Genomic DNA, 54,936 nt, shown 5'->3' on the forward strand with positions numbered 1-54,936 from the left:
GATTCCCGGATATAGCTTGAGCGTCTCAGACTCAAACTCGCGGTTGAGAAACTGAATCAGCTCGGTGGATTCCGCTGTCGAAATTTCGTCAGAGGAATAATCCAGCATAGTCGCGTCTTCAAAAGAATCTTCGTCCGACAGCGTGACAAGGTTGCAGCGGAAGGTGACATCATCCGCTTCCAGAGGAATGCCGATGCTGACAGCCTCAAGAGGGGAACGACCGCTGTAATAAATCTTGGGGTCATACCCCATAACCGACAGGTTGGCGGTATCCGACCCCGGGGGCATACCTTCCGGTACAGTCTTTACCATGCCAACGATGCCATGTCGGGCAAGCTCATCCATATTGGGCTTCTCAGCGGCTTCTAGCGGGGTCCGGTTCCCAAGTTCAGGCACCGGATAGTCCGCCATGCCGTCGCCGAGCATGACTAGATACTTCAAGACGGTTCACCAATCCTTCCTTTTTATCTGCACGGCTATTTTGTCAGCCACTGCGCAACCGCATTTTTCATCTTTGCGGATTCCACAACGTCGGTAAACCGTTCTGTTTTTTCTTTTAACTCCGCGAGGGCTTTCGGTGCGGGCAGGCCCGACGCGGCGGACAATTCGTCCAGCAGGGCAAAATCGTCCCCCTGCGGCTGTACGCCGATTGCAGGCAGCACACTGCCCGCAAATTTAAACGGGCTGGCGGTAGAGGCAATGACGGTAGGAGTCTGATCGCCTGTCTTGTCTGCATAGTCCTGATAAACCTTGACGGCAACCGCGGTATGCGTATCGCACAGGTATCCTGTTTTACGGAACAGCCTGCCGATGGTTTGGCTGGTCTGTTCATCGTCGGCGAAGCCCGCCGCGAATTCCGACTGGAGGGAATCCAGCACCTCTTTTTCCACCGTGTAAGCGCCCTTTGTGGAAAGTTCCGCCATATAGGCGCGCAGCTTTTCCGCATTCCGTCCGCAGAGCAGATAGAGCAGGCGCTCCAGATTGGAGGAAATCAGGATGTCCATCGACGGGGAAGCGGTGAGGAAGAAATCACGGTTCCGGTCATAGGTCCCGGTGGTGATGAAATCGGTCAGGACATTGTTTTTGTTGGATGCACAGATCAACTTTTTGACCGGCAGGCCGCAGTGCTTAGCAAAATAGGCCGCTAATATATTACCGAAGTTGCCGGTGGGAACGACGATGTTAATGGGGTCGCCGAGGTTGATGTTTCCCTGGTTCAGCAGCTCGCAGTATGCGGAGAAATAATAGGCGATCTGCGGGGCGAGACGTCCCCAGTTGATCGAATTGGCGGAGGAAAGCAAAAAGCCCTTTTCCGCAAGTTCTTCGGCAAACTCTTTGTCGATGAAGATGCGTTTCACACCGTTTTGTGCGTCATCAAAATTGCCCTTTGCGGCGAACACCATGACGTTTTCGCCGCTTTGTGTCGTCATCTGACGGCGCTGGATGCTGCTGGTTCCGCCGTCCGGATAGAATACGCAGATTTTTGTACCCGGTACATCCGCGAAGCCTTCCAGTGCGGCCTTTCCCGTATCGCCCGAGGTAGCAACCAGAATGACGACAGTTTTCTGTTCACCGGTTTTTTTCAGGGAGGCCGTCAGCAGGTGTGGGAGCAGCTGGAGCGCAAAATCTTTAAACGCGCAGGTTGGGCCGTGGAACAGCTCCAGCACGCTGGCCTGCCCGTCGAGCGGACGCAGGGGAGCAACCGCCGTCGGCGGGAATTTCTCAGGCGCATAGGCGCGGGAAATGCTGTCGTGCAGTTCTTCCTTTGTAAAATCGCAGAGAAAACGCGACAGCACTTCGGTCGCGCGGCCGACATAATCGGCTTTGGAGAGCGCGCCGATCTCCTCCAGTGTAAAAGAGGGCAGCGACTCGGGGATAAAAAGGCCACCGTCGGGAGCAAGGCCGGCAACAATTGCCTGCGCTGCGCTGACAGAATAACTGCTGTCGCGGGTGCTGATATAATTCATGTGTAAAATTCTCCTTCAAATTGTGCGCAATAGACGTACATTTGTGTTTTATACTTAATCATATCATATTTGCCAGGTTTAAACAAGAGATCGGACCGATTTGCCAAAAGAAAACGGGGAAATTTGATAGATTGACTAAATTATCAATGAGGAACATTGGTAGTGCTAGCGAAACAGGAATTGCACCATCAGCATATAGGCGGCAGTTGCCACGCCGATGGAAAGCAGGTTATTGCGTTTCCACAGGTGGACAAGCACGGTGAGCACAGAGGCAATCAGTTCCGGAGCTCCGAACGGAGATGCCGACAGGTCAATCCCACGCAGGCAGTAGACGACGAGCAGCGAGATCACCGCGTAGGGAAGTGCCAGCCCCAGATAGGTGACCGCCGGGGGGATTGGGCGGCTGCCGTGGAAGAACAGAAACGGCAGCGCCCGGCAAAAAACAGTAACCGCGGCGACGGTGCAGACAATGGCCAATGCGGAATCGTTCATTTCGCCACCCCCGTTTCTTTGGGATTGATCAGCCGGTGTCCGATCTGATTCCTGCCCAGCAGCAGGGCCAATACAGTGAGCGCCAGGGCGGGAGGCAGGAAACTGTTTGCGCCGAACAGCAGCAAACATGCCAGCCCGGCCGCAATCCCGATCACAGCGGGTATCCGGCTTTTTGCGGTCAGCCACTGTTCTGTAAAAATGACCAGAAATAATGCGGTCAATGCAAAGTCAAGCCCTTTGGAGTCAAAACGCACCAGTTCCCCAAATGCCGCGCCCGCCACGCTGCCTGCCACCCAATAGCATTGGTTGAGCAGCGAGATCAGAAAAAGAAATTGATGCTTTTCGATTCCGTCAGGCGTTTTGACCGAACAGAGCAGGGAATAGGTTTCATCGGTCAGACTGAAAATCATATATGGTTTGCGAAACCGGAATTCCCGGAACAGTTCAATCATGGAAAGGCCGTAAAAAGCATGGCGGATATTGACAACCAGAGTGATAATTGCCGTCTGCAATAGTCCTGCCGGATTGGTAAGCAGCCCAACCAGCACGAACTGCATGGAACCGGCATAAACGATGAGGCTGGTGAGAAGCGCCCACCACCAGCCGTATCCCGCCTTTTGCAGTAAAAGCCCATATGCCATGCCTACAAACACGTAGCCGCAGAAAACGGGTGCGGTTGCGGTGAAAACTGCCTGAATCATTTTTGTTGACTTGTTCGACATCTTTGTCTCTCCATTAAGTTTTATAAAAGAATTGCCGCTTTTCAGCGGCATAAATCTGTCCTCAAACGGACAGGTAAAATTGTGTTTTTGATTCGATGATTGATGACGAGAAAGGGCTAAGACAGCATCATGCGGTCGTTGGCAAACTCTCCGCCGCTCGCGGTGCCGAATTTGGCCAGCAGATCGGCGGTCTTGAGGTTTTTCTTTTCCTCGCCTTCCACATCATAGATAATGCGGCCTTCATACATCATGATCAGACGGTTTCCGATGCGGATGGCGTCTTTCATATTGTGGGTGATCATCAGAGTGGTCAGGCTGTCACGCGTAACGATTTCCTGTGTGAGTTCCAGCACCTTGCGCGCTGTTTTGGGGTCGAGCGCGGCAGTATGTTCGTCGAGAAGCAGCACTTTGGGTTTCTGGAGGGTCGCCATCAACAGGGTGAGCGCCTGCCGCTGGCCGCCGGAAAGCAGGCCGACCTTGGATTTCAGACGGTTTTCCAGCCCGAGATCAAGGCTCTTCAACTTCTCTACATAGGATTCCCGCTCCTCTTTGGTAATGCCCCAGCTTAAGCCGCGTCTTTTGCCGCGGCGGAACGCCATAGCAAGATTTTCTTCAATGCCCATGTTTGCGGCGGTGCCCATCATCGGGTCCTGAAATACGCGCCCAAGCAGCCGCGCACGTTGGTGCTCCGGCTGGCGGGTGATGTCCTGCCCATCCAGAAAGATACTGCCGCTTTCCACAGAATAGACGCCGGCAACCGCGTTCAGCATGGTTGATTTCCCGGCTCCGTTGCCGCCGATGACAGTGATAAAATCGCCCGGCTTAATATGCAGGTTCAGGTCAATCAGCGCTTTTTTTTCGTTGACAGTTCCCTGATTAAAGGTCTTACAGACATTTTCAATTTTCAGCATGATGCTTCCCCCTTAACCCGCTTTGCCGACGGCAGAGCTTTTCATAGCGGCGAAAAACGGCCGCAGCGCCTGTTTAATCACCGGAATCGCCAGTGCAAACGCGACGATCACCGCTGTCAGCAGCTTGAGATCGGTGGATTTTAGCCCTAACTGGAGCACCACAGCGATAATGACGCGATAGACAATGGAGCCAAGCACGACGGTGAACAGCTTATAGGCGAAGGAATGCTCTCCCCAGCCGAAAACGACCTCGCCGATGATGACTGAGGCAAGACCGATGACGATTGTGCCGGTGCCCATGCCAACGTCCGCATAGCCCTGCTGCTGGGCAACCATGCCGCCGGAAAGGGCGACAAGACCATTGGAGAGAAACAATCCGGTGATTTTCATGTTATCGGTATTGCCACCCAGCGCGCGCACCATATATTCGTTGTTGCCGGTTGCCCGGATGCAGCAGCCAAGCTCTGTGCCGAAAAACCAGTAGAGCAGGGCGATGACGATTACGCTTACTGTGATGCCAAGCGCCAGCGCGACAACCGTTTTTGACGGGGAAAGAAAGGAAAGGCGGGTCACAATGGTGTCTTCACCAAGCAGAGGCATGTTGGCCTTTCCCATTACACGGATATTGATGGAATAGAGAGCGATCATCGAAAGAATACCGGCAAGGATGCCGGGAATTTTCAGTTTGGTATGGAGCAGCCCCGTAGCCACACCCGCAAGCATACCTGCCATCAATGCAAACAGCAGCGAAAGAAAGGGATCCATTCCCTTGACGATCAGAATGGCGCTGACCGCCCCACCCAAGGCAAAGCTTCCGTCAACCGTGAGGTCCGGATAATCCAGAATACGGAAAGTCAGGTATACGCCTATGGTCATGACACTCCACAGGATGCCCTGCGACGAAGCGCTTGGAATCGCCTGCAGAATGGTGAACAGGATGCCCATGATTAAAAACCCCTTTTACAATGACATAACAGGGCGGGCTGAAAAACCCGTCCTGTTGTGTAATATCTTTTATATGGATGGTCGGAAATTATGCCGCTTTCTCTGTCCTGACAATTTCTGCCTGATCAAGAAGTTCCTGAGGAACTGTGATGCCCAGCGCGTCAATCGTATCCTGGTTCAGCACGAGATCAGTCTGCTCGAGATATTCAATCGGCATATCCCCGGGGTTTGTTCCATCAACCATTACTTTAACCGCCATATTGGCAGTTTGTTTGCCAAGGTTATAGTAGTTCAGGCCATAGGTACCCAGACCGCCGTTCTTCACCATGCCCGGTTCCGCGACAATTACGGGGAGTTTGGCATTGCTGGCGATCATTGAAACGGTGGCCATGCCGGAAGCGATCATATTGTCCGTGGGGGTGTAAACCGCGTCGACTTTATCGACCATGGATTCGACCACCTGCTGGATTTCATTGGAGCTGGAAACCGTGAAATCAACCGATTCAATACCCATGGTTTTCAGCTGCTCTTTCGCGAGATTCACCTGGAACTCTGAATTCGCTTCGCTGGAGCAATAAAGCATACCGACTTTTTTCACATCGGGGACAAGCTGCTGGAGCAGCTCCATCTGTTCTTTAATCGGGTTCAGGTCAGAGGTTCCGGTCACATTTCCGCCGGGAGCGTCATTGGAAGCGACAAGCTTGGCATCGGCAGGGTCGGTAACAGCTGTGACCAGAATCGGGATCTCGGTGGTCGCATTGGCAACTGCCTGCGCCGCCGGAGTGGCGATGGCGAGAATCAGGTCGTCCTTGTCGTTCACCAGTTTGGAAGCGATGGTGTTGCAGTTGGCCTGCTCACCCTGCGCGTTCTGATAATCAATAGCGATATTTTTTCCATCCTCATAGCCAGCTTCTTTCAGTCCGTCCACAAAGCCCTGATAAGCGGCATCAAGCGCGTCGTGCTCAACAAGCTGCACCACGCCGATTTTATAAACTTTGTCAGCCGGCGCTTCAGACTGTGCCTGGGAGGCAGCGGGTGCCTCGGAAGAAACGGCAGCCTCCGAAGACGCGGGTGCGCCGGAAGAACCGCATCCTGCAAGAAACGCTGCCGTAAGGGAGAGCGTCAGGACTGCTGCAAGTAATTTTTTCATAAGATATCCATCCTTTCGGGTTGGCTCAGATATTCTGTTCATTTACTCTTTTAAAGCTTTTAGCTATTAAAGTATACTCCGTTTCACCAACACCGTCAACCCATGAGAAGCACAAAAACGTGAAAAAGCCTGCTGCAATTTTTATGTATTCTGTGTCCGGATTTTACATTTTCCGGTTGCACGGCAAAGCCCGCCGCGTGCTTGGCCACGCGGCGGGCTTCTTATAAAAAATCAAAGTGGGATTATAAAGAAAAGGTTATCTTTGCACGCGGCCGGAACCGTCGCCGCCTGCAAGCTTTTTGACTTCATCAACGGAAACCATGTTCAGGTCGCCTTCGATGGTGTGTTTGAGGCAGGAAGCCGCAACCGCAAATTCGATTGTTTCCTGCGGAGCGAAACCGCTGATGCAGGAATAGATCAGGCCGGCGCCGAAGCTGTCGCCGCCGCCTACGCGGTCCACAATGTGAATGAGATAATTTTTGGAGAAGTAATACTGGCCGTCAGTGTAGAGCATTGCCGCCCAGTTGTTGTCGTTAGCGGAAATGGAGCCGCGCAGGGTAATGGCAACCTTTTTGAAACCGAAACGGTCTGCAAGCTGCCTGGCAACATCTTTATAGCCCTCGTGGTTGACTTTACCGGTGGTGACATCGGTATCGGAAGCCTTGATGCCGAAAACGTCGGAAGCATCCTCTTCGTTCGCGATGCAGACATCGACGTATTTCATGAGGCCTTCCATGATCTGTCCGGCTTTTTCACGGGACCAGAGGTTTTTGCGGTAGTTCAGGTCGCAGGAAACGGTGATGCCCTTTGCTTTCGCGGCTTTGCAGGCCTCGAGGCAGATTTCGGCAACATTGTCGCCCAGAGCCGGTGTGATACCGGTGAAGTGGAACCACTCAACGCCTTCAAAGATCTTATTCCAGTCAAAGTCGGCAGCGGTGGCTTTCGCAATCGCGGAACCGGCGCGGTCGTAAATGACCTTGGACGGACGCTGGGAAGCGCCTTTTTCGAGGAAGTAGATGCCCACACGATCGCCGCCGCGGGTGATCAGAGAGGTATCAACGCCAAACTCGCGCAGCTTGTTGACAGCGGCCTGGCCGATGTCATGCTTCGGCAGCTTGGTTACAAACGCGGCGTCAATGCCGAAATTTGCGAGGGAAACAGCAACGTTCGCTTCGCCGCCGCCGTAGGTGGCGCCGAGGGACTGTGCCTGAACAAATCTATAATAGCCTTCCGGAGCCAGGCGGAGCATGATTTCGCCAAATGTAATTACTTTTGCCATGAAATGGTTCCTCCCGTATATTATAATGAATGGTTAAAACAGGGATTACTTCTTCTGGAGAAGGTGAACGGCGAAGCCGGCAATTTCATCCTTGAAATAGATTGCAGGATAGTTGCCTTTGGCGTCTTTCTTGGCGACTTCATAATTGAATGCAAAGCCGAGACGCTCAAAATGGGCGATTGCGCGCATCACATTGTTGGTGGCGATGGCAATATGGCCGTTTTTGCCGAGATACGGGGTCTTCATGACCTCCACGTATTTGCCGGCAAATATGGAACTGTTGCCAACCTTGGTTTCGAAACCAAACATCAACTCAAACAGTTTTGCAGCTTTAAGAGCTTCGTCTTCGTTTTCCGCGTTGATGCCGATGTGAGCAAGTTCGAAGCCCATCATGGTCTGGACGGCCTCTTTGCACAGGCGGGTGATCTCGTCGAACTTGCCGTCGTTGATCAGGTCGGCCTTGACCATCCAGGACCCGCCGCAGCAAAGAATTTTATCAAAGGAGAGGTAATCGTTGATGTTTTTGGCGCTGACACCGCCAGTGGGCATGAACTTCATGCCGGTGTAGGGGGCGGAAATCGCCTTGATGTAGTTAATGCCGCCCGCCTGCTCTGCCGGGAAGAACTTCACGACATCCAGACCAAGCTGAATTGCCTGCTCGACATCGGAAGGATTGGCGCAACCGGGGGTAACGGGATAGCCTTTTTCCACGCAGTAAGCGACAACCTTGGGGTTGAGGCCGGGGCTGACAATAAATTTAGCGCCCGCTTTGATTGCGCGGTCGACCTGCTCGGTGGTCAGAACCGTACCGGCGCCAACCAGAACCTCGGGGACTTCCTTGGCGATGCGGCGGATCGCTTCCTCGCCCTCGGCAGTGCGGAAAGTTACCTCGGCACAGGGCAGGCCGCCGGCAACAAGCGCTTTGGCAAGGGGAACCGCTTTCTCAACATCATCAATTTTGATGACAGGGACAATGCCGATTTGGGAAAGCTGTTTCAGGATTTCGTTCATATTATTCACCTCATATATTTTGTTACCGTTTTGGTTTCATAATGTGAAACCAAGTTCCGCAATGTGGTCACAGTTTTATTATACCGAATCCATGGATGTTTGCAACCCTTTTTTTAAAGTTTTCACAAAAATAATCCGCAAAATTTCACTTGCTTTTTTGGCAAAACCAGTTAAAATGGAACTTAGTTCCACATTATGAAACCGACGGCCGGCCTTTTTAAAGCGGTTCAGCCCGGGTGCCTGCGTCTGCCATAAAGCCGGAACAGACCCGAAAGGAGAAATGCCACAATGGAAAATCAGCCCTCCGTCCAGTCGCTGGAGCGCGCCTTTGATCTGATAGAACGCCTTTCCCGCAGCTCGGACGGGATGCTTCTCATGGAGCTTTCCGCCGCAAGCGGCCTGCATAAAAGCACCGTCCACCGCCTGCTGTCGTCTTTGGCAGCCATGGGGTATGTGAAAAAGGACGAGAGCTCCAACAAATACCGGCTGACACTCAAGCTGTTCGAGCTGTCGGGGCGTGTAGTGGACAACCTTGATGTTCTGGAAATCTCCAAGCCCTATCTGGAACATCTGCGCAACGCCACCCAGGAAGCGATTCATCTGGTGGTGCGGGAAGGAATCGACATTGTCTATGTCTATAAGCTGGACAGCAAAAACAGTTCCATCCGCATGTTTTCCCGCATCGGGATGCGGCGCCCCATGTACTGCACTGCCGTCGGCAAAAGCATCCTTGCTACCATGTCCGACGACGAGGTCATTAAAATCTGGGGCAAAAGCGATATTAAACGTTACACGGAACATACGGTGGTGGAACTTGGTCCGCTTTTCCGGGAACTGGAGGAAATTCGGCGGAAAGGCTATGCGCTGGACAACGAGGAGAACGAGCTAGGCGTGCGCTGCATCGGTGCGGTTGTGCGGGATTATACAGGACGCGGCAAGGCGGCGCTGTCTATTTCCGCCCCGATCGCGCGCATGACGGATGCCCGCATTGCCGAGCTGTCGGGCGAAATTCTGCAAACCAGCGCAGCTATTTCTGTGGAGCTGGGCTACCGGGCAAAGCCGGAAACGTAACGAAGACGGCATACTGCCAATTCCGTATTAGCTTTTCCCCGGAAGATGCAGGATATTCCTGAACCGGAATCGATCAAAAAACCGGCGCGTGGTAAATTCCACGCGCCGGTTTTTATACGTAACGGTCAATTTCCCGCAGCAGGGACTGCCTGATCTCGCCAGGGGCAAACGCCACGGCGGCCGCGTTGCGGCACACCTGCCGAAGCTCTTCATGGGACGCACCGCAGTGTTCCTGAAGCAGCGTCATTTCGCGGGTGATGGTGGTTTTGCTCACCGTCCGGTTGTCGGTGTTGACTGTCACCATCGCGCCCGCCTCCAGAAACTGGCGGAACGGATATTCCTGCCATCCTCCGACCGCTTTTGTCTGCAGGTTGCTGACGGGGCACAGTTCGATTCCGACCCGCTTTTCCACACAGCGGCGGAGCAGGGCGGGATTATGGCGCATCGCGATGCCGTGGCCGATGCGCTGAGCGCCGAGATCAAGAGCGGCGGAGATCTCCTGCGGATCGCCGCATTCTCCCGCGTGGATGGTATATGGTACGCCAAGTGCCCTTGCAAGGCGGAACATCTGTGTGTGATTCGTGAGCGGATATGCCTTTTCATCGCCTGCAATGTCGACGGCACAGACACCGGCGTTCAGATATTCTTTCGCAAGCCTCACGACCTCCAGATTCGGTTCAATGGGAAAATGGCGCATGCCGCAGAGGATTGCGGCCGCGGTGATGCCGGTTTCCTGCGCACCGAGGCGCAGACCTTCGAGGACGCCCTCTATCGTGTCCCTTGGAGTGAGCCCATCGCGGGAGGAAAGCATCGGGGCGAAGCGCACCTCCAGATAGCGCACATGCTCGGCGGCGGCATCCCGTACCAGCGCCCGCGCCGCCAGCGAAAACTGCTTTCTGCCGCGCAGGCAGGCAAGCGGCAGATCGAATTTTTCCAGATATTCCGCGAGGCTTGCGCAGTTGTCGTCCGCGCGCAGCAGCCTGTCGAGTTCGGCATCATCCTGCGGCAGATCAACTCCGCTTTCTTCGGCCAGAAGGCGGACTGTCTCCTTGGACAGGGACCCGTCCAGATGACAGTGCAGTTCGATTTTTGGCAGCCCTTCAATCCAACGATCCATAGCCCTTTCCTCCATTTCAGATATCCAGATGATTATCATTATCATACCACATCTTGAAAAAAATAAAAGAGAGTTTCGCGGTTCTACCGTCAGCGGAGAGAAATTGATGGCATGTATTTCCACATAAAATATAGTATAATAATATTGTCATGAGAATAATGCTTCAGGAGGTCATAAAAATGGAACTTTCGGCGTGTATTGAACAGGCGGCGGCATATATCCGCAGGGTGACGGATTTTCAGCCGGAGATCGGCATGATTCTTGGCAGCGGGCTTGGCGATTATGCCGGGCAAATCGAAACCCCCATCTGTATTCCCTATCATGAGATCCCCGAATTTCCGGTTTCCACAGTGGCGGGGCATGCAGGGCAGTTTGTTCTGGGAGAGCACTTAGGCAAAAAAGTGATCGTCATGCAGGGGCGGTTCCACTATTATGAGGGTTATTCCCAGCGCCAGCTGACAATGCCGGTACGGATTATGAAGCGCCTTGGGGTGGACAGGCTCGTTGTCACCAACGCTGCGGGCGGCGTCAACCTGTCGTTCCATGCGGGAACGCTGATGATGATTTCCGACCACATCAACTACTCCGGCAACAACCCGCTCATCGGTTCAAATTTGGACGAATTCGGTCCGCGCTTTCCGGATATGAGCAATGTGTACGATCAGCCGCTGCGCCAAAAACTGCGGGAAGAGGCAAAAAAGGCGGGGATCACGCTGGACGAGGGCGTTTACATGATGTTCAGCGGCCCCAATTATGAGACTCCTGCCGAAGTACGTATGGCCCGTGTGCTCGGGGCGGATGCCGTTGGAATGTCTACCGTTCCGGAAGCGATCACCGCCAGCCACTGCGGCATGAGGGTACTGGGTATTTCCTGCATTACCAATATGGCGGCAGGCGTATTGAATGCGCCGCTCTGCCATGATGAGGTGGTGGAGACCGCAAACCGCGTCCGGGCCGATTTCGTGCGGGTGCTTGATATCATTCTGCAAAAGGTGTTTTGATCTATATAGGTGCGAAAAAGGCAGGCCGGAGGATGACCGTCTCCGAGCCTGCCTTTATTGAGAAGTATGCATGTGAATTAAATGAACCGCTGCTCAGCCTGCACGGACTGAATTTTCCGTTCTATAATATCCGCCGCGCAGACAACCAGCTCAGCGCAGGGACGTTTCCGATAATAGGCGTCTGTCCGTTTTTCCGGAACGGGGCTGTCGGCGCCTTTGCCAAGCCCCAGCAGTTCCCGGCAGATGATCGAATGGTTTTCGGCCCGAAACTGCGCGGCAAGCTCCTGAATCAGCTGATAGTGCTTTGCCTTGGCTTCAATGTTCTTCGGGTCGGAATAGCCGAACTTCATTCCGGCGACCATAAACATGCCGCTGACCGCGCCGCAGACCTCGCGCAGCCGCCCCATGCCGCCGCCGAAGGAGGAGGACAGCCTGAGCGCCGTTTCAAAATCGACCCCTAAATCCTCGCTGAAAGCGGCAAGTACGGACTGCGCACAGTTATAACCCTGACAAAACAGCTCCTGCGCCCGTTGTGAATGACTGGCCAAACAATGACTCGCCTCCGTATAGATATCCTGCTTTTTATTCTGATATCCCTATATTAATACGATAAAGGGTATATGTCAATAAAAAATCAGCCCTTCTTCACAAAAAACAAGCCTGCGAACGGTTCCGCAGGCTTGTTTTCAATTAGAGGCCAAAATATTCTTTTGCGTTATAGTAGCAGATATTTTCCACAACGGTTTTCAGTTCTTTTTCGCCGGAAAAATATTCGCCGCGCTCCACCAGGGTTCCCAGATAGCTGCAAAGCATCCGGCGATACAGCTCATGACGCGGGTAGCTTAAAAAGCTGCGGCTGTCAGTGAGCATGCCGACCGAAAGGCCGATGGGGTACAGGTTTGCGACGGCTTCAAACTGCCGGAGGATGCCGTAAGGCTGGTCGTTGAACCACCACGGCGCGCCGAGCTGTACCTTTGCGCGGGTGCCGCCCTCGCAGAACCCCGCCGCCAGGATGGCAAAGGTTTCAATCTGTGTGGGGTTGAGGGGGTAGAGGATGGTTTTGGGCAGCGCCCCCTCGGCGGTCAGGTAGTTCAGCAGGCAACCGACGCTCTGTACCGAGGTGGTGTCGTCGGTGCAGTCGTATCCAGTAGCGGCGCCGATTTTGCGCTCCATAACGCGGTTGGCGCCCTGATAGGTGCCGATGTGCAGCTGCATGACGAACCCATGCTTCTGGTACATCCGCGCCATGCCGGCCAGGCAGGCGGATTTGTAAAGGTCGATCTCCTGCCTGCTCAAAGTCCCGCCTTTCGCAGCTTTGGCAAATACCGTTTCCGTCTGTTCGGGTGTAAAGTCTTCCCAGGTGAAGCTTTCAATACCGTTATCACTGATCATCGTGCCGATGCTCTTAAAAAATACCAGCCGCTTTTCCAGCGCGGCCATCAGATCGGCAAACGACTTGATTTCCATATCCGCCGCCTTGGCAAGCTGGGGCAGATAAGCCTGAAACGCGGGCTTTTCACAGTAAAATGCTTTGTCCGGACGGTAAGCGGAAAGGATGCGTACCTTGAGAGACAGATCGTCTTTCAGCTTCAGATGATAGTCCAGAGAATCGGTGGGGTCCTCGGTAGTGCTGGCAACCTCCACGTTGGAAACCTCCATACACCAGCGCGGCGTCATCTGTTTTTCGGCAATCATCGCCTTGGTTCTATGGTAGATTTCCTCCGCGTTTTCTGCGCAGAGCGGCTCGTCGATGCCAAAAAAGCGCTTCAGCTCCAGAGCGCACCAGATATAAAGGGGATTGCCGATGAGCTGCGGCAGAATTTTTGCAAAAGCCAGATATTTTTCGTAGTAGCTTGCTTCGCCGGTAATATACATTTCATCAATCCCGAAAGCGCGCATTGCCCGCCATTTGTAGTGGTCGTGCGCCAGCCACATTTCGCCCAGATCTTCAAACACCTTGTTTTCATAGATTTCCCGGGGCAGCAGGTGGCAGTGGTAATCGATGATAGGCATCTGTTTGGCATAGGCATGATAAAGATGCCTGCCGGTTTCATTGGTCAGGAACAGATTTTCGGAAAACATAGCTCCTCCTTTTGCGGCGATTTGGCTGATGCCGCAATTAAAATTTTCCGCTTAGAAGCCGATCAGAGCGCCGCCGTCCACCGGCAGGCAGGTCCCGGTGATATAGCGGGCGGCATCGCTGCAGAGGAATACCGCCGCCATACCGATGTCCATCGCGTCGCCGACTGTGTTCATGGGGATACGCCCCAGAATTTTGGCGAGGCGGGGAGGATCGTTGTCGGTTGCCTTATGGAACATCGGGGTGTCAATCCAGCCGGGGGCGATGGCGTTGACGCGGACGTTGTGCGCACCGCATTCGGTGGCCAGTGTATGCATGAGGCCGAGATAGCCTGCTTTCGCGGTGGAATAGCCCGCCACATTGGGCTGGCCGATATAGCTTGTCATGCTTGCCTGAAAGAGGATGCTTCCTTTTTTGTTGGCTTTCATATGGGGAACCAGCGATTTGGTCAGCGCGAACGCGCCTACCAGATGTACATTGAGAACGCTGCAGTAGTCCTCGACCGTCATTTCCTCAATGGGCTTTTTGCAGTGGTTGCCTGCGTTATTGACCAGAATGCTGATCGGGCCCTGTTCCGCGATGACCCGGTCGACCATGGCCTGTGTCTTTTCGGTCTTGGTGATATTGAACTGATAATATACCGCTTTCCCCTCAAATTCCGCAAGCGCCTGCACGCCCTGCTCCGGGCTCTCAATGCTGAGCACCACAACTTTTGCGCCCGCGCCCACCATGCAGCGGGTAATCGCAAGCCCCAAACCGGTGGACCCCCCTGTCACGACAGCGGTCTGACCCGCCAGTGAAAATAGTTTTTCCGTTGTAAACATGGCCACATCTCCAATTTCGGTTTATTGTTCACACCGTTTGATAACGGCTTTTTCCTGATATTTGTAGGGAATAAAATATTCTTTGTGACCAAGCGCTTCGCTTTTGGTCTGATTGCCGCTAGCGTTTTCCGCTACCATTTCGGCAAGCCGAAGGGCAATTTCCTCGCGGGTACACATGCCGCTGAGTACCGACCCGGCATCAAAATCCATGTCCTCCCGCATATGCGCAAAGGTTTTGCTGTTCCCGGTAATTTTAAGGACAGGGGCTACCGCCGAGCCGACAACATTGCCTCTTCCGGTGACAAGGAATACCAGCTGGCATCCGCAGGAAATCAGTGCCATGAGCCCTTCGTTATCATTTGGGTTGGTGATTCCGAATTCCATCCAGTGCGGGTCAGGGGTGGAATCCAGCAGCCATAGCCCCGGTTGCGGCGGGCGTCCGCCTACCTTCAGCACCCCTTGAATCGGGCGGGAACCGCTTTTAATCAGTGCGCCCATGCTTTTTTCCTCGATGGTGGAAAGCCCGCCCGCGAAGTTGCCGGGGCTGACCGAATACTGCCGCACCGATTGGCAGTAGTCCATTGCCTTTTGATAAGTGAAAGAAATTTCTTCCTTCGCACGATCGTCCACGCCGCGTGCAACCAGCTGCTTTTCCAGCCCGACCGCCTCGACGATTTCCTCGAAGATCGCGGTGCCGCCGCAATCAACCAGCAGATCATAAAAACTGCCGACAGCCACATTCCCGGCAAGGCCGCTGGTGAAGTCGCTGCCGCCGCATTCGGCGCCGATGACCAAATCGGCAAATCCCATGGGGACGCGCGGTACCTGTTCCAGCGCTTTCTGCATCGCGCGTACGCTGTCCACTCCGCGCTCTATGCTCTTTTTAGTGCCGCCCACATCCTGAATGAAGAACCAGTCTGCTTCCTTGCCGGCCTCGGCGGCCTTTTTTGCCAGCCGTTCCGGCTGGACGTATTCACAGCCAAGCCCCACGGCGAGTACGCCGCCTATATTGGGGTGGCGGATGAGGGAGAGGAGGAGGCGCACGGCGTAATCATTGTCGGTGCAGCCTTCAAAACCAACCACTTCCACTTCGCTGTGCCCGACCTGCGATACGATCTGTTTGGCGACAAAGGCGGCGCATTCGACCGTGTAAATGACCAGCACCTTATTGCGGATGCCGATTCTGCCGTCTTTGCGCGCGTAGCCCTGCCAGCGCTTTTCTTTGAACTCCATGGACGCGGCCTCCTTATTCGTATTCCGTATCGGCGGGCGCTCCGGTCAAAACATCCAGATGAGAGGAACGCTCGTCCACAAGGCTTTTCATGCAGTGCAGGTGCACCCAGCTGCCGCATGGGATTGCAGCTGTGGCACAGCCGATGACCACGCCGTATTTGATGATTTCTTCCCCCGGCGCGATGTCCCGCAAGGCCAGCTTGTGCCCCATGGGGATTTCCTGCGCCGCGCGGACAGAAGGCCGCGCGGTATCTCCGGTCAGAGTGATCTCCCCGGGTTCCAGCGCGCTGAGCGCGGTTGCCACATTATCCGCTGTATCAATCACGAAAGCGGTCTGCTCCAGATTGTGCTCCATTTCACACCTCACAGAATTCCGAACACGCGGAATGCTTCGGTCGCGGTCATGCTGCCTTCGATGGCTTTGCGCACTTTCTTTTCGCCCGCCGCTTTTTCCAGCGCCTTTTCCAGCACTTCTTCCGCTACTTCCTTTGGAATGGCGAGCACGCCGTCCACATCGCCGAACAGCAGGTCGCCGTCGTGAATGGTGACCTGTCCTACCTCAATGGGGCAGCGAAAGTCGACCACCTGTGTTCGCACCGAGGAATCCTGCGCATAGCAGCCGGTGCTGAATACCGGCCAGTTCTGTGAGAGCACCTGCGGGGTATCGCGGTGCCAGCCGTTGAGCACCGCGCCGACCGCGCCGCGGGTACGTGCGGTGGCGGTCAGCAGCTCGCCCCAATAGGCGCAGCGCTTGGTGCCGCCGGTCGCGATATAGATTTCATTTTCTTCCAGCTGGTCGAGTGCCTCGGTCAGAAGGCCGAACGGCTTTTTCTGCTCGCCGAATACGTCGATCATCAGTACGGTCATCGCTTTTCCCGCCAGCTTCATATCCTCCCTGAGCGGGCGGATTTCCTGCGGCAGAAACTGATGATAGTAGCCCATGCCGTCCAGAATATCGCCCACCACGGGGGTATACAGCTTTTCTTTCATTAGTGCAAACATTTCTGCTTCATTTTTCCAAATAGCCATGATCATTCTCCTTTTTAAGATCAGAATCCAAATGCGAGGGCCCCGCCGTCCACGCTGAAATCCTGCCCGTTGATATATGCCGCGCTGTCGCTGAGCAAAAACTGTGCCATGGCGCCCAGATCATTCGGGTCCCCGAACCGGTGCAGCGGCATGCGCCCTAGAATTTTCTGCCTGCGCTCCGGGGTCATCACCTGCACGGACATTTCGCTCGGGAACCAGCCGGGAGCGATGGAGTTGACCGTGATATTGTCATTTGCCCACTCCACCGCGAGACCGCGGGTCATGGCAAGTACAGCGCCTTTGCTCGAGCAATAGGGGACCACTTCGGAAAAACCAAGGTGCGCCGCCATGCTGGTAATATTGATAATGCGTCCGACGTGAGGCGACTTGGTGAGGTAGGGATAGCACAGGCAGCTGAGCTTGAAAACGCTGTTGACGTTGACTTTGTGGATACGTTCAAAGTCCTCGTCCAAAAACTCCTCCGCGCGCCGCTTCACGGTAATACCGGCGTTGTTGATCAGAAAATCGATTCCATCCTTGTTGCCGATTTCCTGAACCAGTTCCTCCATGCGCGCATAATCACAGACATCGCCTGCGAGATGGATGACACCCGGCGCCACAGATGCGGAAGAATCTTTCACCTTTCCGCTCCGGCTTACCGCGTATACTTTTGCGCCGGCCTGCGCGAGTACATTTGCAGCCGCGTAGCCGATACCGCTGGATGCACCGGTAACAATACCGGTGCGGCCATTCAATTCAAACATAGACAATCCTCCGTTAAGAAATTTTTTAGTCTTAATATTGATATATCACATTGCTAGATTGTATCATTATATTATCAAAAAATCAATAAAAAAGGACATTGATTTTTTGAAAAAAACATGCTAATATATCAATATGCAAATCGTAACAAGGAGAAATGTATGATGGACAAACAAAACGGCAGCATTGCCGACCGCGTTTTTACCCATCTGAAAACCAAAATTCAAGATTGCGATTACATGCCGGGAGCAACGCTCCACGAGAAGCAGATCTGCGAAGAACTAGGGTGTGGACGCACACCGGTGCGGGAAGCTCTATTGGCGCTCAGAAAAGAGAATCTGGTAGATATATTCCCACGGAGCAGCATTCGCGTAAAGCCGATTACCGGTGGTTATATTAACGAGATATATCAGATTAGAAAACTGCTGGAATCCGCGGTCGCGTCTAAGTTTTGCCAGCTGTATGATAAATCAGCGCTTATGGCGTATGATGACAAATTTCAAACAGTAGACATTTCCGATGACCACACCTATTACACCATTGATACTGAATTTCATCTGTTTCTCATCCGTGTGACCGGAAATCAGACGCTGATTGAATTCTACAAAAGTCTGATGCAGGTACAGTATCGCATCGGAATGTATGCGTCCAGACTTCACACAGCCGTAAAAAGCGATACCTACCCTCAGCACCATACCATCATTCAGTCAATTCTCAATGAAGACCCGGCGGAAATTGAGCGTGTTGTAGCTGCACATGCAAACCGTTCTCTGGTAATTTCCTTAAAGGCAGCAAGCCTCTGTGCGGTATCTGATGATCTCGATAAACGGCAAATGAAAGGAGCATATAAAAATGAAGATTCAAAAGTTTGAAACCTGGTGGGTGAAGCGTGAGCGCTGTTTGTTTGACGAAAAGCGCCGGGGCGGAGCCGCCATGGACTGGGATGTCGTTGTTCTGAAATTGACCTGTGACAACGGAATCGAAGGGATTGCCACCTGCCTTGCGGCGCGCAGCGGCGCAGTTACCGAAAACTATCTGCACGACAGCATCGCGCCGGTGGTGCTGGGACGGGATCCGCATGACCGCGAAAAAATCTGGCAGGAGCTTTGGAACATTGACCGGCACCTGACGTTCTTCCCCGTCTATCTGCCCGGTCCGGTGGACGTTGCCCTGTGGGACATCTGCGCAAAGGAAGCGGGTCTGCCGCTTTATCAGTATCTGGGCGCTTACCGCGATCACCTGCCGGTCTATGCCAGCGGGCTGTTCCACGAAAAAACGGAAGATTATATCAATGAGGCGCTTTACTATAAGAACATGGGCATCCGCGCTTACAAGGCGCATCCTCCCGGACCCTGGACATTGGACATGGAAATCCACGGCAGGCTTCGTGAGGCGGTCGGAGACGACATGGTCCTGATGAGCGATCCTGTTGCCGAATACACGCTTGATCAGGCGATCGCAGTCGGACGGCAGCTCGAAAAACTGGGCTATCGCTGGCTGGAGGAGCCGTTCCGCGACTTTGAACTGTACAAATACACGGAGCTCTGCCGGACGCTGGATATCCCGATTGCCGCCACCGAGACTACCCGGGGCTGCCATTGGGGAGTGGCACAGGTGATTGCGCAGCGTGCGGCCGACATTGTGCGGGCGGATGTGAGCTGGAAAGACGGGATTACCGGCACCCTGAAGATTGCGCATATGGCCGAAGGGTTCGGACTGAACTGTGAAATCCATACAACGACCATGAACTATATGGATCTGGTGAATCTGCATGTAAGCTGCGCAATCCGCAACTGCGAATATTACGAATACTTTGTTCCGGAGGACGATTTCCAGTTCCCGATGAAAGGGAAACTCCCGATTGATGAGAACGGCATTATTACTGTTCCCAAAACTCCCGGCATCGGCGGAGAGCTTGATTGGGAGCTGATTGCAAGAAATTGCTGCTCCTATAGAACAGCGGAGATTTAAGATTTACCCGGCTGCCCCGGCAGAATTTGGTCCAGCCATTGCAGCGCAAGCGGCATCCAGGTTGCGACATGTGCGTCGGGCAGCCGGTTTTTTTCGGGCTGGCCGACCTCCGGCGTAGCGAGTGAAAGGCCGTGTGCGCCATAAGGGTAAAGGTGAAGTTCTGCCGTTACGCCGCATCGCAGCAGTTCTTCAAAAAACAGCAGGCTGTTTTGCACAGGGACACTTTCGTCTGCAATGGTATGCCACAAAAAAACAGGGGGAGTCTTTGGGGTCACCAGCTTTTCCAGAGAAAAGGCGTCCCACGCGGAGGTGTCCTTCCCCGCAAGTTGCTCAAAGCATTTCCTGTGGGCATAAGTCCCGGCTGTAATGACCGGATAGCTCAGAATAAGAGCGTCCGGCTTTTGCGCTGCCGGATCGATTCCGGGCGCAACCAAATCCGCACGGTGCCACAAAACGCCGAGACTGGCAGCGAGGTGCCCGCCTGCGGAAAACCCGCAGACAGTGATTTCCCGCACGCCGGGAACTCCGGCGTTGCCGCTGCGTACCGCCGAAACCGCCCAGCCAAGCTGCCGGAACGGCCGCCAGCCAAGCGGTGGGGGATCAATGCTGTAATGAAGGACAAACGCGTGGTAGCCGGCCTGGTTAAAGGCTTGCGCAATCGGGCGGTCTTCCCGGTCAGAAAGGAAATGATAGCCGCCTCCGGGGCAGACGATCACCGCCCCTTTGGCTTTGTCCGCAGGATAGCAGTCCAGCGAGGCGTTGTCAAAAGGGCATTGCAAGGTTGTCATCAGGACACCACCTTAATTGAAATTTTCGGGTTCCCGCGGTTTCCGTCAGGAAGCACGCGGGAACCCGTTTTAGCTGTTTATGGAAGGATTATGAGCCTATCACAGGCATCATAAGGTTGGGAAGCCACATGACCAAACCGGGAACATAGGTGATCAGCAGCAATACTGCAATCATAACGGCGAAGAACGGGAGCAGAGTTTTAACCAGCCGTTCAATCGGGACACCTGAGACAGCGCTGCCGACAAACAGTGTGCCGCCGACAGGGGGAGTGATCAGGCCGATACCCAGATTGAGAATCATGATCGCGCCGAAGTGGACCGGGTCAATCCCGATACTGGTTGCAACAGGCAGCAGAATCGGGGTGGCAACCAGGATGATTGCGGACATATCCATAATGGTTCCCAAAACCAGCATAATCACATTCAGAATGAACATGATGGCATATTTGTTGTCGGTCAGTCCAAGAATTGCGTTTACGACCATTTCAGGCATCTTCAAATATGTCAGCAGCCAGCCGAAGACTGTGGAGGTGGAAATCAAAATCAGTACAATCGCGAGTGTGCTGAGGGAACGCTCCATCAGTTTCCACATTTCTTTCAGGGTCAGCTCGCGGTAGATAAAGAAGCTGACGATAATGGCCCATACCACGGCAATTGCAGCGGATTCAGTCGCTGTAACGATGCCGGTTACAACGCCCAGAACCACGATAATAACAGTCATGAGGCCCCAGACGGAATCCGCCATGGTGGTTATCAGGCGTTTGATGCTGAACGGATCGCCTTTGGGATAATGACGCTTGACTGCAAGAATATAGCTGTAAATCATCAGCGCAATGCCGAGCAGAATGCCGGGCACAAAACCTGCGAGGAACAGGCGGCCGACAGATACGGAGCCTGCCACCATCGCATACATGACCATATTGTGGCTGGGAGGGATCAGCAGGCCCTGCACCGAACTGGTCATAGTGACGTTGGTTGCGAATTCCTCGTCGTAGCCCTGATCTTTCATCATCGGGATCAGGATCGTACCAAGGGATGCGGTATCGGCTGTTGAAGAGCCGGAAATCCCGCCGAAGAACATGGATGCCACAATGTTAACCATTGCGAGGCCGCCTCGGATCCAGCCGACAATTGCGTCAGAAAGCGAGATCAAGCGCTTGGAAATGCCGCCCGCACCCATCAGTTCGCCGGCGATGATGAAGAACGGAACCGCCATCAGGCTGAACACGTTTACACCCTTGACCATGATCTGTGCCACCTGCATCAGCGGCAGGCCGAGATAGGCGGTGGTCAGGATACTCGAAATACCAATCGCAAACGCAATGGGGAACCGGCAGATGATCATGGCAAAAAAGGTACCGACCAGAATAAAAACCGCTATGGTATTTGTATCCATTTAGTTTGCCCCCCTGTTCTCTTTGCCGGTATTTCTTTTGATAAAATTCAGCAGACGCTCTATTTCCATGAGGCACATGGCACAGCCCGCGACCGGCACCGAGAGATACAGCCACATGGACTTGATGCCCACGCCGGTGATGACGTTTTTACCGGCAAGCAGGGAAAATTTCCAACCGTAAATAATCATAAAGATCGAAAAACAGAAAATGCCAATCTGCGCAGCACATTTCATGACATCCGAAACCCTTTCGGGTACCAGGAAATCAATAATGGTCATGCGGATATGTGAGTCCTTTCGGATTGCAAGCGCTGCGCTGATTAAAGACATATATACCATACACATCAGCACGACCGGCTCTCCCCAGACGGGACTGCTTTTCAGTACGTATCTGCCGAATACCACATATGCGGTGATGCCAACCATACCGATGAAACACAGCTTGCAGAAGCTCATGAAAATGTGGTAGACAATGTCAAAAAACTTTGTCATATCGAATTCCTCCCTGTTTTGAAAAAGGGGCAGCGACAACGCTGCCCCTGGAGGGGATGCCGCCGGAGCTTTCGCGATTGGCACCAAGGCGACAGGTCTTCCCTTTCGTGTATCGGACTTTGCGTTTACATCGAAACGATTTTCTGGTAGTAATCTTCCAGGCCGACAATATATTTGTCAACCACGCTCTTGGTTGCCTCGATATACGGGGTCTTGTCGGGAACTTCTATGACGTTTGCACCGGCGGCTTTGATCTGCTCAAGAAGGTCTGCATCGAGTTTTTCAATGTTTTCCTTATTCCACGCTTCGGTTTCTTTGGACGCCTCTTTGATAATTGCCTGATCTTCTTCGTCCAGCGCATTCCAGACCTGTTCGCTCATCAGAATGATGGAGGGGCTGTAGGTGTGGCCTGTGAGGATATAGTTGGGGGCAACTTCATAGAATTTGTTGGAGAAATAACCGGAATGCGGCTGTTCCGCACCGTCAACGGTCCCGGCCTGCAGGGCGGAATACAGCTCGGAGAAAGAAATCGGGGTGGATTGGATGCCCAAGGCCGCAACTGTTTCGCTCATCAGATCGGTCGTGGGGACACGCAGCTTCATGCCTTTGAAATCGTCGATGGAGCTGACGGGCTTATTCTTAACGGTGAAGAAATTACGGGAGCCCTCATCCAGATAGAACAGGCCAACCATGCCGGTTCCGACTTCCTGAGGCTCCTTGAGGAACTCGTCTCCGATCTCGCTGTTCAGCACGTTCCACAGGTGCTCGCGGTCACGGAAGATGAATGGTAGACCAAACAGGCTGAGTTTTTTCACGCCGAAGTCAACCAGGCTGTTGGTGTTGCCGCGGGTCATATCGACTGCGCCGCCGCCCATCTGGACCGACTGATATGCCGTTTTTTCATCGCCGAGCTGGCCGGCGGGGAAAACTTCAATCGTGATGCGTCCGTCGGACTTCTCTTTTACGAGCTCCGCAAATTTATCGGCGCATTCATCCATGATATGACCGTCGGGATTCAGTTCTGCATACTTGAACGTATAGGTCTTTTTTTCGGAAGTTCCGGAAGCGGCCTCGGAAGACGAGGGAGCGGCTGAGGCAGCAGGTGCTGAAGACGAACCGGCAGCAGACCCGCAGCCGGCAAACAGGGGAATTGTCATTGCAGCGGCAAGAATGAGAGCAAGTTGCTTTTTCATTTTTATTTCCTCCATTTCTTATTTTACAGAATGCTCTGTAAACACCCGTTATAAATACATGTCCAGGTTGCTTTTAAACAGCAGTACGCTTTCCACATACTGAACGTCCCGAACGGGATCAATACCCTTGATCAGACGGTCCATCAATACCTTTGTCGCTGTGTAGGCTTGTTTATAGGGGTTCTTAAAAATAATATTGTTCAGGATGCCGGCTTCCATGTTTTCAACATTTTCATCAAACAAGTCGCTTCCGATTACCCGGAGACGCCCATTTAATCCGAGTGCCTTTACCACCCGGGCCATTGTAACGCTGATGCGGGCGCTGACACTGTACATGGCGGAGATATCTGGATTGCTTTCCAGGTGTTCGCGCAGACGCATGGCAAGATCCTGCTCGCTCAGAAACCCATAGACATTGATGGTATTGAGCTGAATGTTGTTTTCGGCAAGATAGTTTTCAAATCCCTGTACAATACACCGATGGGCGGTAATCAGAACGTCGCCCGCGCAGGTCAGCACACTGCTTCCTGCTGGCACCTGGCTGCTCAGAAGCTCCGCGACAAGCCGGCCTGTGACATCGTAATTGGCCTGTACGCATCCCATCCGGCCGCTTTCAGGAATGTCATCGCAGACCAGCATGACCGGGATGCCAAGCTCTGAAAAGTGCCGGATTGCCTGTTTTCCCCGTTCATCTTCCAAATGCCCGACGGTAATCAGCCCGTCGATTTCATTGTGATAGCGTGCAAGAACCGCATTGAGTTCCGCGCCCTGTCCGTTGACCTCCCCGTAGTAGGGAAGCTCGATCACCTGCAGGTTGTAATCATGCATTTCTTCCATATAAGCCCGGTATCCCTGCCAGACACAACTGTAATAATAGCGGTTTTGTTCGTTGGATCCCGGAAATGCGGCTACCACACGCAGGGCTTTGCGTTTGAGCGAAGATGCAACATAGTTGGGGCGGTAATCGAATTCCTTGGCAACTTCCAGAATCCGGGTGCGGACAGCTTCGCCGACTCCCGGTTTTCCATTCAGTGCCCGATGCACAGTTCCGGAAGAAACGCCGGCTTTATTCGCGATATCTTTAATGGTCGCTCGTTTTTCCACCTTAACTCACCATTTCTTTACTAAAACGTTTTATATAATATCAATAGCTTTATTTTAGTTCACATATGTTAGAAAGTCAATTATTTAATTTGAAGTTCACAGATTTTGTGTAATTAGACATGTCATATAATTGATTTTTGGCTGTTTGGTCTAAAATCCGATTAAATATACTAAAACGTTTTTTATTTCTTTCTTCTCAATACCGAATATGGTATACTTCTTTACACAAAACATATTCTCAAAAGATTCGGGAGGATGAAGGAGAATTTTTATGGAAGTACAGCCGATGATCATCCACACAAAGATGGATAAGCGAGTTTTTACTGACTTCAGCAATTTTAACTCATTTCGCATGAACGGAAGATGGCTGAGCCTGGCTTTGTTCCCGGTTGTGATGGGAGCCTTCGGCATAGTGAATCTGATAACCGACAGCCGGTTATTGTTTTATCTGTTTTGTGCTGCCGGTGTGGCGATGCCGCTGCTTTATCTGGTTTTTTACCATGTTTCCCTGAAAAGGCAGATAACGGCTTATCATTTGGATAAATCCCGCAGCGCGTATACGGTGAGCCTTTCAGCCGATGGGATTGCGGTTTCCACAGAAAAAGAACAGACCTCATTCCGTTGGGATCAGGTATATCGGGTATTTGAACTGGATACCTGTACCTATGTTTATATTACAAAGGCCCGCGCCTTTCTTTTGCCGCACAGCGACCTGTCGCAGGCAACGCCGGAGCAGCTTCATCAGGTGTTTCTGGACTATCTTCCACGGGTCCGCCTGTTCGACAGGCGCAAAAAGCGAGTCTGAAGCGACGCAAAAAGAAACAGCCCCTGCCGCCACTTCACGGCAGGGGCTGTTTGGTAATTCAGCAACCGGAATCTTCCGGGGTTTCTTTTGCAGGGACATGTTTTGTGGCGATTACATCGCTGTTCAGCCCCAGAAGATGCGGAATGACTACCTGACCGGCGCTGACAGGGGCATCCAGATGGATTTTCCGGATTTCACGCATGGCGTCAAAAACCCGGTCTTTGGGGATGGGCGCTGTCAGGCGCACACTCACAAGGGGCAGCCGGCCATGACTGACCAGAACCGAGCTCGCAATGTTCCGCATGGGAGCGGCCAGCTCCTGACGGACATATGCTTCCCCCTTTTTGCAGAACGCGCCGCTAAGCGACTTGATTTTCCCATTTTCAAGAAGTGCCTGGATCTCGCAGCCGTTTGGACAGATGATGCAGGTAAACTGTTTCAGCATTGTACGCATACCTCCAAATCCCCTTGGGTTTTCAGCAGATCTTTGGAAAGGGGAATCTGAATCATTTCCGCGGGGGCGGCTTTTCTGACCTTCACCGTTTTAATCGCACTGCCATTCTGCATGACGTAAATCTGACAGTTCTGATACGGTTTACTGACCCGCAGCGAAAGCCGGATGTCGCGGATCCCGCTGATACGCTGTGGAATCACATGATTGACCCCTGAACCGGCCTGCGTTTTGATAAGGCAGGCGGGCAGTTCGCCGTTTTTCAGATATTCCGCAACAGAGTCGGCAAGCTGTTCGGCTTCCATGGATACAAAATCCACCAGGTCGTGCACATGAAGGGCATTGCCGGCAGCAAAGACGCCAGCCACATTTGTCTGTAAGCATTCGTCGACAACTGCGCCGTGCGTATGTTCGTCCAGCTTCGCCCCCATATCAAGTGTCAGCTCATTTTCGGGGATGAGCCCCACCGAAAGGATTAAGGTGTCGCACGCATGGTATTGCTCCGTTCCCGGGATGGGTTTCCTGTTCTCGTCCACCTGTGAAACTGTAACGCCGGTCAGGCGGGAACGCCCGTGGATTTCGGTAACGGTATGGCTCAGGAAAAGAGGGATCTCATAATCGTTGAGACACTGCTGAATATTTCTGGGCAGACCGCTGGGGTAGGGCTGAATTTCAAATACCGCCTTCACATGTGCGCCTTCCAGCGTCATGCGCCGTGCCATAATCATGCCAATGTCCCCGGACCCCAAAATGACCACCTCTTTGCCCACCATGGCGTTATACAGGTTGATATAGGCCTGCGCCACGCCTGCCGTAAACACCCCCGCGGGCCGTTCGCCGGGGATTGCAAGCGCACCGCGTGTGCGTTCCCTGCATCCCATGGCGAGCACGACCGCCTTTGCCTGCCAGACGGCAAGCCCGCTGCGGGAGACGGTAGTGACCTGTTTATCCGGTGAAACGGAAATGACTGACGTACCGGTCAGGTAGGGGATGCCCAGTTCTTCCGCCTCATCAATGAAGCGCTGCGCATATTCCGGCCCGGACAGCGCTTCCCCGAATCGCGTCAGGCCAAACCCGTCGTGGATACACTGGCGCAGAATCCCGCCGGGAGTATCTTCGCGCTCAATTACCACAATGTCTGTAATCCCTTTTCGGTACAGCCGGACAGCAGCCGCCAGGCCGGCGGGGCCTCCTCCGATAATCACGGCCTCTTTTCGCACTGCGTTCATTCTCTCACCCTCCCGGTAAATAAACTGGAGCCTGCGCGCGCATACAGGACATCCCTGATATCACAGCCGGTTTCCTCACAGATCATCCGGGCAACGCGCATCTGGCAGTATCCGCCCTGGCACCGCCCCATCATTGAGCGGGTGCGGTATTTGATTCCCGCCATGGTGTGCACCCCAAGCGGATTATGCACTGCCTGCAGCAGCTCTGCTTTGGTTACCCTTTCGCAGCGGCAGACCAGCTCCCCGTAATCGGGGTTTTCCCGGATCAACTGTGCTTTTCGTTCATCGTTTTGCTCGGAAAAACGGATAATCCCTTCTCTGCGCGGGTTAAAAGAGGCGTTGGGATACAGCGTTTCGCGCTCCGCCATCAGTCGGACGGCCCGGCGCGCAATCGGAAGCGCGCCGGTAAGCCCCGGCGATTCAATTCCGACAAGGTTGATGGTATGCGGCGCCTCATCGCGGGCCTCTATGACGAAGTCCTGCACAACGCCGTTTTCATCGAGCCATTTGGGCAGGATGCCGGAATAGTTGCGGATGTAATCGGATGTTCTGATATGCGGCCAAAGCGTTGACGCGCTTTGCGCCAGGTAATCCATGCTTTTTTGCGGGACGCCGTAATAAGTGAAGTCGTCTACATATTCGGCGTTCGGGCCTACGGTTACGTTCCCGTCGACTGTCGGGGTCACGTGGATTCCCATGTAAGTATTGCTCGGCACCGGATAGACCGGCATGGGCAGAAGCGGGCCGACGCGCTTATCCAAAACAATATAATCCCCCTTGGAGCCGTCGATGCGGTATCCGGGAATTCCGAGCATTTCAGAGATTTTCCCGCAGCCAAGTCCCGCGCTGTTCACCACCCAGCGGGTCAGGAAGCTTCCCTGCGCGGTCGAGAGTTCATAGGCTTGATCGGGCAGACGGCGGATTCCCGTAACTTCGTGGTCAAAATAATAGTCCACGCCGTTTTTCTTTGCGTTTTCAGCCAGTGCGATGGTGTACTGAAACGGATCGAGAATGCCGCTGTTGGGCGAATACAGGGCAAAATTCCCGATTACGGCGGGCACCAGTTCGTGCAGGCGTTTTTCGCCGATGATTTCCAGGCCGCGGCTGCCGTTGATGCGCCCGGTTTCCAGGGTCCGCTTGAGGCTTGCCAAATCTTCGCCGGTATTGCCAACCAGCACTTTCCCCGTGCGCTTAAACGGGACATCCAGTTCCTTTGCCACCGCGTCAAATTCCAGGCAGCCCTCCACACAGCATTCCGCCTTTTTAGTGCCCGGATCATAAGCAAACCCGCCGTGCAGCACCGCGGAATTCCGTCCGCTTGTCTCATAGCACACATCAAGCTCTTTTTCCAGAACGCCGATTTTGAGCTGATAGCGCGCCATTTCCCTGGCTACCGCGCTTCCGACCACACCGCCCCCGATGATCAATACGTCATATCGCTCTTTCAAAGATATTCCCTCCCTGAAATCATCCCATGAATTTTTGGCTTAATGTTATCATAATCCAATATTTATCAGATAACAACTTGTAAAATTAGACAAATTTATTTATAAAATTTTTATATCTAAAGCTAAAACCTTTAAATCGTCCTATGAATTTATGCGGAAATAAACACTTCCTACAAATTATTCAATTCCTCTAAAAACCGGCTTTGGTTGTAAAGCAGATGCAGAAGCATGGCCTGCTGTGCCTCGACAGGGCGTCTTGCCCGGATTGCCTGCAAGATATCGCGGTGCGATTTTACGGTCTGCACATATTCCTGCTGGCTGACAGCCAGGGAAAAAGCGGTAACGCCGGCGCTGATGGTCGGTATCAGGTTTGACATGACGATGTTATGGCTGCATTTTGCGATTTGCACATGAAATTCCTGGTCTTTTTGGGAAAAATCCTTGCTTTCCTGAATCAGGCGTTCCAGCTCCTCGCAAATGGTACGAAGGGTTTCAAGATCGTCTGCCTGTGCGTTTTCCGCAGCAAGCGCGGCAATCTGCGGCTCCAAAATACAGCGGACTTGAAGCAGATCCAGCACCAGCTTTTTCTGGTCTTCAACCAGGGAAAATCCCAATGGGTCGTCCGCCACCCCGTTCTTTAGAGAAACAAATGTGCCGGAACCCTGCCGGATATTGATGATATTGCGCGATACGAGTACCCGTAAGGCCTCCCGGATCGTATTGCGGCTGACGTTCAGCAGTCCGGACAGCTCATACTCGGTCGGCAGTTTCTGCCCGGGCCGGTATCCCTTTTCACGGATCAGACGGATCAGTTCATCCGCTGTTTTTTCTCCGAGCGTTCTGTTTTCCATTCTATTGACCATCCCTTCCCGCGAATGATGGCATCGGCGGCGAGACGGCACCCCTAAAAAAAGGGCTTACCGCTCAACTAACCATTTCGTATGAATTCAGGGAAATCTTAGCATGTTCAAAAAGCAAAGTCAATCGGCAGAAGAAAAATGCCCCCAGCCTTAAAGTCTGGCTGGGGGCATTTGAACTTCGGCAGCTGCCGGTTTTATTCAATGATTGAGGTTCCGGTCATTTCCGCCGGCTGTGCAAGACCAAGGATTTTCAGCATGGTTGGAGCAAGGTCGGCGAGCCGTCCGCCTTTACGCAGTTTGCAATCCCCCTGTCCGACCACAAGGAGGGGAACAGGGTTTGTGGTGTGCGCAGTGAATGGGGAGCCGTCCGCGTCATACATCTGGTCGGCATTGCCGTGGTCCGCCGTGATCAAAGCGGTGCCGCCCATTTTTAGGATAGCGTCAACCGTCCGGCCGAGGCAGGTATCAACAGTTTCAACCGCTTTGCGGGCGGCATCAAATATGCCGGTATGGCCGACCATGTCGCAGTTGGCGTAATTGAGGATAATGACGTCGTAATTACCGGAAAGAATCCGTTTTTCCACCTCGTCGGTGACGAGATAAGCGCTCATCTCCGGCTGAAGGTCGTAGGTCGCGACCTTTGGAGAAGGGATCAGTGCGCGGTCCTCACCCTCATAGGGGGCCTCTACGCCGCCGTTAAAGAAGAATGTAACGTGCGCGTATTTTTCTGTTTCCGCAATGCGCAGCTGGGTCAGACCCTTGTCGGAAATATAAGCTCCAAAGGTGTTGGTCAGGCTCTGGGGCTTGAATGCCACATGTACGTCGGGCATGGTGGCGTCATACTGGGTCATGCAGACAAAGAACACGTCTTTTTTGCCGCCTTTGCGTTCAAACCCGGTAAATGCAGGGTCCACGATGGTACGGGTCAGTTCGCGGGCACGGTCCGGACGAAAGTTAAAGAAGATCATGGAATCTCCGTTTTGTACATCCGCGTCTTTGACGCAGACGGTGGGCTCTACAAACTCGTCGGTGATTTCGGCGCCATAGGATTTTTCTATCGCGTCCACCGCGGAGGCGTTAAAGTTTCCCTCGCCGTTTACAATAGCGTCATACGCTTTTACGACACGTTCCCAGCGGTTGTCGCGGTCCATGGCATAATAGCGGCCTGTAACGGACACGATCTGCCCTACACCGATTTTATTCATTTCCGCTTCCAATTCGGCAACGTAGTCCCGTCCGCTGGTGGGCGGCACATCGCGCCCGTCCGTGAAGCAATGGACGTAGACCTTATGCAGGCCCGCCTGCTTTGCAAGCCGAAGCAGACCGTAAAGGTGTGTATTGTGGCTGTGAACGCCGCCGTCGGAGCAGAGCCCCATCAGGTGCAGAGCGGAATTGTTCTTTTTGCAGTTTTCAACTGCGGCTGTCAGCGTTTCGTTGGTGAAGAAATCACCGTCGGCAATCGATTTTGTGATGCGGGTCAATTCCTGATAAACGATGCGTCCCGCGCCGATATTCGTGTGTCCCACCTCTGAATTTCCCATCTGTCCGTCCGGCAAGCCGACGTCCATTCCGGAGGCACCGATCAGCGTATGCGGGCAGGTGGCAAAAAGCTGATCAAGATACGGCTTTTTTGCCGCCGCGATTGCGTTGCCGTAATCAGAGGGGTTATAACCGAATCCGTCAAGGATGATTAAGGCCAATGGTTTTTTCATTTTGTAACTGTTCCTCCCTATCTGCGGAAACTGCCGGTAACCGGCAGCATTTCCGGATTCCGAAACCGCCGCCCCGGCTAACCCGAAGGACGGCAGAGCAAACTGAGATCTCTAAAATCACCTGGAAGCTGCGCCGACGATCACCGCAAAATCAGCCGCTTTCAGCGAAGCGCCGCCGATCAGGCCGCCGTCAACGTCAGGCTGGGCCAGGAGCTCATCTGCGTTCTTTGCGTTCATGGAGCCGCCGTACTGGATGGTCATGGCGTCCGCGGCAGGCGCGCCATACAGTTTTGCCACGACGGTACGGATGTAATGGTTCACTTCATTGGCCTGCTCGGCTGTCGCGGTTTTGCCGGTCCCGATCGCCCAGACAGGTTCATAAGCGAGGATGATGTTTTTCAGTTCGCCCGCAAAAACCCCGCCAAGGGCGGCTTTGGTCTGCATGCCGACGATCTCCTCGGTGATACCGGCTTCCCGCTGTTCCAGCAGTTCGCCGACACAAAGGATGACTTTAAGCCCGCTGTCGAGAGCGGCGCGCACGCGCTGGTTGACGGTGGCATCGGTTTCGCCGAAATACTGGCGGCGCTCACTGTGTCCGATGACCACATATTCCACGCCCATTTCCGCAAGCATCTCCGCGGAGATCTCGCCGGTAAATGCGCCGGATTTTGCCCAGTGGCAGTTTTCGGCGCCCACCTTGATATTGGTGCCTTTAGTTGCGTCCAGCGCGGTTTCCAGATTGGTGAAGGGAACACAGATTACAACGCCGCAGTTGGCGTCTTTCACGAGGGGAATCAGTTCACTGATCAATGCTCTTGCTTCCGGGCGGGTTTTGTTCATTTTCCAGTTTCCCGCGATGACTGCCTGACGAATTGCTTTATTCATTTCCATACGCTCCTTTAATCTGTTCTATCAGGGCTGCTTCTATGAAAAAAGGCGGGGCAAGCCGCCCCGCCCCCAAATCATTATTTATCGTTGAGAGCCGCGATGCCGGGAAGCTCCAGACCTTCGAGGAATTCCAGGGATGCACCGCCGCCGGTGGAAATGTGGGTCATCTTGTCGCCAAAGCCCAGCTTGGTGACCGCCGCCGCGGAATCGCCGCCGCCGATGATACTGATCGCACCGCTCTCGGCAACCGCTGTGGCAACCTTCAGGGTTCCGTTTGCAAAGCGTTCAAACTCAAATACGCCCATCGGCCCGTTCCAGACCACGGTTCCGGCCCCCTTGATGGCGTTGCAGAACAGCTCCACAGTCTTGGGGCCGATATCCATGCCCATCCAGCCGTCCAGAATTCCGGCGGCCGCGTCAACTGTCTCCATCGCGCAGGCGGCATCAAATTTATCGCCGCAGACAGTGTCGATCGGAAGCAGAAACTTGACTCCGCGCTTAGTCGCTTTCGCCATCATTTCTTTTGCAAGCTCGACCTTGTCGTCCTCGCACAGGGAGTTCCCGATTGCATAGCCTTGGGCCTTTGCAAAAGTATAAGCCATGCCGCCGCCGACAATCAGAGTGTCGACTTTTTCAAGCAGATTATTGATCACGCCGATTTTATCGGAAACTTTCGCGCCGCCGAGGATGGCGACAAACGGACGTTTAGGATCGGCCAGCGCCTTGCCCATAATGGTGATTTCCTTCTGGATCAGGTAGCCGCAGACCGCCGGCAGATAATCGGCGACACCGGCCGTGGACGCGTGGGCGCGATGGGCGGAACCGAACGCGTCGTTGACATAGATTTCGGCGAGGGAAGCGAACGCCTTGGCGAGATCGGGGCTGTTTTTGGTCTCGCCCGCTTCAAACCGGACATTCTCCAGCATCAGCAGTTCGCCCGGCTTCAGCGCGGCCGCTTTCGCTCTGGCATCTTCACCGACAACGTCTTTTGCCATTGCAACCGGCTTTCCGAGCAGCTCGCTCAGACGGGCAGCGACGGGAGCCAGCGAAAACTCAGGCTTGAATTCGCCCTTGGGTCTGCCGAGATGCGAGCAGAGGATGACTGCCGCGCCATGCTCCAGCAGGTACTTTACGGTTGGAAGCGCCGCGGCGATGCGCTTGTCGCTGCTGATGACTCCGTCTTTAATTGGTACGTTAAAATCACAGCGGATTAAGACTTTTTTACCCGCCACATCAATATCTTCGACGGATTTTTTGTTGTAAGAGGTCATAAAAATGCCACCCTTTCGTTTTATGTGAATCATATCATGCACAGGGGTTTCATGAATTGATACGCTTGTTAAATCGGCATCAATCCACCCATTATTTTAATCTATCATTCCCGTTTTTGCAAGTGTTTTCCTGCATTTGTGCACAGCCTTTGGCAGTTTCACTGCAAGTTTTGCGTGAAATGCTTCCCCAGTTTATAAAATGTGCCTTTATTTGCCCAAACATACAGGCTGCTGTATAAAATTAAGGAGGAAGAAGTTCCGGAATAACAAAAACAGCCTTTTCCCTGCGGGAATAGGCTGTTTCTATTTATATAGGCATTGGAGATCAGAGATAATCCTTTTCGCAGGCGCGGGTGTGGAACCGCTTTTCACCGCGCACGATCATGCCCACCACCTTGGGGCCTGAATTGATGGCGATGGAAGCGCCCGCGCGGAATTTCATTTTTGGGGCGTGCCCGAATTTTTTTGCGGCGGCCTTCCACATATCCTCTCCGTATTGCTCCACCGATCCGTAAACAATCGCGGTGGGCGCTTTTTTATCGACACAGTGTGCAAAGGCGTGTTCAACGATGTGGGTCACTACATTTTTATCACCGCGCACCTTTTCCACTACGGCGGTTTTCCCGTCAATGATCGAGATGACCGGGCGCAGCCCCAGCATATCGCCGACAAAAGCGGCGGCCGCCGGGATACGTCCGGATTTTTTCGCGTATTCAAGGGAATAAGCGGCGAAATAGATCTCGACCGTTGAGAAGAAGTCCTCCAGGTAATCGATGATTTCGGCGGAGGATTTTCCCGCTTTCACCATTTTGGAGGCTTCCATCAGCGGATAGCCGTAGCCGAATGTATAGGAACCGGAATCAAGAACAGTGATGTTCAGTTTGCCCTGCGCCTCGGGGGTTTCCTCAAAGAACATCTTTTTGGCGGATACAGCCGCCTGAAACATGCTGGAACCGGCAGACGTGATTGTGACATTGATGATATCCGTATAGCCGGCTTCAAACGCATCCTGATAGGACTGCTGGTAGGTCAGCGGCAGGATATGGCTGGTGGACGGCAGCTCCTTTGCGGCGGCCAGCCGTTCGTAAAATTCCTCGGTGGTAAAGTCAACGCGTTCAAAATATCCTTTGCCGTCGATGGTGATCGGAATAGGCAGCATAATGACGCCGCTTTCCTGCAGATCGGCATCCGAAATGTCGCTGGCGGAATCGGTAAGCAGAAGGATTTTCTGTTCATTTTTTTTCTTTGCCATGCATATTCTCCTTGTCCTGTTACAGGCCGTTTGCCGGCTCATCCCAGCTGTATTTTGTGAGTTGCCCATGATTTTTCAGCGCAGGAAACCCCCACTGCCGCAGCGTCTCGTATGCCGCAACCGCGACCGTGTTTGACAGATTGAGGCTGCGAGCCCCCTCGATCATCGGCAGGCGCACACAGCTGTCGGGATTTCGCCGGAGCAGTTCCTCGGGTAGCCCCGCGTCCTCCCTGCCGAATACCAGATAGGCGTTGTCGGGATAGGCGATGTCGACATACGTGTGCGGGGCTTTGGTCGTGAAATAGTAAAAAGTACCCTGATTCTTTTCGAAAAAATCTGCGCTGGACGTATACGTTGTGATATCGAGCAGGTGCCAGTAATCCAGCCCGGCCCGTTTCAGTTTAGCGTCGGTAACCTGAAAGCCCAAAGGCCCCACCAGATGGAGGCGGGCTCCTGTGGCGGCGCAGGTGCGGGCGATGTTGCCTGTGTTTTGGGGAATCTGGGGTTCTATCAATACGAGATTCAGAGTTGACATCTATTCACCAGGTTTCAGAGCGGCGATGGCCACCCGGATTGTAACAGTTGTTTCGTTGCTACTAATTTACCATTTGCAGGGCGTATCCGTCAAGTATCAGAACTTTATTTTAGAATCCTGTAAAAAATTCTAATATTTTTAGGAATTTATGCATAAAAGCGGAAAAACGGGTCGGTTTTTGCTGTCAGGTTGAAAGGAGGCTGGCAATGAAACAGTCACAGGAGGAAAAACGAAAAAGCCTGTTCTGCTTTTACACCGCGAGAGGGTATTCTCCGGAGGACGCCGCAAAGACTGCGGGCTATCCGCCGACGGAATGCGGCGAACAGGCCGCACTTCTGCTGGAACAGGCACAGATCAGGCGCCGGTGCAAAAAGCTGTCGCGGGAGCTGAAATGGTGTTCGCCGGAGGCTCTGGCAAGAGCAGGGCTGGAGCGTCTCGCGCTGGCAGGGGCTGACGGGACCGCCGAACTTCTGCGGGACGACGGCGAACTGAACAGCGGGGCCGATTTCTTCAATGTATCGGAGATCAGGCGGCCGAAAGGCGGAGGTTTGGAAATCCGGTTTTTCGACCGGCTCAAGGCGCTTTCGCTGCTGGCGGAACTCGGCGGCGACAGTTCCGACAACGCGGGTTCACTGCTGGACGCGCTCAGCCGAAGCGCGCGCAAACTGGAGGATGGGGACGAAGATGGCGCAGCAGTTTAAGCGCTTTTCCCCCAAGCAGATGACTGCGCTCAGCTGGTGGTGCCCGGAAAGCAGGTTCCGGGATCGGGACGCGATTATCTGCGACGGCGCGGTGCGCAGCGGGAAGACGCTCTGCCTGTCCATCGGGTTTGCCGTCTGGGCGATGACGGCCTTTCACGAGCAGAGCTTCGCTCTGTGCGGAAAGACGGTGACCTCCCTGCGGCGCAATCTGGTTCTGCCGCTTCTGGGTCATCTGCGCGCCTTGGGGTTTTGCTGTGAGGAGCGGCTGAGCCGGGGATACCTTGATATTTCCTCAGGGCGCAGGCGCAACCGGTTTTATCTGTTCGGCGGACGGGACGAGGGCAGCGCCGCCCTGATTCAGGGAGTCACGCTTGCCGGGGTGCTGCTGGACGAAGCGGCATTAATGCCGCGCTCCTTCGTGGAACAGGCGCTTGCGCGGTGTTCCGTCGAGGGCGCAAAGTTCTGGTTCAACTGCAATCCCGAGCACCCCTGCCACTGGTTCTACACCGAATGGATTCAAAAAGCCGGGCAAAAAAACGCGCTCTACCTGCATTTTACCATGCGGGACAACCCTTCCCTTTCCCAAAAGGTGCTCAGGCGCTATGAAAGCCTCTATTCCGGCAGCTTTTACGAACGGTTTGTTCTGGGCAAATGGGTGGCGGCGCAGGGGCTGGTTTATCCGATGTTCAGCGAGCAGACCCATGTGGACAGGCAGATTCCGGAATGCGGGAGGTTTTTCATCTCCTGCGACTACGGGACCGTCAACCCGATGTCGATGGGTCTCTGGGGGGAGAAGGACGGGATCTGGTACCGGATCGCGGAATACTACTATTCATCTAAAGCCGCGGGCGCGCTCAAAACCGACGAGGAATACCATGAAGAGCTGCGGCGGCTGGCAGGCGGCAGGAAAATCGAGGCGGTCATCGTCGATCCGTCAGCGGCGAGCTTTCTGGAGTGCATCCGCAGGCACGGGGATTTTCATGCGATACCGGCCGATAACGATGTCGCCAACGGCATTCGGACTGTCAGCACTTTGCTTGGGCAGGGGCGGCTCAGGTTTGGGGCCGGCTGCCGGGACTGCATCCGGGAATTCGGGCTGTACCGCTGGGACGAACGGGCGGGGCGCGACTGCCCGGTTAAGGAAAACGACCACGCGATGGACGATGTGCGCTATTTCGTTATGACGGCGCTGATGCATGAAAACAGCGGGTTTTTCGCGGCCAGCGTGGGACGTGAAACAGAAGGAGGGAAATGGTGAAATTCTCTGATTTATGGACCCGGGGCAAAAACGCGGCCAGCGTGCAGACGGCACGGCAGCCGGTTTTCGGCTGGGATGCCGCGGTTCCGCTCTACGCGCGGGACTGTGCGGTTTACGACGGGCTGCGCCGGTCGATTCCCGTTATCGACGCGGCCATTGACAAGATTGGAAGGCTCGTGGGCGGGTGCGCCCCCGTCTGCCCGGATATAGCGGCGCAGGCAGAACTGGAACGGTTTTTCTGCGAAGTAGCGGTGGGGGCTTCCTCGCAGGGGATGGAGAGCTTTCTGTGCTGCTATCTCGACAGCCTGCTGACCTACGGCAGCGCGGTAGGGGAAATTGTTCTGACGCGGGACGGGCGGTCAATCGCGGGGCTTTACAACGCGCCGCTGCGCAGTATTGTTTTTCGGCATACGGACGACCCATTCGGCGTACAGATCTGCACGCTGAAAAACGGCCTGACGCCGGTTCCTGCGGTTTGGCCGGAGCTGATCCTGTTTTCGGCGCTCAACCCGAGGCCGGGCGAAATTGCGGGGTGTTCCCTGCTGGACAGCCTGCCGTTTGTCTGCGAGGTGCTGGAAAAGATCTACGCGTCTATCGGGCAGAATTTTGAGCGGATTGCCAACCTGCGCTTTGCGGTGACCTATAAGCCAGGCTCCAGCCCGGTTGACCGCGCCTGCGCGAAGGAGATCGCCGCTTCGATGGCAAAGGAATGGGCGGACGCGATGAGCGCCGCAAAATCCGGCGTCATCAAGGATTTTGTCGCGGTGGGCGATGTAGACATTAAGGTCATCGGCGCGGATAACCAGATGATCGACACAGAGGTGCCGGTGCGGCAGATGCTCGAACAGATTGTGGCGAAACTGGGCATTCCGCCGTTCCTGCTGGGGCTGAATTGGTCGACCACCGAGCGGATGAGCACCCAGCTTGCGGATATCCTGACCTCCGAGCTGGAGAGCTACCGCAGGCTGCTGACACCGGTGCTGATTCGGATCTGTACGGCGTTCCTGCGGCTGCGCGGCTATACCTGCGGCGTGGAGATCGCATGGGACAGCATCAACCTACAGGACGAGCTGGAACTGGCAAACGCGCGGCTCACCGCGCTCGAAGCCGACAAGCTGGAACAAGAACTCGGAAAGGGGAACAAGGCATGAAACAGGTGGTGATTCTGAAATCGGCGGAAAGCGCTCCCGCCACGGCGGAACAGCTGGAGAAGATCAACCGGTATACACGCAGGGATTTAAATGCAGACGAGGTCTATGTTTTTTCGCTGGTGCTCTGCGACAACGAGGTCGACCGCGATTACGAGCGGTTCCCGACCGAATCGCTGCAAAAGCTGGCGGAACTGTATCTCGGCAAAACCGGTATCTTTGACCATAACCCCAGGGGGGAGAACCAGACGGCGCGCATCTTTGAGACGGCACTTGAACGGGACGAAACCCGCACAACACAAACCGGCGAACCTTACTGCGCCCTGCGGGCGTGGGCGTACATGGTGCGCTGCAAAAAAAATGCCGACCTGATTCTGGAAATCGACGCAGGCATCAAAAAGGAAGTCAGCGTCGGCTGCGCGGTGGAACGGACGGAATGCTCGGTCTGCGGCGCGGATACGCGCGGGAATCCCTGCGCGCATGAAGCGGGCAAAAAGTACGGTGGTGAGCTCTGTTACCGTTCCTTAATCAATCCAACCGACGCCTACGAGTGGTCGTTTGTGGCGGTACCCGCCCAGAAGCAGGCGGGAGTGACAAAAGGTGTGATTTCCCCGGACGGCGAACTGCTCAAGTCGTTGGAACAGGGCGGTGTTACGCTCAGCAAGGCGCAGGCAGACGAGCTTGCAAAGCAGTTCCGGGAACTGAACGTGCTGGCGGAGGAAGGGCGCAGACGGGTGCGAGAGCTGCGGCGCGGCTTTGTTGCGGCCGGGGCGTTTGCCCTGCCCGGTGTGGACGCGGAAGTTCTGGGGCAGGTCGCGGAAAAACTGGACGTGGGGCAGCTCGAAGCGCTTTGCAAGGGAATGCGGGAAAAACTGCCGCCCATTTTGCAGCTGGGCGGCGAAGCGGATTCGGAAAAACCCGACAACGGCGCATTCCTGATCTAAAGCAATAGAATGAATAAATTTAACGGAGGTTTTTCAATGAATTATCAGAACATCAGGCTGGACAAATCCATGTATAAGGGCGGCGTACCGTTTTCCGCGCAGCTGGAAAAGCTCGACCCGTCCCAGAACTATGCCGGGACCGAGTTGGCGGGGCTGGACGCGTTTCAGCGCCAGCTCAAGCGGTTTGATATCAGGGTAAGCGGGGCCGCGAGCGATTCCATCTCCAAATTTTTCAGCACAGGCGATTCGGCCGCGCTGTTCCCGGAGTATGTGCAGCGCGCTGTGATGCAGGGGGCAGACGAAAGCGCCGTGATCAACAGTGTGATCGCGTCCAAGACGATCATCAACTCACTGGATTACCGCACGATCGCCACCGATACGGGGCACGATGTGGAAGCGGCGGTTGTCGCGGAGGGTGCCGTAATTCCCCAGACGGTTATCAAGCTGAAGGACAACCTTGTCCGGCTGACGAAGCGCGGACGCATGCTGGTGGCCTCGTATGAAGCGATCAAGTTCCAGCGCATCGACCTGTTCACGGTCACCCTCAAACAGATCGGTGCTTACATCACAAGGGCACAGCTGAAAGACGCTGTCGATGTCCTGATCAACGGGGACAGCCCGAACGACGCAAACGGCAATAAAGCGGAGGTGCTTGCCACCCAGAATACCGGAACGCTGACCTATGACGATCTGCTGAACCTGTGGTCCAAATTTGAGGATTTTCGCATGAATACGATGATCGTATCGCCCGATATGATGCAGAAGCTGCTGACCCTCAGCGAACTGTGCGACCCGATGGCGGGGCTCAATTTTTCCGGCAGCGGTATGATCGGCACCCCGTTCGGCGCAAGCGTAATCAAATCCACCGCTGTTCCGGAGGGGACAATTGTCGCGCTGGATAAGAATTTCGCGCTGGAAATGGTAACCGCAGGAGATATTACCGTGGATTATGACAAGCTGATCGATTCCCAGCTGGAACGCGCGGCGGTGACTTCGACTTCCGGATTCGCGAAAATTTTCCCGGAGGCCACAAAAGTGCTGCGTCTCAAAACTGCTTAAAACGGAGGGCGTCTGATGGAACTTGAACAGGTATATCAGCAGTTTGCGCGGTTTGCGGGGCTGGATGCGGAAGCAGGGCGTGTATGGCTTCCGCTTTGTGAGGCGGCAGTTGCAAAACTGCGCGGGATGCTCGCTTCCGGCGCGGAGGAAAACGACGCAAGGCTGGTTCTCGCGGTGGCGGGCGAAGCGTACTATCAGTACGCCCTTGCCCGCGGCACCGACGCCCAAAGCGTCAAAATCGGTGAAATTTCGGTTTCGTCGCAGAGCGGGACGGGCGCGCAGTCCGTCCGCGCCCTGCGGGACGAGCTTTTAGCGGGTGCGTCGTCTCTGCTGGAGCCTGCGGACGGGTTAAGGCAGGTGCTGTAATGGAAATTCAGGCGGATATCCGGAATGCTTTACAGGCACTTGGCGGGGAAGTCAGCCTCGAAAAAGACGGCGCGGTCTATCTCTTTTCCGCCTGCATTCAGCCGGACGCATACCAGACACAGGAGGGCAGCCGCTCTCCGCAGACCCGGTTCGGAAAAGCGGACCCCCGGCAGTATCTGTATTACGGCCCGCTGGAAAACGGCGGCGAACTGGTGGAGGACGGAACGCTGCTCAGGCAGGGAGAAACGGTCTATCTGGTGCAGATCTGCCACGATTTCTTCTGGCAGGGGGAAGCGGTTTACAGGCGGGCTGTGCTGAAAAGGCAGGAGGACTGACATGGAACAGCTGTTGAAAATCAGGCATGACGCGGCGGAGTATCTGAGGGAAGCGCTTTCGGACATGGATGTAGCGGTTACCGAGGACTACCCGGAGCATGAAAGATTCGTGAAAAAAGAATGTATAGCCGTCGGCCTGGACACGGCGGAGCTCTGTGGCAGCCAGGTGCGCCTGACACTGCGGTTTGACCTGCTGGGGCAGGACGGTGCGGACTGCCGCCGGTTATTTGACCGGCTGTGTGAAGTTCTGCTTTATCGGAAGAACGGGATGGGGGTCAGCAAAATTGCCTGCGGGGAACTGCGGGCGGATGAAACCCTGTCCGGCACGGTGCTGACGGCGAAAGCGGAGCTGGCCGGCATTTTGGAGGAAGCTGAGGAGGAAGACGGAGAGCCGATCAGCGGTGTGATGATCAAAAGTGAGGAAGTGGAAACAGCATGACAGAACTGCCAAAAACATTGCGCCCCGGGGTATTCATCTCCGCCGACATAGCGCCCGCCTGCTGCGGAACAACGCGTGCAGGGGCGGCGGTCGTGGCGCAGGCCGAATCCGGCGAGGCAGGTAAAGCCATCAGGCTGGAGACTGCCGCCGACGCGCGGCAGTTCGGCGCGGACAGCGCGCTTTGCAGAATGGCGTCCATTCTGCTGGAGGCCGGTGTTTCGCCCGTCTGGGCGGTGCCCGCCGGCGCGGATTATGAGGCGGCCTACGCCGCGTGCGAAGCGATGGAGGATATTCTAACAGTGACGGGGGACGGCGGCGCGCAGGCGCTTTGCGCCCATGTGGAACGCTGCCGCGAAAACGGGAAGGAACGGGTGGGAATTCTGCCCGCGTCTCCCGTGGAGGCGGCGTGCGCCGCCGCAAAAGAGGCCAACAGCCCTTATATGGTTTTCGTCTGCGACGGCGGAACAAAAACGGAGATGACTGCGGCGGCGTTTGCGTCAGCGGTCATGGCAGCTCCCGCGGGGGAAAACCTCAACGGGACAACACTGCCGCCTACGGAGTTTGACGGCGCGCTTTCCGACGGCCAGATAGAAGCGCTGCTTGGGTCGGGCGTAACGCCGGTGGAAAGGATGGATGCAAAAGCGTCGGTTGTGCGGGCGGTCACGAGCTGCACTTCCATACTGGGCAGACAGACGCGCGCGTTTTCCAGCCTTTCCGCGATACTTGCGGCGGACGATGTGGTGCGGACAATCCGGCAGGCGATACGGCTTCGCCTGAAAGGTATGAAAAACACGGCGGTCACGCGGGAAAGCGTTGCTTCGCAGATCGTGGTGGAGCTGGAAAACAAACGGGCGCAGGGCGTGATCGACAGTTATCTGCCGCCGGTGGTGAAGCCCCATCCGGAAGACCCGTCTGTCTGCGTCGTTACGCTGCGGTTTCGCGCCGCGCCGGAAATCAGCCAGATTGTCATATCGGCGCAGATTTTGCTCTGAGGCGGCAGAAATTTGAAAGGACAGAAGGTGTTTGGATTGATCACTTTTCCCACGAGCAGGGATATTTACATCGAGGTTGACGGCAGGCGTCTGGCGGCCGCGCAGAGCTACAAAGCCAAAAGCACGCAGGACAGCCGTTCGGTGGAGGCGTTCGGTTCCTCCGAGCCGGTCGGTACGGTGGGCGGTAAAGTCCGCCATCTGCTGGAACTGACCCGTGTGCGCCTGCTGGACCCGGCGGGGCAGGATTTCTATGGGCTGGATGATTTTAACGTGGTGATCGTCAAGCCCGACCGCAAAATCATCTATTCCGGCTGCCGGTGGCTCTCGATTGACGAAACGGTGAACCTGGGTGACCCGGTTTACGAAACGCTGTCGCTGGTGGCATGCCGCAGGCTGGAGGTAGGCCTGTGAGCGCGCAGAAGCTGCCGGAAAACCGGTTTCGCGTGCGGTATCTGGGACGTGAGTTTTGCTTTTGCAGGCAGAGCGCGCTGGAACAGATTGAGCAGCGGGGGCTGGCCGCCCGCCTGACCCCGCTGCTGCTGGCGGGCGGTGTTGAGGCCGCGCAGGCGCAGGCACTGGCCTGCAACTGCACGCTGCTCTGGCAGGTGCTGGAGGGCGGGGAAGCCGGAAATGTACCGGAAGACATTCTGCGCCGGTTCACACTGGGGCAGATCGCGGACCTTTGCGCGCTTTATTTTGAGCAGGGCGATTTTACCGAATCCGGGGTCAGCGAGCGTTATGATGCGGATGAAATCCGGGGAGGCGAACAGGATGGTTAACCTTTCAGCCGAACTGGCGCGGAACCTGGAAGTCTACAACCGGTATTACCAATCGCGCGCGGCGGTGGACTCTCCGGACAAGGTGGATGTCCCCATGGTGGGCGACTCTTATATGGACACCGAAAAGCCGGTGGGAACAGACAGCGCGCGGGAAACGGAGCAGGCAGAGCCATCCGTTTTCGGGAATGACGATGAGGTTACGGAAGTTACCTACCGTTCCCCCATTCCGGGTGACCTCGATTTTCTGGGGCTGATCAATGACCGGCTCAAGACGCAGTCCCGCCGGTATCCGCACCCGATTACCAATGAAATGGAGGAGGTGGGCTGATGGCTTTCAATCTTCAGTTTGGGAATTATGTGTTCGCACACAATCCCCGCAAAATCGAACTGGTATGCGCACAGAAGCTTGCGGCTTACCTCCTGCCTTTTTACGGCACGGTTACTCAGAACCTTGGAGCTGGCTGCCGGAGCGTACGCTGTGAGGGCGAGGTATTTGCCGCCGACGCGCGCGAAGCGGCTGAGGAAGCGGCCGCAATCGGAGCGCTGCGCGGCAGGGAGGAACTGCTCTACCTGCCGACGGGAGAACGCTTTTGCGCGGTGGTTTCCCGGTTTTCCTGCACGGCGCAGGGGGATGGCAGGGTGCTCTCCTACCGGATAGACTTTTGCGAAACGGACAGCGCGGGGGAGGCGGAGGAATGAGCATAGTACCGGAAAACCTCACCTTTTATGGTCTGGACCGGGATCTGATGCGTGTGAACCTGCCGCGCCCGCTGGAATTTGAGCTGGTGAAGTCGTTTGATTCGCCCGCACACTCATTTGAGGGGGATTTTCCCTGCGGAACGGCGTATCCCGAATTCATGTATGTGGAATTCTGGGACGGACAAACGCGGCTGTTCCGGGGGCTTGTCGATGAACAGACGGTAACGGAGAACGACGGTGGTCGGCGGTTCAGGCTGATTGCGCGCAGCAGGGGTTCTCTTCTGCTGGATAACGAGGCCCGACCGCAGACCTATCAGAATGTGGATTTGCAGGACATTTTTGAAAACCACATCCGCCCTTACGGGTTTTCGGAACTGAATGCACAAACCCTGCCGTTGTTCAATGTTTTCCCTGTTCTGAAAGGAACAAGCGAGTGGGAAGTATTTTATAATTTCTTTCGCAACAGCGGCCACGGGGTTGCCTATATCAACGACGAAAACAAAGTGATCTGCTGTGAACACCCCGATACCGGCGTGATACACAGTATTTCCAACCGGGATCCCGCCGCAATGCGTTACAGCAGCCTGAAAATCGTGAACAACCGGTATTCGCCGGTAACGGAGTATATCATCCGTGACCAGGACGGCGCGTACAGCTATTCCTATCAGAACCCCGATCAGACAACGGGGCTGACCCGCAGACGGTATCTGATCCCGTCAGGGGAGTTTATGGACGCATCTTATGCCGGATGGTTTGAGGCGTTCCTGCGGATCAAACGCTCGATGCTGGGCAAACAGGTGATTACCGCGACGGTTCCGGGCTATCAGGCGGCCTCCCTTTGTGACAGGGTCAATCTGGATGCGGGCCTTTGCCGGTATGACGGGCTGTTTGTCCATCAGCTTCGCTGGAAGCTGTCCGCCGGAGGCGTTTCCACCACGTTTACCCTGATCGACCCGCAGTATATTTGATGCAGAAAGGATGAGACAACGATGGATGTTCTTCTTGAGAACGGCGATATCGTTCTAGATCACCGGGGCATGCCGGTGCAGGTAAAAGGAAAACGCGAACTGGCGCAGCGTGCCGTCATCCGGCTTGCGGTCAAACGCGGCTCCCTGCCCGATCATCCGGAATTCGGCAGCAGGCTGCACCGGCTGGGACAGACAGGCTCCCGGGAGCGGTTGGACCAGGCGGCGCTTGCGGCGGTACGCGAAGCGCTCGCGCCCATCAGGGAACTGAAAGTGCTCTCCGTGGGCTGCCATTACGACGGGGAAAACAGCCGCCTTTCCGTCCGGGTACGCGCGGCGGCGGAGGAAGGCCCCATTTCATTGGAGGTGACCCTATGACGGAAGCCGATTTTTATCAGGCGATGGAGGCAAAATACCGGGAACTGACAGGGGTCACACCCGATGCGGCTTCCGATACCGCGATCCGGTTTCACACGCTGGCGGCGGAACTGGAGCGCTTTTCCGAAAGGCTTGAGGAGGCGGAAAAACAAAGTTCCCCCCGCACAGCTGTGGGCGAAGCGCTGGAACTGCATGCCGAGAGCAGGGGTATCTTTCGAAAGCCCGCCTCTTACGCGACAGGTACAATTGTATTTTCCCGTGCGGGTGCAAAGGGCGCGGCAATTATCCCGGAAGGGACCGTCTGCGCGGCAGCGGATGGCACGGACTATGTCACCGCCGGGCCGGCGGAGTTCGGGGAAGAGGATATACAGGTTTCGGCGGCGGCAAGGGCTGTCCGTGCCGGAGCCGCAGAGAATGCGGCTGCCGGCGCGATTGTCCGGGTCCGGCAGGTTTTGGGATTTTCTGCGGAAAACCCGGAGCCGTTCACAGGCGGGTGCGACGCTGAAAGCGACGAAGCCCTGCGTCGCAGGGTGCTGGACGCTTGCTCTGCACCGAACACCGGCATTAATCTTGCTTTTTACCGGCAGGCCGCCCAATCGGCGGACGGCGTGCAGTCCGCGTCCTGTGTTGCGGGTGCGGGTCCCGGCGAAGTGATCGTTTACCTTGCGGGGAATGGAAACGGGCCGGTGCCGGAGACCGTAAAAACAGCGGTACAGGAAAAACTGAACCGGATGCGGGAACCGTTTGCCAAAATCGTTGTGCAGGATGCGGCCATTCTTTCCACAGATAGTTCACTGGCGGTGGAAAAAACGCAAGGCTCAAAAGCGGCCGACGTATGTGAAGCGTTACAGGCTGCCGTGCAAAAGAAGCTTTCGGGGCTTGCGGCCGGTGAAAAGCTGACGCTGGCGGCGCTTACGAGGGTAATTGTGCAGAGCGGACTTGCGGAAAACTGGAAGATTCTTTCTCCCGCACAGGATGTGATCCCGGACGCCTCGCAGGTTGTGCGCGCCGGTACCGTGACGGTAACGGAATGGGGGGCTTAGGCATGGGACTGTTTCAGGCGACCGCGGCGACGGGGCTATATCGCCTGCGTGCCGGGGACGCGGTAGTAAACGAACTGCTTGCCCTGCAGGCGGGGCTTGACCTGATTACGCAAAGATTGCAGTCATTTGAGCGGTCATCGTTTCCCGGCCTTATGAGCAGGGCGCAGCTTGAGCAAGCGTTTGCGCTCTGTCAGCTGGAGGTGCCGGAAGAAACGTGGGACGAAACCCTGCGCCGCGCGCTGAAAGCACTCACGGCACCCTGCGGGTGCAGTCTGGAAAGTATAGAGGCGTTTTTGGGAAAATTAGGTGCGGACATCACATTGGAGGAGCAATCGGACACACGTCGCATCACTGTGAAAGGAGCCGTGGGCGGATTGCTGCGGGACAGCAAGGCCTTATGTGATCTGCTCGCGAAGCTGCTTCCCCCCGACGCTGTCATTGAGGAAGCGCTGGGGGTGCTGAGCTGGGAGATGTTCGACGGGTTTGACATCCCCTTCGGTGCGCTGGACGCACGGGATTTTACATGGACATGGCTGGAAACCAGCGGCCATCTGCTGGAAAACGAGACGGAAGGACGGGATGAAAATGGCCAGCAGTAACAGCACGGCGAACCTGCATCTCAACCAGTGGCTGGGATCGGACAAGCCGAAAATGGAGGATTTCAACAGCGACAACAGAAAACTGGATGAGGCTCTGGGAGCTCACCTTGCCGATGAGGAACGGCACATCCGGGCGGAGGAGCGGCTTTCCTGGAATGCGGGAATCCCTGTCGTGGGCACCTACACCGGCGACGGCCAGAGCTCCCAGCGGATAACGCTTGGATTTTTCCCGTCTTTCGGAATGGTGTTTGCCATAGACCAGGCGGTGGTTCGTGTGTCAGGCAGCAATGTGATTCTATTTACTGCCTTTCTGGGGCCAAACGGCGCATCGATCGGCGTTTCGGCGAACGACACCGGATTTGATGCCTATTATGCTCCCACGGCAATCGGCGGACGGATCACAAATATGAATGTTGCGGACGTCGTATACCAGTACATTCTGTTTCGCTAGGTGATAAAACAATCGGGAACAGGCGCTTTGACCGCCTGTTCCCGTAAAATTTTTTAGTTGCGGGTATTGATTTCTCTGAAAAATTGTGCTATTATAACTTGTACTGTCTAGTAAGTCAAGGAGGTGTAACCTATGCCGAACATTAAATCTGCAAAAAAGAGAGTGCTTGTCAGCGAGAAAAAGGCTCTTCAGAATAAAACTCTTAAGACCAATCTCAAAACTGTTTTGAAAAAAGCCGATGCAGCTGTTGTCGCTGGTGCTGCCGACAGCGCCGAAGCAGTTAAAGTGGCAATCAAAAAGGTGGATCAGGCTGTAGCGAAGAATCTGCTGCATAAAAACACTGCTGCACACAAAAAATCCGCGCTGATGAAGAAGCTCGCTGTTGCTTCCAAATAAGCAGACGGCTGGGCGAACACATCTGTTTTGAAACACTGTCACCATTGGTGGCGGTGTTTTTGTGTTCCCATAAAAAGATATTGTTTAAAACAGGAAATGCTTGACAGGGCCAGTCTATCGTGATAGGCTGGCCCTGGGTCTACTTGGGTAGACAGGAGGCGTCTTATTTGGATCAGGATTTAAAGCTGTACGCCGCGGAAATCCGGCTTGCCGGCATGGTGTGGGAACACGAGCCTGTTCAGTCCGGTGAGCTTGCGAAATGATGCGGACGAAATCAAACAGCTGATTGACCGGGTTAGGGAGGGGTAGCGTTGAAAACAAGGATTGGACGCGTTTTCCGGTGTATGCTGTATATGAGTATTGCCGTTTCGCTTGTGGTTGTTGTGTTGATGCTGCTTGCCAATCCGAACGGCAAGCCCGCGGTATCGACGGTTGAAGCAGCCGTTCCGGAATATAGCGAGACTGAAAAATTTGCCGCAAAGCTGCTGCAATATAAAACCGAGTATGTGGGCGATAACTCCAGGGTTGGCGGAATCCTCTCCCTTTTGCCGTATCCGGACGGAATTCAGCAGGATCATTTTGCGCTGGAAACCGGCGGTGAGCCGTATGGAATCTCCGTTTATCTGAAAGCGGAACCCGGCACTTTTGAACAATACGGTTCGGAGGAATCACAGGCTTCCTTCGCGAAAGACGCGTATCTCCTTTTGGCGCTGGTGGGAAATGCAGACCATATAAACTTTGTCCTCACCGATGGAAGCCGTGAGATGGAACTGCGGTATACGAGGGCGCAGGCGGATGCCGCCGCCGGCAGGGATGTGCGCGAATTTGCCGCAAGCGAAGCCGGATTGGGCAAGCTGGTTTCCGCTGCCGAGCCAGAACTCGCTGAAAATGACCCCTTGTATTCCGTTATGAAGCTGGGGCGGGACGGGATGGTTCTGACAGCCCGTTCGCCCCTTTCCGCTATGGAAACGGAGCTTGCAAAACAGGCGATTTTTAACTATCTGGTCAAATCCGCCGCTGCTCCGGCGCAGGATATCGCTTCGCTGCCCTACTGTTATCTGATCCGTACGTCCTACGAGGACGGGACGGTTTCCGATTACTATGCGTTCACGCTCGACGGGTTCGCCTATATGCAGGGTGGGAAGAGCGGGCGATACAGCAGGCTGGATGACACCCTTTATTACGCGCTGGCGGCGATGACAGACGGTCAGGATTCGCCGACGGATGTCGTTCAGGCTCATCTTGAAGCGCAGAAAGCCACAGGCGCTGTCATCAGCATGGCGATACAGTCTACATCGGTCTCACCCGAGGAAACTGACCGCGTGCGGAAAATGTATGCCGGCAGTGAGCTTGCAAAGACAAACGGCTGGTCGGATGATTACGTTAAAAACAATCTGCTCGCGGTTTTTGCGAAATATACCGTGGATTATGATAACACGAAGGTGCCCTATCCCGAGGGAGCGCTGGAACAGTATTTTTACCTGACCAGAAAAGATGAACAGTCCTCCTGGGCTGTATGGGACGCGATGAGCCCGTCCGATCAGAAAGAAACTTCCAGACTGATTGAGCAGACATATACAGTTCAAAAATAAATCAGAAAATTTTGGGGTATTTTTTGGAAATTCTCGCAACAAATCTCCATTTACTTCCACTGCTATTATGTTATAATGATAAAAAGCAATCATTGTATTGAAATAAAAGTATGAAAAGAAGGGTGACAAAAATGAACCTGATTCGGAAAAGATTGACTTCTATCGCCCTCGCGGCAGTCATGACCGTGAGCACCGCTGTCGTGGCCAGTGCTGCGGCTGCCCCTCTGCCTTATGGCGTGAGTGTTTCGGGGAAAAATCTGTCTTTGACCAAAAACAGCAAGGCGGTCGCTTCCTATACGCTGAAGACTGCTGATCTTTCACTGACCAGCGGAAAAACCGGTTCCCTTCTGCTCTGCTTTACCGATTCCACCGGCAAGAGCCGTGCGATTTCATTGGGCAGCCAGACCGCGCTGACATTGGAAGGCAAGCTGGACTCCCTCTCCGTCCAGAAGGCGCTGGACGACGGTGTGGCCGTATCTCTTGGCACCACCGCTGATGTTGCGAAGTTTATCGTTTCATCTCCCAATCAGATCGCGGTCAGCGGTAAGGTTTCCGCAATGACCCTTTCCGCGGCAGCAAAAGTGACTGTGAAAAAAGGCGCGTCCGTCGCCAAAACGGTTAAGAGTGATTCCAAGGCCACTGTGACGGTTGAAAAGGGTACCACCGCTGCTCCCGCCGCAGTCAGCAAACCCACAACCTCTACATCCAAAACGACTTCCGGCAGTTCTTCCAATATCCGCCTGAAGATCGACCCGATCGAGGGCGACGAAGGCGACCGACTGATGGATCTGGTGGATGAGCTGAACTCCAATGTCTATGCTTACGATGCGTACACGGATGATATTATCGACGGAAAATGCACCTGGAACAATTCCCGTTACGCTGAAGTCGACGATGACGATGAGAGCTATTCCTTTACCTTCACACCCGATGATGATGATTTAGCACCGATCAAGGGAAAAATCACCATCTATGTAAAAGGCGCTTTCGGTGACGTTACCCTGCAAATTGGTACGATTAAGGCCCAGGAAGGTGACAAACTGAGCGACCTCAAAGATGAGCTGGAAGATGCCGTAGAGGCATTGGATGACAATGGCGACATTGTCGACGGCACCTTCAAGTGGGATTCCTCCGGCAGCACCGAGGTGCGTGAGGATCACAGCTACGGCTTTACCTTCAAGCCCAAGAAGAGTTCCCGCTATGACAGCGAGGACGGCAGTATCAAAATTGTGTTTGAAGATAAAGATTAAAATATTTTATAAATTATCTGTTGAAAATCCCGGCTCTTTTATTCAAGAGCCGGGATTTTTTCCTATAATTTCAAATAATATGGGTTGACATTGACGTTGCGTCATAGTCTATACTGAGTATGTCAGGAGGGATTGAGATGGAATACACCGTCAAGGCGCTAGCTCAAGTAGCGGGTGTCAGTGCACGGACACTGCGCTATTACGACCAGATCGGGCTGCTGGCACCCGGCCGTGTCTCATCGTCCGGCTACCGGATCTACGGGCAGGCACAGGTGGATACGCTCCAGCAGATTCTGTTCTACCGGGAGTTGGGGATGCCGCTGGAGGAAATCAAAAAACTGATTTCCGACCCCGGCTACGACTCCCTCACCGCTCTGGAGGATTATCGCGCGGAGCTTCTGCGGCGGCGGGAACGCCTTTCCGTCCTGATTGGAAATGTGGACAAAACCATACTGGCTCAGAAAGGACTGACTGAAATGAACGATAAAGAGAAATTTAAAGGATTTAAAAAGGACCTGATTGATCGGAATGAAAAACAGTACGGCGCGGAAATCCGTGAAAAATACGGAGAGCAGACCGTGAAGGAAAGCAACCGGAAACTGATGAATCTCTCTCAGGAAGAGTATGACCGCATGCAGAAAACCGGGGAGGAAATCAGCCGGCTTCTTGAACAGGCGGTGCGCGAAAACGCAGACCCCGCCGGCGAGGAAGGCAAAAAGATTGCCGCCCTGCACAGGGAATGGCTGGGCTTTACCTGGCCGCAGTATTCCCCCGAGGCACACGCCGGCCTGACACAGATGTATGTGGACGATGAGCGGTTTACCGCTTATTATGACAAAAACGTGAAAGGCTGCGCCGCTTTTCTGCGTAAGGCAGTGCTTGCATGGCTCGGTATGTAAGCTAAACCGGAAAGAGGCATCCATAGGATGCCTCTTTCTGTTCTCTTCTTTCTGTTTGCCGAATTCCATAAATAAAGGTACAATTATCCCGTATAATAAAGAATGCAAATTTATAGAGCGGTTGGATGAAAGATGAAAAAAAATCAAAGGGCCATGCGGGAATTTGAGAAACTGAAATCGCAGCTTTCTCAGACGAGGAATATTGTCCGGCATTCCAAGGATGCCAACCTCTGGAACCACGAGGCGAGCGTCCGGAAAAAAATAAAAGCGCTGGCACAGCTGCAGGACAAGAGCATCCGCGGATACCGGGGCCTCTATGAGGACTGGGTTCGTCTTCTGGATGAAATATCTGTCAGACTGCTCGCGCATTATAATAAAAGAAACGGTACGAATTTTCAATTCGGGGAAATCGTGGAAAAGGACAGGGCGGGATATCTCAGCTCCGGTATCGTTGCGGTTCTGATGTCGAGCCATATTCCTGATCTGGTCGCGGAGGAATTCAAAAAATACTTCCCCAAAAATCCCAAGGACGAATATCCGCGTGCGCGGGCTATGCAGAGAACCCTGCATCTGCATCTCGGGGAAACCAATACCGGAAAGACCTATAACGCGATTCAGCGCCTCAAGCAGGCGGGAACCGGCGTCTATCTGGCGCCGCTCAGAATTCTTGCGCTGGAAATTTATGAAAGGCTCAATCAAGAGGGAGTCCCCTGCAACCTGATCACCGGTGAGGAAGAACTTCTTGTGGAGGGGGCACGCCACGTCAGTTCCACGGTAGAGAAACTCAGCTTGGACCGGGAATATGATGTGGCGGTCATTGATGAAATCCAGATGATCGGCAATTCCCAGCGGGGGCAGGCCTGGTCCCGCGCGCTGCTGGGGCTGCGGTGCCCGGAAATCCATGTATGCGGTGCACTGAACGCCAAAGAGCTGCTGCTGAAAATCATTGAAGACTGTGAAGACCAATATGACATCCGGGAATATACCCGGTCGGTCCCGCTGGAGCTTTACGACCGCCCGTATGAGTTCCGGGATGTGGAAAGAGGCGATGCGCTGGTCGTCTTTTCTAAACAGCGTGCACTTGAAATTTCCAAGTATTTTCTGGACAGGGGAATCAAGACCAGCATTATCTATGGGGATCTTCCGCCCGAGGTACGCAAAATCCAGTATGACATGTTCATCAGCGGAGAAACCAGCATTCTGGTCACCACCGACGCCATCGGTATGGGCGTCAATCTGCCGATCCGCAGAATTATCTTTATGAGCCTGCAGAAGTTTGACGGCGAGGAGGTCCGTTATCTCACCTCGCAGGAAATCAAGCAGATCGGCGGGCGCGCGGGCAGGCAGGGCATCTACGAGATCGGGTATGTCGGCGTCAACAGCCTTGACCAGTCGTTCATTGCGGAAAGCCTGGAAAAGGAGGACGTTCCGGTCAGCCAGGCGGTAACCGGCCCAAGCGAGGCCATCCTGAAAATCGGGAGCCTTCCGCTCAGCCAGAAGCTTGCGCTCTGGAGCACACGGCACGAAACCGTGAGCCATTACAGAAAAATGGATATTCGGGACTATCTGCTGATTCTGGAAGCGGTCAAAAACTACCGCCTGCCGGAAGAAGACCAGTTTAAACTGATGCGTCTGCCGTTCGATGTCAACAGCGACGAACTGCTCGACTGCTTTCTCGATTATGTTGAGGAATTTTTCATTGGTCACTGCGCGGAAATTGCCAAACCCAAATGCGGCGATCATACGCTCACCGGCTTGGAGCTGTATTATCAGAAGCTCAATTTGTATTATTCCTTCTCGAAAAACTTCAGCCTCGAGTTTGATGAGCTGTGGGTCTATCGGGAGCGGGCGCTTTTGAGCGACAAGATCAACCAGTTGCTAATCCACTTATGAAAAATATGGATAGAAAAATAAAACAGCGGTATAACGTTTGGCGCTATACCGCTGTTTGAATTTGGACTATCGGTTGATTTTTTGATTGTTGGTACGTCCAAGAATATAATCCACGCTTACGTCATAGAAATCTGCCAAGGCGCACAAAACGTGCGGCGGAACCATCCGCTGGCCGCTTTCATAATAGGCGTAACTGCGCTGAGGGATATTGATTGCCTTTCCGACTTTTTCCTGCGTTAAATCTGCATCCTCGCGCAGTGCACGAATACGCTCATATTTTTCCATTAACATCACCAATATCAGTATAGATAAGAACAATTTGTTCTACTGACATATTGAACATATTGTTCTAAAATATACCTTAGGTGAGTGTAATGCCAGATTATAAAGAACTGTGCTTGAAGATGTTACAGGCCTTCGGGCAGACTGATCTTGGTTCATTTGAGTTCAGCGCCACGTAAGGGAAAGAGATTTTGTTTTAGTTCATTCCTGCATTTCATTCGACTTACGTTGTATCAGCTGAATCACCGGCTGTGCTGAAAGTGGGTCTTCCCCCGCTGCCAGCCATCCGGCCTTGAAGGCAATTCTGACCATCGAAAAGAGAGCATTTTCCGTAGCGTCATATTTTTTCCGATCAAGGAACTGTTCAAAAGTTTCCTCAAAATCCATGCCCTGCATCATCTTAACAGAATGATATTGGTTCTTTCTGGGCGATGCAATACATTTGCAATGCATAAATCGTAAGGCGTATGTATTACAATCAATCTTGTAAATTGCAGTGTAGGGGTAATTTTGTGAGCAAGTTCCAGATTCCTCGAATACCAGCTACTACAAACAAAACCATACGCTTTCCAAACGACCTTATAGAGCGGGTTGAAGCCACTATATCGGGGAAAGAATGTACGTTTTCAGCCTTTGTCATTGAAGCGGTTCGTGTCGCGCTACAGGACATCTGCGGAGGAGATGAATAACCCATATCCGAATCTGGTTTTGCTACAAAGAAATCATAAACATATGAACGAAAGCGGGCGAATGATTTTTCATTTGCCCGCTTTTGAAAATTACTTTGGAACAATGATGTTCGTTATCCCCGATTTACCAAAGAATTCGTATATTCGATAATATCTTCCACCCGGCAATCAAGCACAAAACAAATCCGGGCAAGGATATCAGTATCAATCTTTTCCACTTGATCATTGTACCACTTATTCACAACTTCAAATCGCGCATCGATTCTGCGGGCAAGATGATTTCTGGTCATTCCACGGGTATCCAACTGTTCCTTCAGCTTGAGCCTTATCCGTCCATATTCTTTCCGCTGCAGTATGGAATTTGTTTCACTCATATCAGTATTACCCCCTCAATGATACTACCTTAAAAGTTACTCCTTAACTATATACATGTTTTAAGTTACTATATAAATAGTATGACCAGATTAGGAGGAGCTTAAAGTGAAACAAACCGGGATAATTAAAAAACTGGATGAACTGGGAAGGATTGTTATACCAATCAAGGCAAGACGGGCATTAGGGTGGGTAGACAATACCCCCATCGAAATCAGTCAGTTTAAGCGGTACATTCTTCTGCGCGAGTGGGGAGACAGCGAAATTACACCTGTTGAACCAAGACGGGGAAGCCCTGTCCTGAAGGAACTGATAGAGATATTAAGCGAATTGTCGGATGAGGACATGCTTCTTGTGTTGAACCTTTTACGCCGTTTGGCAAGAACAGCCGAAGTATCTGAGGATAACCAGAACACTT

64 protein-coding genes (2 of these 64 cut by a window edge) are annotated in these 54,936 nt (G+C 54.0%); 30 read left to right on the forward strand and 34 right to left on the reverse strand.

The window, feature by feature from the left end:
* The 9 genes from C1A10_RS10500 to C1A10_RS10540 form a co-directional block, all read right to left on the reverse strand.
* Positions 1–441, reverse strand: partial view of a cofactor-independent phosphoglycerate mutase gene (locus C1A10_RS10500; RefSeq protein ID WP_101910213.1) — the 5' end (the start) only. 786 nt of this gene lie to the left of the window's left edge; only the first 441 of its 1,227 coding nucleotides appear in the window; the start codon lies at positions 439–441; the stop codon falls past the left edge of the window.
* A 35-nt stretch (positions 442–476) separates the two neighbouring features.
* The gene (thrC, locus tag C1A10_RS10505) at positions 477–1,967 is read right to left on the reverse strand and encodes a threonine synthase (RefSeq protein WP_101910214.1); all 1,491 of its coding nucleotides are present in this window, start codon (positions 1,965–1,967) and stop codon (positions 477–479) included.
* Between the two features lie 165 nt (positions 1,968–2,132).
* Positions 2,133–2,459 (reverse strand): branched-chain amino acid transporter permease, encoded by a 327-nt coding sequence (locus tag C1A10_RS10510; protein WP_101910215.1) that lies wholly within the window; start codon positions 2,457–2,459, stop codon positions 2,133–2,135.
* Positions 2,456–3,181: an AzlC family ABC transporter permease gene (locus C1A10_RS10515; protein ID WP_101911630.1), complete on the reverse strand. Its 726-nt coding sequence runs from the start codon at positions 3,179–3,181 to the stop codon at positions 2,456–2,458. The genes C1A10_RS10510 and C1A10_RS10515 overlap by 4 nt, the downstream gene beginning before the upstream one ends.
* Positions 3,182–3,297: 116 nt before the next feature.
* Positions 3,298–4,092 carry an ABC transporter ATP-binding protein gene (locus C1A10_RS10520; protein WP_101910216.1) on the reverse strand — a complete coding sequence of 265 codons (795 nt, stop codon included), beginning with the start codon at positions 4,090–4,092 and terminating at the stop codon, positions 3,298–3,300.
* A gap of 12 nt (positions 4,093–4,104) precedes the next feature.
* Positions 4,105–5,037: an ABC transporter permease gene (locus C1A10_RS10525; protein ID WP_101910217.1), complete on the reverse strand. Its 933-nt coding sequence runs from the start codon at positions 5,035–5,037 to the stop codon at positions 4,105–4,107.
* Positions 5,038–5,125: 88 nt separating this feature from the next.
* The gene (locus C1A10_RS10530; RefSeq protein WP_101910218.1) at positions 5,126–6,187 is read right to left on the reverse strand and encodes an ABC transporter substrate-binding protein; all 1,062 of its coding nucleotides are present in this window, start codon (positions 6,185–6,187) and stop codon (positions 5,126–5,128) included.
* 256 nt (positions 6,188–6,443) lie between these two features.
* Positions 6,444–7,466: a sugar kinase gene (locus C1A10_RS10535; RefSeq protein ID WP_101910219.1), complete on the reverse strand. Its 1,023-nt coding sequence runs from the start codon at positions 7,464–7,466 to the stop codon at positions 6,444–6,446.
* A 45-nt stretch (positions 7,467–7,511) separates the two neighbouring features.
* Entirely contained in the window at positions 7,512–8,477 is a 966-nt protein-coding gene (locus C1A10_RS10540; RefSeq protein ID WP_101910220.1) for a bifunctional 4-hydroxy-2-oxoglutarate aldolase/2-dehydro-3-deoxy-phosphogluconate aldolase, read from the reverse strand.
* Between the two features lie 288 nt (positions 8,478–8,765).
* Between C1A10_RS10540 and C1A10_RS10545 the strand changes: the two genes are divergently transcribed.
* Complete coding sequence (locus C1A10_RS10545; RefSeq protein ID WP_101910221.1) at positions 8,766–9,548, forward strand: IclR family transcriptional regulator; 783 nt, start codon at positions 8,766–8,768, stop codon at positions 9,546–9,548.
* 112 nt (positions 9,549–9,660) lie between these two features.
* On the opposite strand, the gene add is transcribed toward C1A10_RS10545, so the two are convergent.
* Positions 9,661–10,665 carry an adenosine deaminase gene (add, locus tag C1A10_RS10550; protein WP_101910222.1) on the reverse strand — a complete coding sequence of 335 codons (1,005 nt, stop codon included), beginning with the start codon at positions 10,663–10,665 and terminating at the stop codon, positions 9,661–9,663.
* 179 nt (positions 10,666–10,844) lie between these two features.
* Between add and C1A10_RS10555 the strand changes: the two genes are divergently transcribed.
* Positions 10,845–11,666, forward strand: coding sequence for a purine-nucleoside phosphorylase (locus C1A10_RS10555; RefSeq protein ID WP_101910223.1), 822 nt, complete (start codon positions 10,845–10,847; stop codon positions 11,664–11,666).
* Between the two features lie 77 nt (positions 11,667–11,743).
* Here the strand turns inward: C1A10_RS10555 and C1A10_RS10560 are convergent, their stop codons facing one another.
* The 7 genes from C1A10_RS10560 to C1A10_RS10590 form a co-directional block, all read right to left on the reverse strand.
* Complete coding sequence (locus tag C1A10_RS10560; protein WP_101910224.1) at positions 11,744–12,214, reverse strand: C-GCAxxG-C-C family protein; 471 nt, start codon at positions 12,212–12,214, stop codon at positions 11,744–11,746.
* 142 nt (positions 12,215–12,356) lie between these two features.
* Entirely contained in the window at positions 12,357–13,748 is a 1,392-nt protein-coding gene (uxaC, locus tag C1A10_RS10565) for a glucuronate isomerase (protein ID WP_101910225.1), read from the reverse strand.
* 51 nt (positions 13,749–13,799) lie between these two features.
* Entirely contained in the window at positions 13,800–14,570 is a 771-nt protein-coding gene (locus tag C1A10_RS10570) for an SDR family NAD(P)-dependent oxidoreductase (RefSeq protein WP_101910226.1), read from the reverse strand.
* Between the two features lie 21 nt (positions 14,571–14,591).
* Entirely contained in the window at positions 14,592–15,803 is a 1,212-nt protein-coding gene (locus C1A10_RS10575) for a UxaA family hydrolase (protein ID WP_101910227.1), read from the reverse strand.
* A gap of 13 nt (positions 15,804–15,816) precedes the next feature.
* Positions 15,817–16,158: a UxaA family hydrolase gene (locus tag C1A10_RS10580; protein WP_101910228.1), complete on the reverse strand. Its 342-nt coding sequence runs from the start codon at positions 16,156–16,158 to the stop codon at positions 15,817–15,819.
* 8 nt (positions 16,159–16,166) lie between these two features.
* Positions 16,167–16,832 (reverse strand): RraA family protein, encoded by a 666-nt coding sequence (locus C1A10_RS10585; protein ID WP_101910229.1) that lies wholly within the window; start codon positions 16,830–16,832, stop codon positions 16,167–16,169.
* A 20-nt stretch (positions 16,833–16,852) separates the two neighbouring features.
* Positions 16,853–17,596, reverse strand: coding sequence for an SDR family NAD(P)-dependent oxidoreductase (locus C1A10_RS10590; RefSeq protein ID WP_101910230.1), 744 nt, complete (start codon positions 17,594–17,596; stop codon positions 16,853–16,855).
* A 159-nt stretch (positions 17,597–17,755) separates the two neighbouring features.
* Here C1A10_RS10590 and C1A10_RS10595 point away from each other — a divergent pair, with 159 nt between their 5' ends.
* Positions 17,756–18,466: a GntR family transcriptional regulator gene (locus C1A10_RS10595; RefSeq protein ID WP_180951093.1), complete on the forward strand. Its 711-nt coding sequence runs from the start codon at positions 17,756–17,758 to the stop codon at positions 18,464–18,466.
* Positions 18,447–19,565: an enolase C-terminal domain-like protein gene (locus tag C1A10_RS10600; RefSeq protein WP_101910232.1), complete on the forward strand. Its 1,119-nt coding sequence runs from the start codon at positions 18,447–18,449 to the stop codon at positions 19,563–19,565. Before C1A10_RS10595 ends, C1A10_RS10600 begins: the two co-directional genes overlap by 20 nt.
* On the opposite strand, the gene C1A10_RS10605 is transcribed toward C1A10_RS10600, so the two are convergent.
* The 5 genes from C1A10_RS10605 to C1A10_RS10625 all read right to left on the reverse strand — a co-directional run bounded on the left by C1A10_RS10605 (position 19,562) and on the right by C1A10_RS10625 (position 24,538).
* Complete coding sequence (locus C1A10_RS10605) at positions 19,562–20,353, reverse strand: alpha/beta hydrolase (RefSeq protein WP_101910233.1); 792 nt, start codon at positions 20,351–20,353, stop codon at positions 19,562–19,564. The genes C1A10_RS10600 and C1A10_RS10605 overlap by 4 nt on opposite strands.
* An 88-nt stretch (positions 20,354–20,441) precedes the next feature.
* Entirely contained in the window at positions 20,442–21,749 is a 1,308-nt protein-coding gene (locus C1A10_RS10610; RefSeq protein ID WP_101910234.1) for a TRAP transporter large permease, read from the reverse strand.
* A complete protein-coding gene (locus C1A10_RS10615) occupies positions 21,750–22,241 on the reverse strand; it encodes a TRAP transporter small permease (protein ID WP_101910235.1) in 492 nt (163 codons plus the stop codon).
* Between the two features lie 125 nt (positions 22,242–22,366).
* Complete coding sequence (locus tag C1A10_RS10620; RefSeq protein WP_180951094.1) at positions 22,367–23,434, reverse strand: TRAP transporter substrate-binding protein; 1,068 nt, start codon at positions 23,432–23,434, stop codon at positions 22,367–22,369.
* Between the two features lie 48 nt (positions 23,435–23,482).
* Positions 23,483–24,538, reverse strand: a complete 1,056-nt coding sequence (locus C1A10_RS10625) for a LacI family DNA-binding transcriptional regulator (RefSeq protein ID WP_101910237.1) — start codon at positions 24,536–24,538, stop codon at positions 23,483–23,485.
* A gap of 271 nt (positions 24,539–24,809) precedes the next feature.
* Between C1A10_RS10625 and C1A10_RS10630 the strand changes: the two genes are divergently transcribed.
* Complete coding sequence (locus C1A10_RS10630; protein WP_101910238.1) at positions 24,810–25,343, forward strand: YcxB family protein; 534 nt, start codon at positions 24,810–24,812, stop codon at positions 25,341–25,343.
* Positions 25,344–25,401: 58 nt separating this feature from the next.
* On the opposite strand, the gene C1A10_RS10635 is transcribed toward C1A10_RS10630, so the two are convergent.
* The 9 genes from C1A10_RS10635 to C1A10_RS10675 form a co-directional block, all read right to left on the reverse strand.
* Positions 25,402–25,788 carry a DUF1667 domain-containing protein gene (locus C1A10_RS10635; protein WP_101910239.1) on the reverse strand — a complete coding sequence of 129 codons (387 nt, stop codon included), beginning with the start codon at positions 25,786–25,788 and terminating at the stop codon, positions 25,402–25,404.
* Positions 25,782–27,023: an FAD-dependent oxidoreductase gene (locus C1A10_RS10640; RefSeq protein ID WP_101910240.1), complete on the reverse strand. Its 1,242-nt coding sequence runs from the start codon at positions 27,021–27,023 to the stop codon at positions 25,782–25,784. The genes C1A10_RS10635 and C1A10_RS10640 overlap by 7 nt, the downstream gene beginning before the upstream one ends.
* Positions 27,020–28,471, reverse strand: a complete 1,452-nt coding sequence (locus C1A10_RS10645; protein WP_101910241.1) for an NAD(P)/FAD-dependent oxidoreductase — start codon at positions 28,469–28,471, stop codon at positions 27,020–27,022. Before C1A10_RS10645 ends, C1A10_RS10640 begins: the two co-directional genes overlap by 4 nt.
* A gap of 170 nt (positions 28,472–28,641) precedes the next feature.
* Positions 28,642–29,322 (reverse strand): FadR/GntR family transcriptional regulator, encoded by a 681-nt coding sequence (locus C1A10_RS10650; RefSeq protein ID WP_101910242.1) that lies wholly within the window; start codon positions 29,320–29,322, stop codon positions 28,642–28,644.
* 203 nt (positions 29,323–29,525) lie between these two features.
* Entirely contained in the window at positions 29,526–31,043 is a 1,518-nt protein-coding gene (gpmI, locus tag C1A10_RS10655) for a 2,3-bisphosphoglycerate-independent phosphoglycerate mutase (RefSeq protein WP_101910243.1), read from the reverse strand.
* Positions 31,044–31,160: 117 nt separating this feature from the next.
* Complete coding sequence (gene tpiA, locus C1A10_RS10660) at positions 31,161–31,928, reverse strand: triose-phosphate isomerase (RefSeq protein ID WP_101910244.1); 768 nt, start codon at positions 31,926–31,928, stop codon at positions 31,161–31,163.
* An 80-nt stretch (positions 31,929–32,008) separates the two neighbouring features.
* Complete coding sequence (locus tag C1A10_RS10665) at positions 32,009–33,202, reverse strand: phosphoglycerate kinase (protein WP_101910245.1); 1,194 nt, start codon at positions 33,200–33,202, stop codon at positions 32,009–32,011.
* A 325-nt stretch (positions 33,203–33,527) separates the two neighbouring features.
* Positions 33,528–34,454, reverse strand: coding sequence for a DegV family protein (locus tag C1A10_RS10670; RefSeq protein WP_180951095.1), 927 nt, complete (start codon positions 34,452–34,454; stop codon positions 33,528–33,530).
* A 19-nt stretch (positions 34,455–34,473) separates the two neighbouring features.
* Positions 34,474–34,989 (reverse strand): tRNA (cytidine(34)-2'-O)-methyltransferase, encoded by a 516-nt coding sequence (locus C1A10_RS10675; protein ID WP_101910247.1) that lies wholly within the window; start codon positions 34,987–34,989, stop codon positions 34,474–34,476.
* A 206-nt stretch (positions 34,990–35,195) separates the two neighbouring features.
* Here C1A10_RS10675 and C1A10_RS10680 point away from each other — a divergent pair, with 206 nt between their 5' ends.
* The 23 genes from C1A10_RS10680 (at position 35,196) to C1A10_RS10790 (ending at position 53,175) form a co-directional block, all read left to right on the forward strand.
* Positions 35,196–35,690, forward strand: a complete 495-nt coding sequence (locus tag C1A10_RS10680; RefSeq protein ID WP_101910248.1) for a hypothetical protein — start codon at positions 35,196–35,198, stop codon at positions 35,688–35,690.
* Complete coding sequence (locus C1A10_RS10685; protein WP_101910249.1) at positions 35,674–36,948, forward strand: PBSX family phage terminase large subunit; 1,275 nt, start codon at positions 35,674–35,676, stop codon at positions 36,946–36,948. The genes C1A10_RS10680 and C1A10_RS10685 overlap by 17 nt, the downstream gene beginning before the upstream one ends.
* The gene (locus tag C1A10_RS10690; RefSeq protein WP_101910250.1) at positions 36,942–38,099 is read left to right on the forward strand and encodes a phage portal family protein; all 1,158 of its coding nucleotides are present in this window, start codon (positions 36,942–36,944) and stop codon (positions 38,097–38,099) included. Before C1A10_RS10685 ends, C1A10_RS10690 begins: the two co-directional genes overlap by 7 nt.
* Positions 38,096–39,040 carry a hypothetical protein gene (locus C1A10_RS10695; RefSeq protein WP_101910251.1) on the forward strand — a complete coding sequence of 315 codons (945 nt, stop codon included), beginning with the start codon at positions 38,096–38,098 and terminating at the stop codon, positions 39,038–39,040. The genes C1A10_RS10690 and C1A10_RS10695 overlap by 4 nt, the downstream gene beginning before the upstream one ends.
* Positions 39,041–39,076: 36 nt before the next feature.
* Positions 39,077–40,099 (forward strand): phage major capsid protein, encoded by a 1,023-nt coding sequence (locus C1A10_RS10700; RefSeq protein ID WP_101910252.1) that lies wholly within the window; start codon positions 39,077–39,079, stop codon positions 40,097–40,099.
* Between the two features lie 15 nt (positions 40,100–40,114).
* The gene (locus C1A10_RS10705; RefSeq protein ID WP_101910253.1) at positions 40,115–40,465 is read left to right on the forward strand and encodes a hypothetical protein; all 351 of its coding nucleotides are present in this window, start codon (positions 40,115–40,117) and stop codon (positions 40,463–40,465) included.
* On the forward strand, positions 40,465–40,800 hold the full coding sequence (locus C1A10_RS10710; protein ID WP_101910254.1) for a hypothetical protein: 336 nt from the start codon (positions 40,465–40,467) through the stop codon (positions 40,798–40,800). Before C1A10_RS10705 ends, C1A10_RS10710 begins: the two co-directional genes overlap by 1 nt.
* A 1-nt stretch (position 40,801) precedes the next feature.
* Complete coding sequence (locus C1A10_RS10715; protein WP_101910255.1) at positions 40,802–41,239, forward strand: hypothetical protein; 438 nt, start codon at positions 40,802–40,804, stop codon at positions 41,237–41,239.
* The gene (locus C1A10_RS10720) at positions 41,236–42,231 is read left to right on the forward strand and encodes a hypothetical protein (RefSeq protein ID WP_101910256.1); all 996 of its coding nucleotides are present in this window, start codon (positions 41,236–41,238) and stop codon (positions 42,229–42,231) included. The genes C1A10_RS10715 and C1A10_RS10720 overlap by 4 nt, the downstream gene beginning before the upstream one ends.
* Positions 42,232–42,243: 12 nt before the next feature.
* Complete coding sequence (locus C1A10_RS10725; RefSeq protein ID WP_242968911.1) at positions 42,244–42,642, forward strand: hypothetical protein; 399 nt, start codon at positions 42,244–42,246, stop codon at positions 42,640–42,642.
* Entirely contained in the window at positions 42,639–43,010 is a 372-nt protein-coding gene (locus tag C1A10_RS10730; RefSeq protein ID WP_101910257.1) for a hypothetical protein, read from the forward strand. Before C1A10_RS10725 ends, C1A10_RS10730 begins: the two co-directional genes overlap by 4 nt.
* Complete coding sequence (locus C1A10_RS10735) at positions 43,003–43,338, forward strand: hypothetical protein (protein ID WP_101910258.1); 336 nt, start codon at positions 43,003–43,005, stop codon at positions 43,336–43,338. The genes C1A10_RS10730 and C1A10_RS10735 overlap by 8 nt, the downstream gene beginning before the upstream one ends.
* Positions 43,338–43,709, forward strand: coding sequence for a hypothetical protein (locus C1A10_RS10740; RefSeq protein ID WP_101910259.1), 372 nt, complete (start codon positions 43,338–43,340; stop codon positions 43,707–43,709). The genes C1A10_RS10735 and C1A10_RS10740 overlap by 1 nt, the downstream gene beginning before the upstream one ends.
* Entirely contained in the window at positions 43,706–44,677 is a 972-nt protein-coding gene (locus C1A10_RS10745; RefSeq protein WP_101910260.1) for a hypothetical protein, read from the forward strand. Before C1A10_RS10740 ends, C1A10_RS10745 begins: the two co-directional genes overlap by 4 nt.
* Before the next feature lie 21 nt (positions 44,678–44,698).
* Positions 44,699–45,052: a histidine kinase gene (locus C1A10_RS10750; protein ID WP_101910261.1), complete on the forward strand. Its 354-nt coding sequence runs from the start codon at positions 44,699–44,701 to the stop codon at positions 45,050–45,052.
* Positions 45,049–46,095 (forward strand): baseplate J/gp47 family protein, encoded by a 1,047-nt coding sequence (locus tag C1A10_RS10755; RefSeq protein ID WP_101910262.1) that lies wholly within the window; start codon positions 45,049–45,051, stop codon positions 46,093–46,095. Before C1A10_RS10750 ends, C1A10_RS10755 begins: the two co-directional genes overlap by 4 nt.
* Positions 46,096–46,097: 2 nt before the next feature.
* Positions 46,098–46,694 carry a hypothetical protein gene (locus C1A10_RS10760; protein ID WP_101910263.1) on the forward strand — a complete coding sequence of 199 codons (597 nt, stop codon included), beginning with the start codon at positions 46,098–46,100 and terminating at the stop codon, positions 46,692–46,694.
* Complete coding sequence (locus tag C1A10_RS10765) at positions 46,681–47,145, forward strand: hypothetical protein (protein ID WP_101910264.1); 465 nt, start codon at positions 46,681–46,683, stop codon at positions 47,143–47,145. The genes C1A10_RS10760 and C1A10_RS10765 overlap by 14 nt, the downstream gene beginning before the upstream one ends.
* A 132-nt stretch (positions 47,146–47,277) precedes the next feature.
* Complete coding sequence (rpsT, locus tag C1A10_RS10770) at positions 47,278–47,541, forward strand: 30S ribosomal protein S20 (protein ID WP_101910265.1); 264 nt, start codon at positions 47,278–47,280, stop codon at positions 47,539–47,541.
* Between the two features lie 311 nt (positions 47,542–47,852).
* Positions 47,853–49,133, forward strand: coding sequence for a DUF4825 domain-containing protein (locus C1A10_RS10775; protein WP_101910266.1), 1,281 nt, complete (start codon positions 47,853–47,855; stop codon positions 49,131–49,133).
* Positions 49,134–49,264: 131 nt separating this feature from the next.
* Positions 49,265–50,383, forward strand: a complete 1,119-nt coding sequence (locus tag C1A10_RS10780; RefSeq protein ID WP_101910267.1) for a hypothetical protein — start codon at positions 49,265–49,267, stop codon at positions 50,381–50,383.
* Between the two features lie 137 nt (positions 50,384–50,520).
* On the forward strand, positions 50,521–51,282 hold the full coding sequence (locus C1A10_RS10785; RefSeq protein ID WP_101910268.1) for a MerR family transcriptional regulator: 762 nt from the start codon (positions 50,521–50,523) through the stop codon (positions 51,280–51,282).
* Between the two features lie 132 nt (positions 51,283–51,414).
* On the forward strand, positions 51,415–53,175 hold the full coding sequence (locus C1A10_RS10790) for a helicase-related protein (protein WP_101910269.1): 1,761 nt from the start codon (positions 51,415–51,417) through the stop codon (positions 53,173–53,175).
* A gap of 66 nt (positions 53,176–53,241) precedes the next feature.
* On the opposite strand, the gene C1A10_RS10795 is transcribed toward C1A10_RS10790, so the two are convergent.
* Both C1A10_RS10795 and C1A10_RS10800 read right to left on the reverse strand, forming a co-directional pair.
* Positions 53,242–53,460 (reverse strand): helix-turn-helix domain-containing protein, encoded by a 219-nt coding sequence (locus C1A10_RS10795; RefSeq protein ID WP_101910270.1) that lies wholly within the window; start codon positions 53,458–53,460, stop codon positions 53,242–53,244.
* A 198-nt stretch (positions 53,461–53,658) separates the two neighbouring features.
* Complete coding sequence (locus tag C1A10_RS10800; protein WP_101910271.1) at positions 53,659–53,844, reverse strand: hypothetical protein; 186 nt, start codon at positions 53,842–53,844, stop codon at positions 53,659–53,661.
* Between the two features lie 80 nt (positions 53,845–53,924).
* On the opposite strand from C1A10_RS10800, the gene C1A10_RS18855 reads away from it, so the two are divergent.
* Positions 53,925–54,146 (forward strand): YlcI/YnfO family protein, encoded by a 222-nt coding sequence (locus C1A10_RS18855; RefSeq protein WP_278309122.1) that lies wholly within the window; start codon positions 53,925–53,927, stop codon positions 54,144–54,146.
* Between the two features lie 113 nt (positions 54,147–54,259).
* Here the strand turns inward: C1A10_RS18855 and C1A10_RS10805 are convergent, their stop codons facing one another.
* Positions 54,260–54,520, reverse strand: coding sequence for a helix-turn-helix domain-containing protein (locus tag C1A10_RS10805; protein WP_101910272.1), 261 nt, complete (start codon positions 54,518–54,520; stop codon positions 54,260–54,262).
* 106 nt (positions 54,521–54,626) lie between these two features.
* Here C1A10_RS10805 and C1A10_RS10810 point away from each other — a divergent pair, with 106 nt between their 5' ends.
* On the forward strand, positions 54,627–54,936 hold the 5' portion of the coding sequence (locus C1A10_RS10810) for an AbrB/MazE/SpoVT family DNA-binding domain-containing protein (RefSeq protein ID WP_101910273.1). 2 nt of this gene lie beyond the right edge of the window; 310 of the gene's 312 nt are visible here — the first part of the coding sequence; it begins with the start codon at positions 54,627–54,629; only part of the stop codon is in view: it crosses the right edge, with 1 base visible at position 54,936.

It is taken from the genome of Marasmitruncus massiliensis (assembly GCF_900186535.1).
In the GTDB taxonomy this organism is placed as follows: Bacteria; Bacillota; Clostridia; order Oscillospirales; family Ruminococcaceae; genus Anaerotruncus; species Anaerotruncus massiliensis_A.

Coding starts and splice junctions, on each gene's coding strand:
- C1A10_RS10635 (WP_101910239.1), bottom strand. CDS start 25,788: ATGCTGAAACAGTTTACCTGCATCATCTGTCCAAACGGCTGCGAGATC.
- C1A10_RS10590 (WP_101910230.1), bottom strand. CDS start 17,596: ATGTTTGAATTGAATGGCCGCACCGGTATTGTTACCGGTGCATCCAGC.
- C1A10_RS10780 (WP_101910267.1), top strand. CDS start 49,265: ATGAACCTGATTCGGAAAAGATTGACTTCTATCGCCCTCGCGGCAGTC.
- thrC (WP_101910214.1), bottom strand. CDS start 1,967: ATGAATTATATCAGCACCCGCGACAGCAGTTATTCTGTCAGCGCAGCG.
- C1A10_RS10675 (WP_101910247.1), bottom strand. CDS start 34,989: ATGTCAACTCTGAATCTCGTATTGATAGAACCCCAGATTCCCCAAAAC.
- C1A10_RS10610 (WP_101910234.1), bottom strand. CDS start 21,749: ATGGATACAAATACCATAGCGGTTTTTATTCTGGTCGGTACCTTTTTT.
- C1A10_RS10510 (WP_101910215.1), bottom strand. CDS start 2,459: ATGAACGATTCCGCATTGGCCATTGTCTGCACCGTCGCCGCGGTTACT.
- C1A10_RS10665 (WP_101910245.1), bottom strand. CDS start 33,202: ATGACCTCTTACAACAAAAAATCCGTCGAAGATATTGATGTGGCGGGT.
- C1A10_RS10545 (WP_101910221.1), top strand. CDS start 8,766: ATGGAAAATCAGCCCTCCGTCCAGTCGCTGGAGCGCGCCTTTGATCTG.
- C1A10_RS10555 (WP_101910223.1), top strand. CDS start 10,845: ATGGAACTTTCGGCGTGTATTGAACAGGCGGCGGCATATATCCGCAGG.
- add (WP_101910222.1), bottom strand. CDS start 10,665: ATGGATCGTTGGATTGAAGGGCTGCCAAAAATCGAACTGCACTGTCAT.
- C1A10_RS10530 (WP_101910218.1), bottom strand. CDS start 6,187: ATGAAAAAATTACTTGCAGCAGTCCTGACGCTCTCCCTTACGGCAGCG.
- C1A10_RS10520 (WP_101910216.1), bottom strand. CDS start 4,092: ATGCTGAAAATTGAAAATGTCTGTAAGACCTTTAATCAGGGAACTGTC.
- C1A10_RS10735 (WP_101910258.1), top strand. CDS start 43,003: ATGGTTAACCTTTCAGCCGAACTGGCGCGGAACCTGGAAGTCTACAAC.
- C1A10_RS18855 (WP_278309122.1), top strand. CDS start 53,925: ATGTATTACAATCAATCTTGTAAATTGCAGTGTAGGGGTAATTTTGTG.
- C1A10_RS10525 (WP_101910217.1), bottom strand. CDS start 5,037: ATGGGCATCCTGTTCACCATTCTGCAGGCGATTCCAAGCGCTTCGTCG.
- tpiA (WP_101910244.1), bottom strand. CDS start 31,928: ATGAATAAAGCAATTCGTCAGGCAGTCATCGCGGGAAACTGGAAAATG.
- C1A10_RS10790 (WP_101910269.1), top strand. CDS start 51,415: ATGAAAAAAAATCAAAGGGCCATGCGGGAATTTGAGAAACTGAAATCG.
- C1A10_RS10715 (WP_101910255.1), top strand. CDS start 40,802: ATGGAACAGCTGTTGAAAATCAGGCATGACGCGGCGGAGTATCTGAGG.
- C1A10_RS10740 (WP_101910259.1), top strand. CDS start 43,338: ATGGCTTTCAATCTTCAGTTTGGGAATTATGTGTTCGCACACAATCCC.
- C1A10_RS10670 (WP_180951095.1), bottom strand. CDS start 34,454: ATGGCAAAGAAAAAAAATGAACAGAAAATCCTTCTGCTTACCGATTCC.
- C1A10_RS10750 (WP_101910261.1), top strand. CDS start 44,699: ATGGATGTTCTTCTTGAGAACGGCGATATCGTTCTAGATCACCGGGGC.
- C1A10_RS10695 (WP_101910251.1), top strand. CDS start 38,096: ATGAAACAGGTGGTGATTCTGAAATCGGCGGAAAGCGCTCCCGCCACG.
- C1A10_RS10600 (WP_101910232.1), top strand. CDS start 18,447: ATGAAGATTCAAAAGTTTGAAACCTGGTGGGTGAAGCGTGAGCGCTGT.
- C1A10_RS10685 (WP_101910249.1), top strand. CDS start 35,674: ATGGCGCAGCAGTTTAAGCGCTTTTCCCCCAAGCAGATGACTGCGCTC.
- C1A10_RS10720 (WP_101910256.1), top strand. CDS start 41,236: ATGACAGAACTGCCAAAAACATTGCGCCCCGGGGTATTCATCTCCGCC.
- C1A10_RS10640 (WP_101910240.1), bottom strand. CDS start 27,023: ATGAACGCAGTGCGAAAAGAGGCCGTGATTATCGGAGGAGGCCCCGCC.
- C1A10_RS10515 (WP_101911630.1), bottom strand. CDS start 3,181: ATGTCGAACAAGTCAACAAAAATGATTCAGGCAGTTTTCACCGCAACC.
- C1A10_RS10690 (WP_101910250.1), top strand. CDS start 36,942: ATGGTGAAATTCTCTGATTTATGGACCCGGGGCAAAAACGCGGCCAGC.
- C1A10_RS10580 (WP_101910228.1), bottom strand. CDS start 16,158: ATGGAGCACAATCTGGAGCAGACCGCTTTCGTGATTGATACAGCGGAT.
- C1A10_RS10595 (WP_180951093.1), top strand. CDS start 17,756: ATGATGGACAAACAAAACGGCAGCATTGCCGACCGCGTTTTTACCCAT.
- C1A10_RS10805 (WP_101910272.1), bottom strand. CDS start 54,520: ATGAGTGAAACAAATTCCATACTGCAGCGGAAAGAATATGGACGGATA.
- C1A10_RS10680 (WP_101910248.1), top strand. CDS start 35,196: ATGAAACAGTCACAGGAGGAAAAACGAAAAAGCCTGTTCTGCTTTTAC.
- C1A10_RS10570 (WP_101910226.1), bottom strand. CDS start 14,570: ATGTTTACAACGGAAAAACTATTTTCACTGGCGGGTCAGACCGCTGTC.
- C1A10_RS10710 (WP_101910254.1), top strand. CDS start 40,465: ATGGAAATTCAGGCGGATATCCGGAATGCTTTACAGGCACTTGGCGGG.
- C1A10_RS10615 (WP_101910235.1), bottom strand. CDS start 22,241: ATGACAAAGTTTTTTGACATTGTCTACCACATTTTCATGAGCTTCTGC.
- C1A10_RS10620 (WP_180951094.1), bottom strand. CDS start 23,434: ATGAAAAAGCAACTTGCTCTCATTCTTGCCGCTGCAATGACAATTCCC.
- gpmI (WP_101910243.1), bottom strand. CDS start 31,043: ATGAAAAAACCATTGGCCTTAATCATCCTTGACGGATTCGGTTATAAC.
- C1A10_RS10795 (WP_101910270.1), bottom strand. CDS start 53,460: ATGGAAAAATATGAGCGTATTCGTGCACTGCGCGAGGATGCAGATTTA.
- C1A10_RS10585 (WP_101910229.1), bottom strand. CDS start 16,832: ATGGCTATTTGGAAAAATGAAGCAGAAATGTTTGCACTAATGAAAGAA.
- C1A10_RS10755 (WP_101910262.1), top strand. CDS start 45,049: ATGACGGAAGCCGATTTTTATCAGGCGATGGAGGCAAAATACCGGGAA.
- uxaC (WP_101910225.1), bottom strand. CDS start 13,748: ATGTTTTCCGAAAATCTGTTCCTGACCAATGAAACCGGCAGGCATCTT.
- C1A10_RS10745 (WP_101910260.1), top strand. CDS start 43,706: ATGAGCATAGTACCGGAAAACCTCACCTTTTATGGTCTGGACCGGGAT.
- C1A10_RS10650 (WP_101910242.1), bottom strand. CDS start 29,322: ATGGAAAACAGAACGCTCGGAGAAAAAACAGCGGATGAACTGATCCGT.
- C1A10_RS10760 (WP_101910263.1), top strand. CDS start 46,098: ATGGGACTGTTTCAGGCGACCGCGGCGACGGGGCTATATCGCCTGCGT.
- C1A10_RS10700 (WP_101910252.1), top strand. CDS start 39,077: ATGAATTATCAGAACATCAGGCTGGACAAATCCATGTATAAGGGCGGC.
- C1A10_RS10630 (WP_101910238.1), top strand. CDS start 24,810: ATGGAAGTACAGCCGATGATCATCCACACAAAGATGGATAAGCGAGTT.
- C1A10_RS10765 (WP_101910264.1), top strand. CDS start 46,681: ATGGCCAGCAGTAACAGCACGGCGAACCTGCATCTCAACCAGTGGCTG.
- C1A10_RS10605 (WP_101910233.1), bottom strand. CDS start 20,353: ATGACAACCTTGCAATGCCCTTTTGACAACGCCTCGCTGGACTGCTAT.
- C1A10_RS10535 (WP_101910219.1), bottom strand. CDS start 7,466: ATGGCAAAAGTAATTACATTTGGCGAAATCATGCTCCGCCTGGCTCCG.
- C1A10_RS10575 (WP_101910227.1), bottom strand. CDS start 15,803: ATGGAGTTCAAAGAAAAGCGCTGGCAGGGCTACGCGCGCAAAGACGGC.
- C1A10_RS10785 (WP_101910268.1), top strand. CDS start 50,521: ATGGAATACACCGTCAAGGCGCTAGCTCAAGTAGCGGGTGTCAGTGCA.
- C1A10_RS10540 (WP_101910220.1), bottom strand. CDS start 8,477: ATGAACGAAATCCTGAAACAGCTTTCCCAAATCGGCATTGTCCCTGTC.
- C1A10_RS10800 (WP_101910271.1), bottom strand. CDS start 53,844: ATGGATTTTGAGGAAACTTTTGAACAGTTCCTTGATCGGAAAAAATAT.
- rpsT (WP_101910265.1), top strand. CDS start 47,278: ATGCCGAACATTAAATCTGCAAAAAAGAGAGTGCTTGTCAGCGAGAAA.
- C1A10_RS10705 (WP_101910253.1), top strand. CDS start 40,115: ATGGAACTTGAACAGGTATATCAGCAGTTTGCGCGGTTTGCGGGGCTG.